Annotated in this window: 53 protein-coding genes and 1 other RNA gene; 32 read left to right on the top strand and 22 right to left on the bottom strand. The window is 64.8% G+C overall.

Annotated elements, in window-relative coordinates; all coding sequences use genetic code 11:
• Positions 1 to 46: 46 nt before the first annotated feature.
• From DM872_RS21225 to argH, 3 genes are all read right to left on the bottom strand, one after another.
• Positions 47 to 289, bottom strand: a complete 243-nt coding sequence (locus DM872_RS21225) for a TIGR02647 family protein (RefSeq protein WP_179061306.1) — start codon at positions 287 to 289, stop codon at positions 47 to 49.
• A 79-nt stretch (positions 290 to 368) separates the two neighbouring features.
• Positions 369 to 647, bottom strand: a complete 279-nt coding sequence (locus DM872_RS21220) for a hypothetical protein (RefSeq protein ID WP_179061305.1) — start codon at positions 645 to 647, stop codon at positions 369 to 371.
• A gap of 58 nt (positions 648 to 705) precedes the next feature.
• On the bottom strand, positions 706 to 2,100 hold the full coding sequence (gene argH / locus DM872_RS21215) for an argininosuccinate lyase (RefSeq protein ID WP_179061304.1): 1,395 nt from the start codon (positions 2,098 to 2,100) through the stop codon (positions 706 to 708).
• A gap of 218 nt (positions 2,101 to 2,318) precedes the next feature.
• Here argH and DM872_RS21210 point away from each other — a divergent pair, with 218 nt between their 5' ends.
• The 6 genes from DM872_RS21210 to DM872_RS21185 all read left to right on the top strand — a co-directional run bounded on the left by DM872_RS21210 (position 2,319) and on the right by DM872_RS21185 (position 8,376).
• The gene (locus DM872_RS21210) at positions 2,319 to 3,401 is read left to right on the top strand and encodes a sensor histidine kinase (RefSeq protein ID WP_179061303.1); all 1,083 of its coding nucleotides are present in this window, start codon (positions 2,319 to 2,321) and stop codon (positions 3,399 to 3,401) included.
• The gene (locus DM872_RS21205; protein WP_077525576.1) at positions 3,398 to 4,144 is read left to right on the top strand and encodes a LytR/AlgR family response regulator transcription factor; all 747 of its coding nucleotides are present in this window, start codon (positions 3,398 to 3,400) and stop codon (positions 4,142 to 4,144) included. The genes DM872_RS21210 and DM872_RS21205 overlap by 4 nt, the downstream gene beginning before the upstream one ends.
• Before the next feature lie 129 nt (positions 4,145 to 4,273).
• Positions 4,274 to 5,215, top strand: a complete 942-nt coding sequence (gene hemC / locus DM872_RS21200; RefSeq protein ID WP_179061576.1) for a hydroxymethylbilane synthase — start codon at positions 4,274 to 4,276, stop codon at positions 5,213 to 5,215.
• Entirely contained in the window at positions 5,212 to 5,982 is a 771-nt protein-coding gene (locus tag DM872_RS21195; RefSeq protein ID WP_179061302.1) for a uroporphyrinogen-III synthase, read from the top strand. The genes hemC and DM872_RS21195 overlap by 4 nt, the downstream gene beginning before the upstream one ends.
• 16 nt (positions 5,983 to 5,998) lie before the next feature.
• Positions 5,999 to 7,129 carry a uroporphyrinogen-III C-methyltransferase gene (locus DM872_RS21190; RefSeq protein WP_179061301.1) on the top strand — a complete coding sequence of 377 codons (1,131 nt, stop codon included), beginning with the start codon at positions 5,999 to 6,001 and terminating at the stop codon, positions 7,127 to 7,129.
• A complete protein-coding gene (locus DM872_RS21185; RefSeq protein ID WP_179061300.1) occupies positions 7,126 to 8,376 on the top strand; it encodes a heme biosynthesis HemY N-terminal domain-containing protein in 1,251 nt (416 codons plus the stop codon). Before DM872_RS21190 ends, DM872_RS21185 begins: the two co-directional genes overlap by 4 nt.
• A 53-nt stretch (positions 8,377 to 8,429) precedes the next feature.
• On the opposite strand, the gene DM872_RS21180 is transcribed toward DM872_RS21185, so the two are convergent.
• Entirely contained in the window at positions 8,430 to 9,509 is a 1,080-nt protein-coding gene (locus tag DM872_RS21180) for a PQQ-dependent sugar dehydrogenase (protein ID WP_179061299.1), read from the bottom strand.
• A 109-nt stretch (positions 9,510 to 9,618) separates the two neighbouring features.
• On the opposite strand from DM872_RS21180, the gene DM872_RS21175 reads away from it, so the two are divergent.
• From DM872_RS21175 to DM872_RS21165, 3 genes are all read left to right on the top strand, one after another.
• Entirely contained in the window at positions 9,619 to 10,110 is a 492-nt protein-coding gene (locus DM872_RS21175; RefSeq protein ID WP_179061298.1) for a disulfide bond formation protein B, read from the top strand.
• Positions 10,111 to 10,434: 324 nt separating this feature from the next.
• Positions 10,435 to 10,905, top strand: a complete 471-nt coding sequence (rsd, locus tag DM872_RS21170) for a sigma D regulator (RefSeq protein ID WP_179061297.1) — start codon at positions 10,435 to 10,437, stop codon at positions 10,903 to 10,905.
• A gap of 256 nt (positions 10,906 to 11,161) precedes the next feature.
• Entirely contained in the window at positions 11,162 to 12,304 is a 1,143-nt protein-coding gene (locus DM872_RS21165; protein ID WP_179061296.1) for an AlgP family protein, read from the top strand.
• On the opposite strand, the gene DM872_RS21160 is transcribed toward DM872_RS21165, so the two are convergent.
• Entirely contained in the window at positions 12,301 to 12,765 is a 465-nt protein-coding gene (locus DM872_RS21160; protein WP_179061295.1) for a TIGR02444 family protein, read from the bottom strand. The two genes, DM872_RS21165 and DM872_RS21160, sit on opposite strands and share 4 nt — an antisense overlap.
• Positions 12,766 to 12,815: 50 nt before the next feature.
• Between DM872_RS21160 and DM872_RS21155 the strand changes: the two genes are divergently transcribed.
• The 5 genes from DM872_RS21155 (at position 12,816) to DM872_RS21135 (ending at position 18,596) form a co-directional block, all read left to right on the top strand.
• Complete coding sequence (locus tag DM872_RS21155; protein ID WP_179061294.1) at positions 12,816 to 14,726, top strand: ATP-binding cassette domain-containing protein; 1,911 nt, start codon at positions 12,816 to 12,818, stop codon at positions 14,724 to 14,726.
• Complete coding sequence (locus tag DM872_RS21150; RefSeq protein ID WP_179061293.1) at positions 14,726 to 15,265, top strand: mechanosensitive ion channel family protein; 540 nt, start codon at positions 14,726 to 14,728, stop codon at positions 15,263 to 15,265. The genes DM872_RS21155 and DM872_RS21150 overlap by 1 nt, the downstream gene beginning before the upstream one ends.
• A gap of 72 nt (positions 15,266 to 15,337) precedes the next feature.
• On the top strand, positions 15,338 to 15,970 hold the full coding sequence (gene rhtB / locus DM872_RS21145; protein ID WP_077525588.1) for a homoserine/homoserine lactone efflux protein: 633 nt from the start codon (positions 15,338 to 15,340) through the stop codon (positions 15,968 to 15,970).
• Positions 15,971 to 16,197: 227 nt separating this feature from the next.
• Positions 16,198 to 18,087: a cytochrome c/FTR1 family iron permease gene (locus DM872_RS21140; RefSeq protein WP_179061292.1), complete on the top strand. Its 1,890-nt coding sequence runs from the start codon at positions 16,198 to 16,200 to the stop codon at positions 18,085 to 18,087.
• A gap of 56 nt (positions 18,088 to 18,143) precedes the next feature.
• On the top strand, positions 18,144 to 18,596 hold the full coding sequence (locus DM872_RS21135) for a YaiI/YqxD family protein (RefSeq protein ID WP_179061291.1): 453 nt from the start codon (positions 18,144 to 18,146) through the stop codon (positions 18,594 to 18,596).
• 25 nt (positions 18,597 to 18,621) lie between these two features.
• Here the strand turns inward: DM872_RS21135 and DM872_RS21130 are convergent, their stop codons facing one another.
• From DM872_RS21130 to DM872_RS21120, 3 genes are all read right to left on the bottom strand, one after another.
• The gene (locus DM872_RS21130; protein ID WP_179061290.1) at positions 18,622 to 19,092 is read right to left on the bottom strand and encodes a thioesterase family protein; all 471 of its coding nucleotides are present in this window, start codon (positions 19,090 to 19,092) and stop codon (positions 18,622 to 18,624) included.
• Between the two features lie 135 nt (positions 19,093 to 19,227).
• The gene (gene elbB, locus DM872_RS21125) at positions 19,228 to 19,884 is read right to left on the bottom strand and encodes an isoprenoid biosynthesis glyoxalase ElbB (protein WP_179061289.1); all 657 of its coding nucleotides are present in this window, start codon (positions 19,882 to 19,884) and stop codon (positions 19,228 to 19,230) included.
• 13 nt (positions 19,885 to 19,897) lie between these two features.
• Positions 19,898 to 20,728, bottom strand: a complete 831-nt coding sequence (locus tag DM872_RS21120) for a dienelactone hydrolase family protein (RefSeq protein ID WP_179061288.1) — start codon at positions 20,726 to 20,728, stop codon at positions 19,898 to 19,900.
• Positions 20,729 to 20,952: 224 nt separating this feature from the next.
• Here DM872_RS21120 and DM872_RS21115 point away from each other — a divergent pair, with 224 nt between their 5' ends.
• Complete coding sequence (locus tag DM872_RS21115; RefSeq protein WP_179061287.1) at positions 20,953 to 22,188, top strand: sterol desaturase family protein; 1,236 nt, start codon at positions 20,953 to 20,955, stop codon at positions 22,186 to 22,188.
• Here the strand turns inward: DM872_RS21115 and DM872_RS21110 are convergent, their stop codons facing one another.
• Entirely contained in the window at positions 22,189 to 22,749 is a 561-nt protein-coding gene (locus tag DM872_RS21110) for a DedA family protein (protein WP_077525596.1), read from the bottom strand. It lies immediately after the preceding gene.
• 233 nt (positions 22,750 to 22,982) lie between these two features.
• Here DM872_RS21110 and hemB point away from each other — a divergent pair, with 233 nt between their 5' ends.
• Positions 22,983 to 23,996, top strand: a complete 1,014-nt coding sequence (hemB, locus tag DM872_RS21105; protein ID WP_179061286.1) for a porphobilinogen synthase — start codon at positions 22,983 to 22,985, stop codon at positions 23,994 to 23,996.
• A 20-nt stretch (positions 23,997 to 24,016) separates the two neighbouring features.
• Positions 24,017 to 26,260 (top strand): polyphosphate kinase 1, encoded by a 2,244-nt coding sequence (gene ppk1 / locus DM872_RS21100; protein WP_179061285.1) that lies wholly within the window; start codon positions 24,017 to 24,019, stop codon positions 26,258 to 26,260.
• A gap of 57 nt (positions 26,261 to 26,317) precedes the next feature.
• Here the strand turns inward: ppk1 and ppx are convergent, their stop codons facing one another.
• A complete protein-coding gene (ppx, locus tag DM872_RS21095; protein ID WP_218649484.1) occupies positions 26,318 to 27,820 on the bottom strand; it encodes an exopolyphosphatase in 1,503 nt (500 codons plus the stop codon).
• A 363-nt stretch (positions 27,821 to 28,183) separates the two neighbouring features.
• On the opposite strand from ppx, the gene trxA reads away from it, so the two are divergent.
• The 4 genes from trxA (at position 28,184) to DM872_RS21075 (ending at position 32,669) form a co-directional block, all read left to right on the top strand.
• On the top strand, positions 28,184 to 28,510 hold the full coding sequence (trxA, locus tag DM872_RS21090; RefSeq protein WP_044873156.1) for a thioredoxin TrxA: 327 nt from the start codon (positions 28,184 to 28,186) through the stop codon (positions 28,508 to 28,510).
• A 263-nt stretch (positions 28,511 to 28,773) separates the two neighbouring features.
• A complete protein-coding gene (rho, locus tag DM872_RS21085) occupies positions 28,774 to 30,033 on the top strand; it encodes a transcription termination factor Rho (protein ID WP_120654003.1) in 1,260 nt (419 codons plus the stop codon).
• A gap of 130 nt (positions 30,034 to 30,163) precedes the next feature.
• The gene (gene ubiD / locus DM872_RS21080) at positions 30,164 to 31,630 is read left to right on the top strand and encodes a 4-hydroxy-3-polyprenylbenzoate decarboxylase (protein ID WP_179061283.1); all 1,467 of its coding nucleotides are present in this window, start codon (positions 30,164 to 30,166) and stop codon (positions 31,628 to 31,630) included.
• Positions 31,631 to 31,700: 70 nt separating this feature from the next.
• Positions 31,701 to 32,669 (top strand): CDP-6-deoxy-delta-3,4-glucoseen reductase, encoded by a 969-nt coding sequence (locus tag DM872_RS21075; protein ID WP_179061282.1) that lies wholly within the window; start codon positions 31,701 to 31,703, stop codon positions 32,667 to 32,669.
• 258 nt (positions 32,670 to 32,927) lie between these two features.
• Here the strand turns inward: DM872_RS21075 and DM872_RS21070 are convergent, their stop codons facing one another.
• On the bottom strand, positions 32,928 to 33,905 hold the full coding sequence (locus DM872_RS21070) for an NADPH:quinone oxidoreductase family protein (RefSeq protein ID WP_179061281.1): 978 nt from the start codon (positions 33,903 to 33,905) through the stop codon (positions 32,928 to 32,930).
• A gap of 176 nt (positions 33,906 to 34,081) precedes the next feature.
• On the opposite strand from DM872_RS21070, the gene DM872_RS21065 reads away from it, so the two are divergent.
• A complete protein-coding gene (locus tag DM872_RS21065; protein WP_179061280.1) occupies positions 34,082 to 34,495 on the top strand; it encodes a flagellar basal body-associated FliL family protein in 414 nt (137 codons plus the stop codon).
• Here DM872_RS21065 and DM872_RS21060 read toward each other — a convergent pair.
• Together DM872_RS21060 and DM872_RS21055 are read right to left on the bottom strand one after the other, a co-directional pair.
• A complete protein-coding gene (locus tag DM872_RS21060; RefSeq protein ID WP_179061279.1) occupies positions 34,486 to 36,330 on the bottom strand; it encodes a sensor domain-containing diguanylate cyclase in 1,845 nt (614 codons plus the stop codon). The two genes, DM872_RS21065 and DM872_RS21060, sit on opposite strands and share 10 nt — an antisense overlap.
• A gap of 50 nt (positions 36,331 to 36,380) precedes the next feature.
• Positions 36,381 to 36,830: an EVE domain-containing protein gene (locus DM872_RS21055; protein ID WP_179061278.1), complete on the bottom strand. Its 450-nt coding sequence runs from the start codon at positions 36,828 to 36,830 to the stop codon at positions 36,381 to 36,383.
• 204 nt (positions 36,831 to 37,034) lie between these two features.
• Between DM872_RS21055 and DM872_RS30555 the strand changes: the two genes are divergently transcribed.
• Positions 37,035 to 37,169 (top strand): hypothetical protein, encoded by a 135-nt coding sequence (locus tag DM872_RS30555; RefSeq protein WP_256873449.1) that lies wholly within the window; start codon positions 37,035 to 37,037, stop codon positions 37,167 to 37,169.
• A 49-nt stretch (positions 37,170 to 37,218) separates the two neighbouring features.
• On the opposite strand, the gene DM872_RS21050 is transcribed toward DM872_RS30555, so the two are convergent.
• The 4 genes from DM872_RS21050 to DM872_RS21035 all read right to left on the bottom strand — a co-directional run bounded on the left by DM872_RS21050 (position 37,219) and on the right by DM872_RS21035 (position 38,628).
• Positions 37,219 to 37,815: a 5-formyltetrahydrofolate cyclo-ligase gene (locus DM872_RS21050; protein ID WP_179061277.1), complete on the bottom strand. Its 597-nt coding sequence runs from the start codon at positions 37,813 to 37,815 to the stop codon at positions 37,219 to 37,221.
• Positions 37,816 to 37,824: 9 nt separating this feature from the next.
• Positions 37,825 to 38,004, bottom strand: a non-coding RNA gene (gene ssrS / locus DM872_RS21045) — 6S RNA.
• Between the two features lie 103 nt (positions 38,005 to 38,107).
• Positions 38,108 to 38,422 carry a cell division protein ZapA gene (locus DM872_RS21040; protein WP_077525606.1) on the bottom strand — a complete coding sequence of 105 codons (315 nt, stop codon included), beginning with the start codon at positions 38,420 to 38,422 and terminating at the stop codon, positions 38,108 to 38,110.
• Positions 38,419 to 38,628 (bottom strand): TIGR02449 family protein, encoded by a 210-nt coding sequence (locus tag DM872_RS21035; protein WP_028626819.1) that lies wholly within the window; start codon positions 38,626 to 38,628, stop codon positions 38,419 to 38,421. Before DM872_RS21035 ends, DM872_RS21040 begins: the two co-directional genes overlap by 4 nt.
• Before the next feature lie 206 nt (positions 38,629 to 38,834).
• Between DM872_RS21035 and DM872_RS21030 the strand changes: the two genes are divergently transcribed.
• The 9 genes from DM872_RS21030 to gcvP all read left to right on the top strand — a co-directional run bounded on the left by DM872_RS21030 (position 38,835) and on the right by gcvP (position 50,724).
• Positions 38,835 to 39,389, top strand: coding sequence for a YecA/YgfB family protein (locus DM872_RS21030; RefSeq protein ID WP_077525608.1), 555 nt, complete (start codon positions 38,835 to 38,837; stop codon positions 39,387 to 39,389).
• A gap of 38 nt (positions 39,390 to 39,427) precedes the next feature.
• The gene (pepP, locus tag DM872_RS21025) at positions 39,428 to 40,762 is read left to right on the top strand and encodes a Xaa-Pro aminopeptidase (protein ID WP_179061276.1); all 1,335 of its coding nucleotides are present in this window, start codon (positions 39,428 to 39,430) and stop codon (positions 40,760 to 40,762) included.
• Between the two features lies 1 nt (position 40,763).
• The gene (gene ubiH, locus DM872_RS21020) at positions 40,764 to 41,948 is read left to right on the top strand and encodes a 2-octaprenyl-6-methoxyphenyl hydroxylase (protein WP_179061275.1); all 1,185 of its coding nucleotides are present in this window, start codon (positions 40,764 to 40,766) and stop codon (positions 41,946 to 41,948) included.
• Between the two features lie 51 nt (positions 41,949 to 41,999).
• Positions 42,000 to 43,214, top strand: a complete 1,215-nt coding sequence (locus DM872_RS21015; protein WP_179061575.1) for a 2-octaprenyl-3-methyl-6-methoxy-1,4-benzoquinol hydroxylase — start codon at positions 42,000 to 42,002, stop codon at positions 43,212 to 43,214.
• 127 nt (positions 43,215 to 43,341) lie between these two features.
• Complete coding sequence (locus DM872_RS21010; RefSeq protein ID WP_179061274.1) at positions 43,342 to 44,343, top strand: extracellular solute-binding protein; 1,002 nt, start codon at positions 43,342 to 43,344, stop codon at positions 44,341 to 44,343.
• A 73-nt stretch (positions 44,344 to 44,416) separates the two neighbouring features.
• Positions 44,417 to 46,036, top strand: coding sequence for an ABC transporter permease (locus DM872_RS21005; RefSeq protein WP_179061273.1), 1,620 nt, complete (start codon positions 44,417 to 44,419; stop codon positions 46,034 to 46,036).
• A 219-nt stretch (positions 46,037 to 46,255) separates the two neighbouring features.
• Complete coding sequence (gene gcvT / locus DM872_RS21000) at positions 46,256 to 47,338, top strand: glycine cleavage system aminomethyltransferase GcvT (protein ID WP_179061272.1); 1,083 nt, start codon at positions 46,256 to 46,258, stop codon at positions 47,336 to 47,338.
• 43 nt (positions 47,339 to 47,381) lie between these two features.
• Positions 47,382 to 47,771: a glycine cleavage system protein GcvH gene (gcvH, locus tag DM872_RS20995; RefSeq protein WP_179061271.1), complete on the top strand. Its 390-nt coding sequence runs from the start codon at positions 47,382 to 47,384 to the stop codon at positions 47,769 to 47,771.
• Positions 47,772 to 47,847: 76 nt separating this feature from the next.
• The gene (gene gcvP, locus DM872_RS20990) at positions 47,848 to 50,724 is read left to right on the top strand and encodes an aminomethyl-transferring glycine dehydrogenase (RefSeq protein ID WP_179061270.1); all 2,877 of its coding nucleotides are present in this window, start codon (positions 47,848 to 47,850) and stop codon (positions 50,722 to 50,724) included.
• Positions 50,725 to 50,976: 252 nt separating this feature from the next.
• Here gcvP and DM872_RS20985 read toward each other — a convergent pair whose 3' ends face one another.
• The 5 genes from DM872_RS20985 to DM872_RS20965 form a co-directional block, all read right to left on the bottom strand.
• Positions 50,977 to 51,285, bottom strand: a complete 309-nt coding sequence (locus DM872_RS20985) for a DUF2388 domain-containing protein (protein WP_179061269.1) — start codon at positions 51,283 to 51,285, stop codon at positions 50,977 to 50,979.
• Between the two features lie 103 nt (positions 51,286 to 51,388).
• Positions 51,389 to 53,698, bottom strand: coding sequence for a tetratricopeptide repeat protein (locus DM872_RS20980; RefSeq protein WP_179061268.1), 2,310 nt, complete (start codon positions 53,696 to 53,698; stop codon positions 51,389 to 51,391).
• 93 nt (positions 53,699 to 53,791) lie between these two features.
• Positions 53,792 to 54,193, bottom strand: coding sequence for a hypothetical protein (locus DM872_RS20975; protein ID WP_179061267.1), 402 nt, complete (start codon positions 54,191 to 54,193; stop codon positions 53,792 to 53,794).
• Between the two features lie 85 nt (positions 54,194 to 54,278).
• Positions 54,279 to 54,725 (bottom strand): NfeD family protein, encoded by a 447-nt coding sequence (locus DM872_RS20970; protein WP_179061266.1) that lies wholly within the window; start codon positions 54,723 to 54,725, stop codon positions 54,279 to 54,281.
• A 4-nt stretch (positions 54,726 to 54,729) separates the two neighbouring features.
• Positions 54,730 to 55,650: an SPFH domain-containing protein gene (locus DM872_RS20965; protein WP_179061265.1), complete on the bottom strand. Its 921-nt coding sequence runs from the start codon at positions 55,648 to 55,650 to the stop codon at positions 54,730 to 54,732.
• Positions 55,651 to 55,656: the final 6 nt, after the last annotated feature.

The raw sequence follows: 55,656 nt of genomic DNA, 5'->3' as shown, positions 1-55,656 counted from the left end.
CCGCATTGTATCGCCCGCAATGTTGCCGACTTGAGCGGCAACGGTGTCAGGCGTGCTGGGGCAGGAGAATGGTGCGCAGGGCCTGGACGTGTTCGGCAGCATCCAGGCCGAGGCTGGTCAGATAACCGCCGTCGGGCTGGGTGATCAGGCCTTTCTCGTGCAGTCGCATGACAGCGGCCTGGGCTTTGGGATTGGCGTTGTTGTGGACTTTCAGTCCTTCCTGACTGTTGTCCAGGTTGAACAGGGCCAGCAGTTCGAATTCCGCGATGAGCTCGGGGGTGAAGACCATGGTCGCTCCTAGTTCTTGTTGTACCGCAAAGGCCGGCGGTGGCCGGCCGGAATCTGGAGTCTCTGGATTGTAGGCGAGGTCAGGCCTGATCTTCGGGCAGGTCAGGTAGCGCCCGCAAGGCCCTTTCGTACCAGTCGGTGTCGAAAGGGCGGTCGGCCGCGAGCATGGCGTCGATCTCGTGGGCCAGGACCAGCGCCATCATCTGGAGGATTTCCTCGCGCTCGTAACCCACCAGGGTCAGCTTGTTCAGGGTGGCGCGGGCGGCGGGCGGCTCCCCGGCCTCGATCTGGTTCTCGATGGCCTGGGTCAGGGTGGCCTCGGCGAAGGCCTCTTCGCCTTCATCAATGTCGTCGGTCATGGCGATGTCCTGTCAGCGACAGCCGGACGGAGCGGGAGGCACCGTCCGGCAGGGTGAGTCAACGGCTGGCCAGCAGGTCCTTGCCGCGTTGCACGGCGGCGCGCACCTGATTCGGCGCGGTGCCACCGATGTGGTCACGGGCGTTGACCGAGCCTTCCAGGGTCAGCACGGCGAAGACATCGTCGCCGATCTGGTCGCTGAACTTGCGCAGTTCGTCGAGGCTCATCTCGGCCAGGTCCTTGCCGCTGTCCACGCCGTACTTCACGGCGTGGCCGACGATCTCGTGGCAGTCACGGAAGGGCAGGCCCTTGCGCACCAGGTAGTCGGCGAGGTCGGTGGCGGTGGAGAAGCCGCGACGGGCCGCTTCGCGCATGATTTCGCGCTTGGGCTTGATCGCCGGAACCATGTCGGCGAAGGCGCGCAGGCTGTCACGCAGGGTGTCGGCGGCGTCGAACAGCGGCTCCTTGTCTTCCTGATTGTCCTTGTTGTAGGCCAGCGGTTGGCCTTTCATCAGGGTCAGCAGGCCGGTGAGGGCGCCGAACACCCGGCCGGACTTGCCGCGTACGAGCTCGGGCACGTCGGGGTTCTTCTTCTGCGGCATGATCGAGGAGCCGGTGCAGAAGCGGTCGGGCAGGTCGATGAACTGGAACTGGGCGCTGGTCCAGAGCACCAGTTCTTCGGAGAAGCGCGACAGGTGCATCATCGCCAGGGAGGCGGCGGCGCAGAATTCGATGGCGAAGTCACGGTCGGACACGCCGTCCAGGGAGTTGCCGCCAACGGCGTCGAAGCCGAGCAGCTGGCAGGTGATTTCGCGCTGGATCGGGTAGGTGGTGCCGGCCAGGGCGGCCGAACCCAGTGGCATGCGGTTGACCCGCTTGCGGCAGTCCACCAGGCGTTCATGGTCGCGGCTGAGCATCTCGAACCAGGCCAGCAGGTGGTGGCCGAAGGTCACGGGCTGCGCGGTCTGCAGGTGAGTGAAGCCGGGCATGATGGTGTCGGCTTCCGCTTCGGCCAGACCAAGCAGACCCTGCTGCAGGCGGGTGACCTCGCCGAGGATGGTGTCGATCTCGTCGCGCAGCCACAGGCGGATGTCGGTGGCGACCTGGTCGTTGCGCGAACGGCCGGTGTGCAGCTTCTTGCCGGTGACGCCGATGCGGTCGGTCAGACGCGCTTCGATGTTCATGTGCACGTCTTCCAGGTCCACGCGCCAGTCGAAGGTGCCGGCTTCGATCTCGCCCTGGATCTGCTTCAGGCCGTCGATGATGGCGTCACGTTCGGCTTCGCTCAGTACGCCGACCTGTGCCAGCATGGTGGCATGAGCGATCGAGCCCATGATGTCGTGGCGGTACAGGCGCTTGTCGAAGTCTACGGACGCGGTGAAACGGGCGACGAAGGCGTCGACGGGCTCGCTGAAGCGGCCACCCCAGGACTGGTTGGTCTTGTCGGTGCTCATGGGTTCACTCGGTGAGGAAGGTGAAAGAAAGCCGATGGGCCGGAAAATACCGTCGATAATAACAGTGTTGCCGAAAAAACCGGCGCGGCCTGTCCGGTCGGGGGCCGGGCAGTTTGCTGTGGCCTTCACGGACGTGCCGTGGGTTTGATGGTTCAGTACAGGTTTTTGCCCGGCGACCCCGAACTGTCGCCTGCCGGGCCATGGGGGATATGTCCGGGATGCCGAAGCGCCTGAAAAAGAAAGCGCGTTCCAGAACCGCCAACGACGACTTCTTCCTGCCGGAGCTCTGCCTGCCCGAGGCTTTGCTCGGCCTGGTGCTGCTTGCCGAACTGCTGGTGCTGGTGCTGGTGCTGGCCGAACCCATGCTGCCCAGCTTCAACTGGGTGCGCCTCGCCCTGACTTCCCTTTTCGTGCAATGGATCGTCCTGCTGTCCGCGGCCCTGCTGTGTCAGTTGCGGCCGCTGCTGGCACGCCTGCGGGCGGCGCTGGCCGGCGGTATCTGCTGCGCCCTGGTGGTGGGGCTGACACTCGCCGGGACGGCGGTGGCCGACTACTTCGACCTCGGCGGGCCGCTGCCGCGCAGTGGCGAGGTCAACCTTTACCTGCGCCACGGGTTGATCAGCCTGATCATGTCGGCGCTGTTGCTGCGCTACTTCTACCTGCAGAGCCAGTGGCGCAAGCAGCAACAGGCCGAACTCAAGGCGCGCATCGAGTCCCTGCAGGCCCGCATCCGTCCGCACTTCCTGTTCAACAGCCTGAACAGCATCGCCAGCCTCGTGGTGATCGATCCGGACAAGGCCGAGCAGGCCGTGCTCGACCTTTCCGACTTATTCCGTGCCAGCCTGGCTAAGCCGGGCACCCTGGTCGATTGGGGTGAAGAAGTGGAGCTTGCGAAACGATATCTGTCGATCGAGCAATATCGTCTCGGAGAACGGCTACAGTTGGATTGGCAGGTAGATGAAGTACCGGAAGATCTACCCATCCCCCAGTTGACGCTGCAGCCTTTGCTGGAGAACGCCCTGATCCACGGCATCCAGCCGCGCATCGAAGGGGGGGTGGTACGAATCGAAGCGGATTATCGCGACGGCATGTTCCGCCTCTGCGTGAGCAACCCTTACGAAGAGGTCCAGGGGCAGTCGCCGTCGCGTGGAACCCAGCAGGCTCTACGCAATATCGACGCGCGCCTGACGGCACTTTTCGGGCCGCGGGCAAGTCTCAGCGTGGAGCGCCGTGACGGCCGCCACTTCACCTGTCTACGCTATCCTTGTGCGAGACTCACGCAGGAAGCCCGTGCGATATGAATGTCCTGATCGTCGACGATGAACCCCTTGCCCGCGAGCGCCTCAGCCGCCTGGTAGGCGACCTCGAGGGATACCGTGTCCTGGAGCCTGCCGCCAGCAATGGCGAGGAGGCGCTCACGCTGATAGACAGCCTCAAGCCGGATGTCGTTCTACTCGACATTCGCATGCCGGGCCTGGATGGGCTGCAAGTGGCCGCCAAGCTCTGCGAGCGTGAAGCGCCACCGGCGGTGATCTTCTGTACGGCCCACGACGAGTTCGCCCTCGAGGCCTTCCAGGTCAGCGCTGTTGGCTACCTGGTCAAGCCCGTGCGCTCGGAGTCGCTGGCCGAAGCGCTGAAGAAGGCCGAGCGACCTAACCGTGTACAACTCGCTGCGCTGACCCGACCTGCCGCGGTCAGCGGGAGCGGTCCCCGAAGTCACATCAGCGCGCGGACCCGGAAAGGCATCGAGCTGATCCCCCTGGATCAGGTGATCTTCTTCATCGCCGATCACAAGTACGTGACCCTGCGTCACGAACACGGCGAAGTGCTGCTGGACGAGCCGTTGAAGGCGCTCGAAGACGAGTTCGGTGACCGCTTCGTGCGTATCCACCGCAATGCCCTGGTGGCCCGAGAGCGGATCGAGCGCCTGCAGCGCACCCCGCTGGGGCACTTCCAGCTCTACCTCAAGGGCATGAACGGGGAGGCCCTGACGGTCAGCCGCCGCCACGTCGCGGGCGTGCGCAAGCTGATGAACAATCTTTAGCGGCCGCTCGTCCAACGAGCGTTCGTTCGCTACGCTGATTCGACAGTCAGTGTCGTTCCGCGACAACCGCCCGCGCCCTTGCCGCACGCGGGCCTGTTATGATTCCGGGCATTAACGTTTCCGGAAATGATCATGTCCCGCGAGATCCGTATCGCCACCCGCAAGAGTGCCCTGGCCCTGTGGCAGGCCGAATTCGTCAAAGCCCGTCTCGAGGAGGCCCACCCCGGTCTCAAGGTCAGCCTGGTGCCGATGGTCAGCAAGGGTGACAAGCTGCTCGACGCGCCACTGGCGAAGATCGGTGGCAAGGGCCTGTTCGTCAAAGAGCTGGAAACGGCCATGCTGGAGAATGAGGCCGACATCGCCGTGCACTCCATGAAGGACGTGCCGATGGACTTCCCGGAAGGCCTTGGCCTGTATTGCATCTGCGAGCGCGAAGACCCGCGCGACGCCTTCGTCTCCAACCATTTCGACAGTCTCGACGCCCTGCCTGCCGGCAGCGTGGTCGGCACCTCCAGCCTGCGTCGCCAGGCTCAGCTGCTGTCGCGCCGCCCGGACCTGAAGATCCAGTTTTTGCGCGGCAACGTGAACACCCGCCTGGCCAAGCTCGATGCCGGTGAGTACGACGCCATCATCCTCGCCGCGGCCGGCCTGATCCGCCTCGGTTTCGAAGATCGCATTCGCTCTTCCATCAGCGTCGAGGACAGCCTGCCGGCCGGTGGCCAGGGTGCCGTGGGCATCGAATGCCGCACCGCCGACAGCGAGATTCACGCCTTGCTGGCGCCGCTGCACCATCAGGACACGGCGATACGCGTCACCGCCGAGCGCGCCTTGAACAAGCATCTGAATGGCGGCTGCCAGGTGCCCATTGCCTGCTATGCCGTGCTTGAGGGCGACCAGCTCTGGCTCCGTGGCCTGGTCGGCCAGCCTGATGGCGGCCAGCTGCTTCGTGCCGAAGGCCGTGCCGCGATCGCCGATGCCGAAGCCCTGGGCGTGAAGGTCGCCGAGGAGCTGCTGGAGCTGGGCGCCGGGGACATCCTCAAGGCCGTCTACGGCGAGGCCGGCCACCCGTGACAGGCTGGCGGTTGCTGCTGACGCGTCCTGTCGAGGAGTGCGAAGCACTGGCTGCGGCCCTGGCCGAGCAGCAGGTCTTCAGCAGCAGCTTGCCGCTGTTGGCCATTGAACCCCTTGAAACGTCGCCCGAGCAGCACAGACTCATCCTCCAGCTCGACCGCTACTGCGCCGTGGTGGTGGTCAGCAAGCCGGCAGCCCGGCTGGGCCTCGACCTGATCGACCGATACTGGCCGAAACCGCCCGCCAATCAGCATTGGTTCAGCGTGGGCGCGGCCACCGGCGCCTTGCTCGAAGACCATGGTCTACCGGTGAGTTGGCCGGCAGTGGGTGACGACAGCGAGGCGCTGTTGGCACTTCCGCAACTGGCTGGCGCCCTGTCGGTGCAGGATCCCAGGGTACTGATCATGCGCGGCGAGGGTGGCCGAGATTTCCTGGCCGACCGCTTGCGCGGCCAAGGCGTCGCCGTCGACTATCTGGAACTCTATCGACGCTGCCTGCCGGACTACCCGGCGGGCACCCTGGCGCACCGTGTCGAGTCGGAACGCCTGAACGGCCTGGTGGTCAGCAGTGGCCAAGGGTTGGAAAACCTCCAGCGCCTGGCTGGCGCCGCCTGGCCCGAACTGACCCGCCTGACCCTGTTCGTACCCAGCCCGCGAGTGGCCGAGCAGGCCGTCGAGACGGGCGCGAAGAATGTTGTGGATTGCCGTGGTGCCAGTGCCGCGGCCTTGTTGGCGGCGCTCAGGCAGCATCCGGCGCCCGCCCACTGAAGCGAAGGATGGATACGTGAGCGAAGCAGAAGCCCCGAAACAAGAGCAGCCCACCACAGCCGCCGACCCCGTCACTCCCACCAGCACCGCGCCTGCCCCCCGGGGCAATGGCCTGGCCCTGTTCGCCCTGTTGTTGGGCGCCGCCGGCGTCGCCGCGGGCGGCTGGGGCCTCTGGCAGGTACGCAGCCTGGAAACCCGCGACCAGCAGCAACTCAGCATGGTCGAGGATGCGCGTGGCCAGACCCGCGCCCTGGCCCAGCGTGAGCAGCAGCTGACCCAGCGCCTGGAAGAGTTGCCCAGCGCCGCTGAACTGGACGAGCGTCGTCGCTTGCTGGTGGACCTGCAGGGTGATCAGCAGCAACTGCGCCAGCGCCTGGAGACCATCCTCGGCGCCAGCCGCAAGGACTGGCGTCTGGCCGAAGCCGAGCATCTGCTTCGGCTGGCCAGCCTGCGTCTCTCGGCATTGCAGGATATCCACAGCGCCGCGGCACTGGTCCAGGCCGCCGATGACATCCTCCGTGAACAGGACGATCCCGGCGCCTACGCCGCCCGCGAAGAGCTGGCGAAGAGCCTGGTAGCGCTGCGCAGCACCGAGCAGCCTGATCGTACCGGCCTGTTCCTCCAGTTGGGCGCCCTGCGTGAACAGGCGGTCCAGCTCAACCCGCTGGTGCCGGCCTTCGAAGACAAGGGGGGCGTGCTCCTGGACATCGCCGCCGAAGGCGACGGTGGCAGCGCCTGGGCCGAGTGGCTGGAGAAGCTCTCGCACTACTTCCGCATCCAGCTGGATGCCAGCCAGGACATCAAGCCGTTGCTCGCCGGACAGAACCTGTCCCAGGTCCGCCTCGCCCTTTCGCTCGCTCTCGAGCAGGCGCAATGGGGCGCGCTGCATGGCCAGACGCAGGTCTATCAGCAGTCGCTGCGCCAGGCCCGTGATGTGCTGCGCGGCCATTTCAACGAAGAAAATCCGGACAGCCGCGCCTTGCTGGCTCGCCTCGATGAGCTTTCCAGCCAGCCGGTGGAAGTCAAGGCACCTGATCTCGCCCCTGCGCTGAGCGCCCTCCAGGCCTACCTGCAGCGCACGCCGGGCGGCGCCGCTGATAAAGCCGAGCAGCCGGATGCCACCGCACCGAAGGAGGCGGGCCAATGAAGCGCCTGCTCAAGGTCCTGCTGGTCCTCGCAGTGATCGGCGCGGCTGCCACCCTCATCGGCATGGCGGTGGCTCAGCACAAGGGCTATGTGCTGGTGGCCTACAAGGGCTTCCGCTACGAGTCCACCCTCTGGGCCACCCTGGCGTTGCTGGCGGTGCTCTGGTTGCTGTTCGCCGGTCTGCGCTATCTGTTGCGACTGGTGGTGATGTCCGGCGGGGTGGTCAATCCCTGGTCGCGACGCAATGCCCGGCGCCGCGCGCGGCTGGCGTCCGAACAAGGCCTGCTGGACCTCGCCGAAGGTCGCTGGGCGCGCGCGCTGCGTCATCTCAAGCGTGCCGCTGAAAATGACCCGCAACCCTTGATCTACTACCTGGGCGCCGCCCGCGCAGCGCAGAAGATAGGTCAGACCGAAGAAGCCGAGCAACTGCTGGAGCGGGCCCTTGAACGTCAGCCCCAGGCTGAACTGGCCATCGCCCTGGCCCACGCCGAACTGCAACTGGATCGTGGCGATTCCGCGGCGGCGCTGGAAACCCTGAAGGCTGTGCAAGAGCGCCACCCGCGCCATCATCAGGTTCTGCGTCAGTTGCTGCATCTGCACGAGGTGCGTGGAGACTGGGCCGCCCTGGTCGGCCTGCTACCCACCCTGCGCAAGGAAAAGGCGCTGTCGGAAAGCCAGCTGGCCGAACTCGAACTGCGTGTGTGGAGTGCCCGTCTGCACCAGGCCGGCGAAGAAGGGTTGAACGAGGGCGAAACCGCTCTGCAGCCGCTGACCCGTGCCTGGCAGCAACTATCCTCCGCCCAGCGCAACGAGCCGCGTCTGGTGCTGGCCTTTGCCGAGCAGCTGCGCCGCCTGGGTGCCGAGCAAGAAGCCGAGGAAGCCGTGCGTGGCGCCATCAAGCGCAGCTACGACGACGATCTGGTGCGGCTCTACGGCCTCTTGCGTGGCAGTGACCCGGTCCGCCAGCTGCAGGCTGCGGAGGGCTGGCTGAAGGAGCACTCCAGCGACGGCACCTTGCTGCTCACCTTGGGTCGCCTGTCCCTGCGCAATCGACTCTGGGGCAAGGCGCGAGAGTATTTCGAGAGCAGCCTGAGCTTCCGCCGCGACCCCGAGACCTGCGCGGAGCTGGCCCGCCTGCTTGCGCAAATGGGCGAGGTGGAGCGCAGCAATCAGCTGTTCCAGGAGGGCCTTGGCCTGCTCGATCAGCGCTTGCCGGCCTTGCCCTTGCCGACGGAAAAAATCGCCTGATAAAGAAAGGCCCGGGATTATCCCGGGCCTTTTTCATTGCGCTGGCTTTCGCGTCATTTTCCCACGTACTCGATGCGGTAGATGGCACCGGCCTCGTCGTCGCTCACCAGTAGCGCACCGTCCGGCGCCACCAGTACATCGGCCGGCCGGCCCCATACATCGCCGTCCTTCAGCCAGCCTTCGGCGAACACGCTCTGGCGTCTCAGGCTGCCATCCGGATTGAGCTCGACCCGCTTGATCCGATAGCCGATCTTCTCGCTGCGATTCCACGAGCCGTGCTCGGCGATGAACAGGTTATTGCGGTACTCCGCGGGGAACTGGCTGCCGGTGTAGAAGCGCATGCCGAGCGGCGCGACGTGGGGGCCCAGCTTGGCGACAGGCGCGACGAATTCGCTACAGGGCCGCTGGGAAAACTTCGGGTCGGCCACGTCGCCGGCATGGCAATAGGGAAAGCCGAAATGCTGACCCAGCTTCTCCAGGCGATTCAGCTCGCAATCAGGCACGTCATCGCCCATCAGGTCACGGCCGTTTTCACTGAACCAGAGTTCGCCGGTCTGCGGGTGCCAGTCGAAGCCCACCGTGTTGCGCACGCCTCGCGCCACCAGCTCCATTCCGCTGCCATCGGCGTTCATGCGATGGATGGCGGCGTAGGTGTCAGGGTCTTCGTCGCAGACATTGCACGGCGCTCCCACCGGCACATACAACTTGCCGTCGGGGCCGAAGGCGATGAACTTCCAGCCGTGATGGGTTTCACGAGGCAGCTTCGAATAAACCACCTCGGCGTCGGATGGTGAATCGAGGCGCGACTCTATGTCGCGCAGGCGCAGGATTTTGCTGACCGCAGAGATGTAAAGGTCGCCTCCTTTGTAGGCCACGCCAACGGGCAGCTGTAGGCCGCTGGCGATGGTGCGGACCTCGCCGCCGGCGAGCTGCAGCGCATAAACCTTACCGGCTGAATTGCTGCCAACGAACAGGGTGCCACGATCACCCCAGGTCATCTCCCGGGCATTGGGCACCTGGTCGCTCACCAGCGTGATGCGAAAGCCCTCCGGCAGGCGAATGCGCTCCAGGGGCAGGGCGGCATTGGCGAGTCCGGGCAACAGGAGTAGCAACGGCAAAAGCAGCCGACACATGGCAGGTTTCTCCGGATAGGCAACCTCATCCAGCCTAGTCGCTCGCCTTGAAAGGCCAAGGCGCTTTCCACTACCGTAACGCCCTTTCCGATAACCCAACGGAGCCGCCATGTCCCTGGCAAGCCCGCGTTCGCTTTTCCTGTTCGCCTTCCTCGGTTGCGTCGCTGTAATGGGGGGCGCGCTGTATCTCGAACATGCCCTCGGCCTCGAACCGTGCCCGCTGTGCATCGTCCAGCGCGTCTTCATCATCGCGTTCGGTATCGTCTGCCTGATCGCCGCGCTGCATGGTCCGGAGCGCACCGGACGGCGCGTCTACGCCGTGCTGGCGCTGCTCTTCTCGGCAGGGGGTGCGGGCTTCGCCGGTCGCCAGATCTGGTTGCAGAGCGTGCCGGCAGACCAGCTGCCCGCGTGCCTGCCGAGCTTCGACTACATGATGGAAGCCTGGCCGTTCCTGCAGATCATCAAGACCATGCTGCATGGCACCGCCGATTGCGCCGCCGTGACCTGGACCCTGTTCGGCATGAGCATTCCCGAGTGGAGCCTGCTGGCCTTCATCGGCTGCATTCTGTTCTCGCTGTACCAACTTCTGCGTCGCTCCTGATCGCTAAAGGCGCATGGCTTTGCCATGCGCCTTTCGGCGCGCTTTTCCCTCGCTTTCTGCACTCCCCAACGCTGCGCCAATCCGCCGCGCCGGCCGCAAAGCTCCGGCCAGACGGGCCGCGGTCTGACGATTAAACGCTCGTATGAATTTTTTCCCGCGCGCGCCTTGATGGCACTGCTCGGCGGGCATACTCTGGCCCGCACGCGCCGCCGGAATATTGCCGTTTTGGCGGCGTCTTCCCAGGATCTTGCACCGGTCGACAAAAAACCGTCTCGGAGCGGACGTATAACGGCATTACCGAATTAGGGAAGTGAGGTCGTCACCATGCTCGAAAGTTGCCAGAACGCTCAGGAACGTTGGGGTGGCGTGCACCAGCTGATCGACCGCTGGTTGCAGGAGCGCCATGAGCTGGTCCGCGTTTACAGCTCGCTGAGCGAGAAGCCACAGGCTCCCAGCGCCAACGCGGAAGCACTGCAAAGGTTTTGTGAGGTCTTGCTGGACTACGTGTCTGCAGGGCACTTCGAGGTGTACGAGCAATTGCTCAACGAGGCGAAAGCGTTCGGTGATCAACGCGGCCTCGACCTCGCCAAGCAAATCTATCCCCGTATCGAAGCCATCACCGAAGTCGCACTGGCCTTCAACGATCGCTGCGACAACGGCGATAGCCGTGACATCTGCCTGACTTCCGATTTGAAGAATCTCGGGCAACTGCTTCACGAACGCTTCGAGTTAGAAGACTGCCTGATCGAAGTGCTGCATAACGCCCATCAGGGTGAGGCCTCTCAACCGGCCTGATCGTTGTCCTGTCGGTACTGGAATCGGGGGTGGCTGAACATCGCTGAATGCCCCATTCCAGAGCCTTCCTGGCGTTGGCTAGCTATTGCTATGGGCAGGGCTTTTCGGGCGAGTGATTCGTGGTCCGGATCGCACTTGCGAAACCCTGCACTGGCAATCCGTCGCAAGGCCCAGGCGGGCGATATGGCGCGGCCTCTGGCGACTCGCGAAACAGGCGACTAGTATGGGCCAAATAACGCCCGCCAGGAGGCATACCATGTCGGCCAAGAAGAAGCCCGTAAGCACCCCGCTGCACCTGCTGCACCAACTGTCCTTCAGTCTGCTCGAACACCTTGAGAAAGCCTGCGCCCAAGCTTCGGTCGACGCTGAAAAGCTCCTGACCAAACTGGAGAAACAACGCGGCAAGGCTCAGGAAAAACTCCACACCGCGCGCACCAAGCTGCAGGATTCCGCCAAGGCTGGCAAAGCCAAGGCGCAAGCCAAGGCCAAGGCCAACATCGGTGAACTCGAAACCCTCCTGGACACCCTGAAGAATCGCCAGGCCGAAACCCGCGCCTACATCTCCCAGCTCAAGCGTGATTCTCAGGAAAGCCTGAAGCTCGCCCAGGGCGTGGGCAAGGTCCGCGAGGCCGTAGGCAAGGCTCTGGCATCCCGCGACGCGAAACCCGCTACCGCCAAAGCCGCCGCCAAGCCGGCTGCGAAACCGGTCGCCAGGCCTGCAACTGCCAAACCGGCTGCCAAGCCCGCAGCTAAACCCGCCGCGAAGGTTGCCGCTGCGAAACCTGCAGCCAGGCCAGCCGCCAAGGCTGCTGCGAAACCCGCCGCCAAGCCTGCTGCGAAACCTGCTGCAAAACCTGCAGCGAAGGCCGCTGCTGCGAAGCCCGCCGCCAAGTCCGCCGCGAAACCGGCTGCCAAACCTGCAGCGAAAACCGCCGCCGCCAAACCTGCAGCGAAGCCCGCAGCCAAGCCGGCTGCCAAGCCCGCCGCTAAAGTCGCCGCTGCGAAACCTGCGGCCAAGCCGGCTGCCAAACCGGCGGCCAAGCCAGCCGCAGCGAAGCCCGCTGCAGCCAAACCAGCAGCCAAGCCGGCGGCCAAACCAGCCGCAGCTAAACCTGCTGCGAAGCCTGCCGCGACTGCAGCCAAACCTGCTGCCGCTGCGAAGCCGGCTGCCAAACCTGCAGCGAAGAAACCCGCTGCCAAGCCCGCCGTGAAGAAGGCTACTCCGGCCAAGCCCGCCGCAGCCAAGCCTGTTGCCGCCAAGCCCGCTGCTCCGGCCGCGGCGCCGAAACCGGCTGCTACTCCGGCCGCTCCGGCAGCACCTGCGCCTGCGCCTGCACCGGTTGCCAGCGTGGCGCCGACCAGCAGCAACGGCGCTGCTCCGACTTCACCGTCGAACTAAAGCGTCAGGGCCGCGACGCGCAGCTGTTCCAGTGCGTCGCGGTCCACGCTCTCCCGTCCCGGGCAGCAGCCCGAGAGCCAGGCTCCAATCTGCTCCATCCCCCCCGTCGGCCAATCCATAGCGGTGCTTTCCAGGCGCGCCAGCAGTTTGCGTTCGGCTTCCAGTTCCAGTGCCTTGATCTGCTCACGCATCCCGGCCAGGGCCAGGTCGTCCTGTGCCTGCACACGCCAGTTCTGTCGCAGCGAACGCAACGGCTTGATCACCTGTTCCTGCCATGGGTCGCAGACGTCGTACAGAGCATCCAGGCGAGTGGTGTCGCAAGGAGTGCCGCGTTGCCCGAGCCAGCAGGCAGTGAGTAGCAGACAGACATCGGCGCCTCCATCCTGAAGGCGCAGGCAGGCCTGCTCGACGCCGGGCTCGGCGTAGAGGCGCAAGGCGAAAGTCCACAGGTCTGAAGGCATAGCGCTCCCCGGGCGACATGGCAGCGAAGCTGATAAACTCCGCCGCCATCATGATCCGACTGCAAAATCTCACTCTACAGCGTGGTCCTCAGCGTCTGCTAGAAGGCGCCGAAATGACCCTGCACGCCGGCCAGAAGGTCGGCCTCATCGGCGCCAACGGTGCCGGCAAATCCAGCTTGTTCGCCCTGCTGCGTGGCGAGTTGGGGCCGGATGCGGGCGATTGCCTGCTGCCCGCCGACTGGCGCATCGCCCATATGCGCCAGGAAGTGGACAACCTCGAGCGCCTGGCCGTGGACTACGTGCTCGATGGCGACCTGCACCTGCGCCGGGTTCAGCGTGAACTCGCGGCTGCCGAGGCGGGCCACGACGGCACCGCCATCGCTCGCCTGCACATCGAACTGGACAGCGCCGATGGTTACACGGCCGACGCCCGTGCTCGCAAGCTGCTGGCCGGTCTCGGCTTCACCGCGGAGCAGATGGATCGTCGCGTTGGCGACTTTTCCGGCGGCTGGCGGATGCGCCTGAACCTCGCCCAGGCGCTGATGTGCCCGTCTGAGTTGTTGCTACTCGACGAGCCCACCAACCACCTCGACCTCGACGCGATTCTCTGGCTCGAAGAGTGGCTCAAGGGCTACCCGGGCACGCTGCTACTGATCTCCCACGACCGTGACTTCCTCGACGCAGTCGTGGACAACGTCGCGCACCTCGAACAGCAGAAGCTGACCCTCTATCGCGGTGGCTACTCGGCCTTCGAGCGCACCCGTGCCGAGCGCCTGGCGCAGCAGCAGCAGGCCTACGAGAAGCAGCAGGCCCAGCGTGCGCACATGGAGAAGTACATCGCCCGCTTCAAGGCTCAGGCGACCAAGGCCCGCCAGGCCCAGAGCCGGATCAAGGCCCTGGAACGCCTGGAAGAACTGGCACCGGCCCATGTCGATTCGCCGTTCGATTTCAGCTTCCGCGAGGCCGACAAGATTTCCAGCCCGCTGCTGGACCTTTCCGAAGGTCGCCTCGGCTATGGCGACAAAACCGTGCTGCAGCAGGTCAAGCTACAGCTGGCGCCGGGTGCTCGCATCGGCTTGCTGGGCCCTAACGGCGCGGGTAAGTCGACCCTGATCAAGACCCTTTCGGGTGACATAGAGCCTATTGGTGGCCGCCTCGCCCGAGGTGAGAATCTCGCCATTGGCTACTTCGCCCAGCATCAACTGGACGCGCTCGACCCCAAGGCCAGCCCGCTCCTGCATCTGCAACGCCTTGCGCCGAGCGAGCGTGAGCAGACCCTGCGCGATTTCCTCGGCGGTTTCGATTTCCGTGGCGATCGTTGCGACGAGGCGGTGACCAACTTCTCCGGCGGCGAGAAGGCGCGACTGGCCCTGGCGTTGATTGCCTGGCAGAAGCCCAACCTGTTGCTGCTGGACGAACCGACCAACCACCTCGATCTGGAAATGCGCCTGGCGCTGACCATGGCCCTGCAGGATTTCGCAGGCGCCGTGCTGGTGGTGTCCCACGATCGTCACCTGCTCAAGAGCACCACGGACGAATTCCTGCTGGTGGCCGATGGTCGAGTGCAGAGCTTCGACGGTGACCTCGACGACTACGCCCGCTGGCTGGTGGATTTCCGTGCGCGCCAGGCTCCCGCCGCCAACGCACCGGTGAACCCGGACAAGACCGACAAGCGCGCCCAGCGCCAGGCCGCCGCCGCCCTGCGTCAGCAATTGGCTCCGCACAAAAAGGAAGCCGACAAGCTCGAGAAGGACCTGGGCAAGCTGCACGAACAACTGGCCAGCGTCGAAACACGTCTTGGCGATTCCGCCCTCTACGAGGCGGCGCGCAAGGATGAACTGCGCGACCTGCTGGCCGAACAGGCCCGCCTGAAGTCGCGCGAGGCCGAATTGGAAGAGGCCTGGCTCCTGGCCCTGGAAACCCTGGAGGAGCTGCAGCGGCAACTGGAGGCCGCGGATTGATGGATGACCTGCAACTCCTGACCGCCTGGAGCGAGCCGCTGATTCGCGTCGCCCAGGTGCTGCTGATCGTGCTGTTGGCCTGGCTGGTGCAGCGCATCGTCACCCGTGGCATCACCCGCCTCGGGCAGCGTTATCCACAGCTGCCTTCGGAGCTGATGGTGCCTCTGCGCGGCCTGCTGCGATGGATGATCCTCGGCAGCGCGTTCATGCTGGTGCTGGAGCGCTTCGGTGTCTCCGCCGAGGTGTTGTGGACCGCCCTGACGGGCTTCGCCGCCGTGGCAGCGGTCGCGTTCTTCGCGATCTGGAGCGTGCTCTCCAACATGTTCTGCGCGGTGCTGATCTTCTCCCTCGGACCGTTCCGCATGGGCGACAAGGTCGAAGTGGTGGAAAGCGCGGACAAGCAAGGCGTAAAGGGCAGGGTGATCGCCATCAACCTCTTCTACACCACCCTCGAAGACCTCAGCGAAGAGAATCACGGCGCACTGGTGCAAGTGCCCAACAGCCTGTTCTTCCAGAAGGCCGTGCGCCGCTGGCGCTGACGGTACTGGGCAGCGCCTGGATGAAGGGGTAGGCTCTGCGGCCTGCCCCTTTTTGTTTTCGAGGTATATGCCATGGCGCTCCAGACCTGGCTCGCTTTCCTGGTTGCCTGCTGGGTGATCAGTCTGTCACCGGGTGCCGGTGCCATCGCTTCCATGTCCTCCGGCCTTCAGTACGGCTTCCTTCGTGGTTACTGGAATGCGCTTGGCCTGCAGATCGGCCTGGCCCTGCAGATCGCCATTGTCGCCGCGGGTGTCGGCGCCATCCTCGCGACCTCCGCCTTGGCCTTCAGCCTGATCAAGTGGTTCGGTGTGGCCTACCTGGTCTACCTCGCGGTCAAGCAGTGGAAGGCCCTGCCCAGCGATATGGCCAACGATTCGGCCGAGCGCCCCATCGGCCGTCCGCTCACGCTGGTCCTGCGTGGCTTCCTGGTGAATTTCAGCAATCCCAAGGCGATCGTCTTCATGCTCGCCGTGCTGCCGCAGTTCATCGACCCCCATGCGCCGCTGGTAGAGCAGTACCTGGTGATGGGCGTGACCATGATCACCGTCGACCTGATCGTCATGGCCGGCTACACCGGCCTTGCCGCCCGCGTCCTGCGGTTGCTCCGTTCGCCGCGCCAGCAGCGGGTGATGAACCGCAGCTTCGCCGCCCTGTTCGTCGGCGCGGCAGCGTTGCTGGCCACCGTGCGCCGCGCGCCGGTCTAATGGCCGCGCACTCCGGCGAGCGGCTGCTCGCCGGAATTCTTCCCGTCGGAATCCCTCCTTTCATCGCACCGTCCAGAGCCCGTCAATATCGCGCTGAAAGCCAGTCGTGATGGGGCCTGCAGCGATTTTCGGCAAGCTGCCAGCGCAATCGGATGTGCGATTCGGGGTTGAGCTCAATCGTTAGGAGGGTAACAATTCGTTTCCCCATTCTCATTTGAGATTGACTCATGTTCCCCATTCCGAGATTGCTCAGCTGGCTCTTCGTGCCGCTGATGGCGCTCTGCAGTTTCAGCCTGATGGCCGACCAGGCCGACGGCGCCGCGCAGGCGTTGCACCTGCTCAGTTACATCGGGGCCGACTACCCCGCTACCGTGGTCGACGGCAAGGTCATCGACGCCGCCGAATACCGTGAACAGATCGAATTCCTCGGTGCGTTGCAGGGCCTGATCGTGGCCCTGCCAGCCCGCGACGGCCAGAAGGAACTGGAGCAGGGCGTCACCAGCCTGCACCAGGCCGTGCAAGACAAGCAGGACGGAGCCGCCGTTGCCCGCCAGGCGCGCCAACTGGCCACCCGACTGGCCGCGACCTACGAGGTCAGCCAGGCCCCGCTCATCACGCCGGACCCCGCCCGTGGTGCGCCGCTCTATGCGCAGCACTGCAGCGTCTGTCACGGCGATACCGGCGCCGGCGATGGTCCGGCTGGCATGGGCCTCGAGCCACCGCCGGCCAACCTGCGCGATCAGGCGCGGATGGATCGGATGAGTCTCTATGACCTCTTCAACACGCTCGGTCTGGGTGTCGAAGGGACCGACATGCCCGCCTTCGCCGACCAGTTGGACGACCGTCAGCGTTGGGATCTGGCGAGTTACATCGCCGGCTTCAGCGCTGACCCGGCGGTGAAGGGCGAAGCCATCTCCCTTGGCGAACTGGCTGGCCGCACGCCGGAAGAAGTCGGCGCGAGCCAGGGTGCTGAAGCCCAGGCGCTGTTCCGTGCCCAACGCGCCCAGCCTCCCGTGCAGCAGCGCGGGCCCAAGGAGCTGATCGGCCATACCCGTTCCACCCTGGAACAGAGCCTCAAGGCTTATCGGGAGGGTGACGCGGACCAGGCCTACGACCTCTCGGTAGCTGCCTACCTGGAAGGCTTCGAGCTGGTGGAAAGCTCCCTCGACAACCTCGACGCGGTTCAGCGAAAGACCACCGAACGCGCGCTGATGGCTTACCGCCAAGCGCTGCAGGACCGCCAGTCCATCGGTCAGGCGGCGCAGTTGCTGGAACAGGCCAAGGCCGAACTGGACAAGTCCGCGAATCTGCTGGGCGGTGACGGCCTGAGCGGTTCGCTGAGCTTCATTTCCAGCCTGCTGATCCTGCTGCGCGAAGGCCTTGAGGCGATCCTGGTGCTGGCGGCGATCCTCGCATTCCTGCGCAAGACCGATCAGGAACATGCAATTCGCAGCGTTCACGTGGGCTGGGGCCTGGCCATCGTCGCCGGCTTCGCCACTTGGGCAGTAGCGGCCTTCCTGATCGATGTCGGTGGCGCCCAGCGCGAGCTGATGGAGGGCTTCACGGCATTGTTCGCCTGCGTGATGGTGCTCTGGCTCGGCGTGTGGATGCATGACCGCCGCCACGCTGCCGCCTGGCAGAGCTACATCAAGGACCACCTGCTGAGCAGCAGCGGGCGCTTCGGTTTCGCCACCTTGGCGTTCTTCTCGGTGTACCGCGAACTGTTCGAAGTGATCCTCTTCTACGAAACCCTCTGGTTGCAGGCCGGTCCGGCCGGGCATGGCATGGTCATCGCCGGCGCGGTGGCGGCCCTGGTCCTGTTGGTAGGCCTGGCCTGGGTCATCCTGCGTGGCTCGGCGAAGCTGCCGCTGGGGACCTTCTTCAGCGCCAACGCCATCCTGCTCTGCGCCCTGTCGGTGGTGTTCGCCGGTCATGGCGTGGCCGCCCTGCAGGAAGCCGGGGTGCTGGGTACGCGCCCGGTGGCCTTCTTCGAGTTCGACTGGCTGGGCATCCATCCCGATGCCTGCACGCTGTCGGCCCAGGGGCTGGCGTTGCTGGCCATCGCGGCGCTCTACGGCCGCAGCTGGCTGCGCGAGCGCAGCGCCGCACAGGCCTGATTGGAGGGCGAGGGGTGTAAACTCCTCGCCCTTTTCTTATCTGCGGAAGTTCTCCCATGCGCGTCTGGATCGATGCCGATGCCTGCCCCCGGGCGGCCAAGGACCAGGTGATCAAGTTCGCCCTGAAGCGCAAGTTCGAAGTGGTGCTGGTGGCCGGGCAGAGCCAGGTCAAGCCGGCCTTCGCCTGCGTGCGGCTGGTGGTGGTGCCCAGCGGTCCGGATGCCGCCGATGACTACCTGGTGGAAAACGCTGTCCCCGGCGAGCTGGTGATCTGCAGTGACGTGCCGCTGGCCGATCGCCTGGTGAAGAAGGGGGTTGCGGCGTTGGACCCGCGCGGGCGCGAGTTCGACGAGCGCAACATGGGCGAACGTCTGGCGGTGCGCAACCTGTTCACCGACCTTCGCGATCAGGGCCAGATGGGCGGCGGCCAGGCGGCCTACGGCGAGAAGGAGCGGCAGGCCTTCGCCAACTCCCTGGACCGGCTGCTGACCCGACTCAGCCGGGGTTGATGCGGCTCGAACGGCCCCTGCGGATTCAGCCGCAGAGGTAGGTGCCGGTACCCACCGCGACGAGGGTGCCGTCGTCGGCATGCAGTTCCGAACGGACCACGGCGACCTTGTTGCCTGAACGAAGCAGCACGGCGGTGGCGGTGAAGTGCTTGCCACGGCCCGGGCGCAGGTAGTCGATGCGCAGGTCGATGGTGCCCAGCTTGGACAACCGCGTCATGCGCTCCGTTGTGGATAAGTGCTGGTGCCGTTCGAAGGCGCCGATCAGCGCCATGGCGCCACCGACGACGTCGAGCAGGCTGGAGATGACCCCGCCGTGCAGGATGCCATGGACGAAGTTGCCGATCAGCTCGTCCTTCATCGGCAGGTGCATGAGCACCTTCTCGGTGCTCATCTCGCCCAGCTGGATACCGAGTACGCGGTTGAAGGGAATGCGCTCGAAGAAGCTGGCGACGGCCTGCTGCAGTTCGGGGGTGAGGATGAAATCGTTCTGGCTCATGGTGCCTCCTGGGAGCATCGAATGGCTCGACGCTGCCTGAGGAATGGCCAGGGTGCCAAGGGGTAAGGCGGGAGTGGCGGGCGGATTGGCCGGATCGACACGCAGCGGGCGGCCGGAGCCACCCGCCCGGGGACATCAGTGGGTCAGTTCCAGCACCCGGTCCACCAGCTTGTAGATGCCGCCGGCCGCTTCGCTGATGGATTGCGCCAGCATGTAGGCCGGAGTGGTCACCAGCTTGCGCTTCTCGTCTTCGACGATTTCGCCGACCACGCATTCCACGTGCTGGGCACCCATCTCGCCCAGGGCGGCGGCGGTGCCGGCGTCGTTGCCGATGGTGCAGGTCACGCCTACGCCGTAGATCTTCGCCGCCAGGGCCGGGGCGATGCAGATCAGGCCTACCGGCTTGCCGGCTTCGGCGAAGTCGCGGGCGGCGGCCAGTACGTCAGGCTGCACGGTGCAGTTGGCGCCGCTGACGGCAAAGTCGGAGAGGTTCTTCGCCGCGCCGAAGCCGCCCGGAACGATCAGGGCGTCGAAGTCGTCGGCGTTCAATTCCCGCACGTCCTTGATCTCGCCGCGGGCGATGCGCGCCGATTCCACCAGCACATTACGGCTTTCCGGCATTTCTTCGCCGGTGGTGTGGTCGATCACGTGGTGTTGGGCGATGTTCGGCGCGAAGCACTGGACCTTGGCACCGCGCTGGTCCAGACGCAGCAGGGTGATCACACTCTCGTGGATCTCCGCACCGTCGTAAACGCCACAGCCGGACAGGATCACGGCAACTTTCTTGGTCATGGACATCTCCAGGTCATTGGGCTGGTCCCAGGTTCTCGCGCAGGAACGCCAGGGCGCGTCGCTGGGCATCCTGGGCCAGGCCGGGTTGGTAGGTATTCAGGTCGCTGCGCTGGTCGAAGACGTGGTCGGCGTTGCCGTACTGCACCAGTTCGAGGCGCTCGCCGTCGAGGCTGTCGAGGGCCGAGAGGCATTGCTGGTGGTCGGTGATGTGGTCCTTGGCGCCGAGGAACATCAACACCGGGGCACTGTGCCCGAGGCCATCGCGCAGGTGGGCGGGGAACCCGCAGTAGGGGTAGTAGGCGATGACGCCGCGCACGCCGGCCAGTGCCCCCTTGCCGGTAGCGGGGAAGCCGTGGCCGGCGCTGCCGTCGTAGGAGAGCGCGTCGAGGATGGTCCAGCCGCCGTGTGAGTAACCGAGCAGGGCCAGCTTGTCGCTGTCGACCGCCGGGTTCTGCCGTGCCAGCGCCAGGGCGGCGTAGACGTCGATGGCGCGTTCGTTGCCCCACAGCCGTTTGCCATCGCAGACCGGATGCCAGTCCTTGATGCCACGGGCGGCATGGCTGTCGACGAACATCACGGCGTAGCCGGCGGGAAGCAGCCAGGCTTTCACATTGCGCATGAACAGCGAGCTCTGGCCGCTGCAGCCATGGAACACCAACACGGTGGGGAAGGGGCCGGTGCCTTCCGGGGTGAACAGGCTCAGGTGCGGCGCCAGGCGCTGTTCCGCCGCTGGTAGGTCGGCGGCCTGCGGCAGCAGGGCATCGCGATAGGGATAGAGTCCGAGCAGGGCGGCACAGGCCAGGAGGAGCAGGGCGATCAGGGCGGGTTTGAGGAGTTTTCGCATGCTGTCGTCATATGCCGCTTGGGTTGGCACGCCGTGCCGGGAAGCCGGACCGGCTGCGGGAGTAGCATTCTGGGTACTGGATGAATGCCACCCGTGCATGGCGGCGTTTCGTACAGCACCTGACGAGCAATCCTAGCAGGCCGGGGATTCGGGCCGCGAGCGCGGCGCCAACCCGCTTCACCGCCTGTGGGTCACCGGACAAGAACGACGATAAGGGTTGTCCCATGAATTACGTGCTTTATGCCGTGCCTTTCTTCTTCCTGTTGATCGGCATCGAACTGATCGCCGATCGCTGGCGTGGAATGCGCACCTACCGTACCGCCGATGCGCTCAACAGCCTGAGCGCCGGCGTGCTGTCCACCACCAGCGGCCTGCTGACCAAGGTGGTGGGGCTGCTGACCTACACCTTCGCCTGGCAACACCTGGCACTGTTCGAACAGTCGGTTTCGAGCCTCTGGGTGTGGCTGCTGGCCTTCGTTTTCTATGACTTCTGCTACTACTGGAACCACCGCCTGGGCCACGAGCGCAACATCCTCTGGGCCGCCCATTCGGTGCACCACCAGAGTGAGGAATACAACCTCTCCACCGCCCTGCGGCAGACCAGCACCGGCTTCCTCTTCGGCTGGATCTTCTACCTGCCGATGGCTGTTGCCGGCGTACCGCCGCTGGTGTTCCTCAGCGTCGGTGCGCTGAACCTGCTCTATCAGTTCTGGGTGCACACGCGGCATATACCCAAGCTGGGCTGGTTCGAATGGATCTTCATCACCCCGTCCAACCATCGCGTCCACCACGCGCAGAATCCGGTGTACATGGATCGCAATTACGGCGGTGTGTTCATCCTCTGGGATCGGCTGTTCGGCACCTTCCAGGAAGAGCTGGACGAGGAGCCGGTGGTCTTCGGCGTGACCACGCCGTTGGCCAGTTGGAACCCGCTGTGGGCCAACCTGCAGTTCTATGTGCAGCTCTGGCGTGATGCCGTGCGTGCGGAGTCCTGGTGGGACAAGCTGCGTATCTGGTTCATGCGTACCGGCTGGCGTCCGGCGGACGTGGCGGAGCGTTATCCACAGGCCAAGCCGGACCTGTCGCGTTTCGTCAAATTCGAGGTGCCGCTGGGCCTGCCGCAGAAGTGGTACGCCGGCCTGCAGTTCGCGCTTTACGTGGTAGCCGGGACCTGGTTGCTGGGTACTGGCGGCGAGGCGCCGCTGGCTTGGCTGCTGTTGGCCTGGGCCTGGATGGCCTTCGGGGTCTACGTGATCGGCAGCTGGCTGGAGAACCGGCCCTTGGCGCGTTGGCTGGAAGTGCTGCGACTGGCGGTGAACTGGCCGGTGCTCTGGGGCGGGGCAGCATTGGGCGTGCTGCCGATGGACACGGCGGGATGGGGTTTGCTGGCGCTCTACAGCCTGGTCAGCCTGACCGCGCTGTTCGGCCTGCAGCGCCGCGCGGCGGCGCTGGCAGTCTGATCAGCTGTTCTTGCCGTTGTTACGCAGGCGGCGCCTCACCCAGAGAATGCCGCCAATGGCCACCAGGCCGCCGAGCACCATCAGCTCGTAGCGCTTGAGGTTGCCGAGCATGCCTTCCAGCACGGCGCCGAAGTGGAAGGCGGCGAAGCCCAGGGCCAGCGCCCAGATCAGGGCGCCGATGCCGTTGAGGATCAGGTAGCGCAGCGGTGGATAGCCGGACAGGCCGATGGCCACCGGCATCACGGTGCGTAGCCCGTAGACAAAGCGGAAGCTCAGGACCCAGATATCCGGATGGCGGCGGATGTGCGCCAGTGCGCGGTCGCCCATGGCCTGCCAGCGCGGCTTGCGGGCAAGGATCTGCCGGCCCTTGTGGCGGCCCAGGTAGTACCAGAGCTGGTCGCCGGCGTAGCTGCCGAAGAACGCCGTGGCCACCACGGCGTTGATGTCCATGTAGCCCCGAAAGGCGAGGAAACCGGCCAGGACCAGGATCGTCTCACCCTCGAAGAACGTGCCGAGGAAGAGGGCGAAATAACCGAAATCCTGGAGAAATTGTTGCAGCATGGTTGGATTGCGCAGCGAAATGAACGCGCAGCCTAACCGGGATGGCGCCCCGGGAAAAGCTCCGGCCTCCGGCGAATGCCATCAGATTGACCACGGACAATCCCGGCATGCCGCCACAAGGCCCGTACGCCGGTCGACGCGACTACGGGTCGCTGTCCCGGATTGTTACCATTCCGTCATAATCGACCCTTATATTTGTCACACTGCGTCCGTCCCGGGCCCTGGAGTCTGCTGTGAGCTTTACCCCCGCCAACCGCCTGTTCCCTGCAACCCGCCTGCGCCGCAACCGTCGTGACGATTTTTCCCGCCGCCTGGTGCGCGAGAACGTCCTGACCGTCGATGACCTGATCCTCCCGGTATTCGTGCTGGACGGTGAGAACCGCCGCGAAACCGTGGCCTCGATGCCTGGCGTCGAGCGTCTGTCCATCGACCTGCTGCTCAAGGAAGCCGAGGCCTGGGTCGAGTTGGGCATTCCGGCGCTGGCGCTGTTCCCGGTGACGCCGCTGGAGAAGAAATCCCTCGACGGTGCCGAAGCGTGGAACCCCGACGGCATCGCCCAACGCGCCATTCGCGCCCTGCGTGATCGTTTCCCGGAACTGGGCGTGATCAGCGACGTGGCCCTGGACCCCTTCACCACCCACGGCCAGGACGGCATCCTCGACGAGAACGGCTACGTGCAGAACGACATCACCGTCGATGCGCTGGTCAAGCAGGCGCTGTCCCACGCCGAAGCCGGTGCCCAGGTGGTAGCCCCTTCGGACATGATGGACGGTCGCATCCAGGCGATTCGCGAAGCCCTGGAACTCGCCGATTTCCCCAACGTGCGCATCATGGCCTACTCGGCCAAGTACGCCAGCGCCTACTACGGCCCGTTCCGTGATGCAGTCGGTTCCGCCGCCAACCTCGGCAAGGCCAACAAGGCCAGCTACCAGATGGACCCGGCCAACACCGACGAGGCCCTGCATGAAGTGGCCGCCGACCTGGCCGAAGGCGCCGACATGGTGATGGTCAAGCCGGGCATGCCTTACCTCGACATCGTTCGTCGGGTGAAAGATGAATTCCGCGTGCCGACATTTGTCTATCAGGTCAGCGGCGAGTACGCCATGCACATGGCGGCGATCCAGAACGGCTGGCTGAGCGAGGCGGTGATCCTCGAATCCCTGGTCGCCTTCAAACGCGCCGGCGCTGATGGCATCCTCACCTATTTCGCCGTACGCGCCGCAGAAATGCTCAAGACGGGAGCCTGATCTCCCCCCAGGAACTGCAGATGAACACCGAAGGACTCAATCCCAGCGCATTGCTCGAACCCCTGAAGGAAGCCACCGAAAATCCGGTGGCCCCTCCGACTTCCGAGGCTCCGGAGGCTCCCGCTGCCGAAGCGGCACCTGCCCCGGCACCCGTACCGGCACCCGTACCAGCTCCGCTGGTATTGCCGAGCCTGGATGACAGCAGCCTGTACATCCACCGTGAGCTGTCCCAGTTGCAGTTCAACATCCGCGTGCTGGAACAGGCGCTGGACGAGTCCTATCCGCTGCTCGAACGCCTGAAGTTCCTGCTGATCTTCTCCAGCAACCTCGACGAGTTCTTCGAGATCCGCGTCGCCGGCCTGAAGAAGCAGATCACCTTCGCCCGCGAACAGGCCGGTGCCGACGGCCTGCTGCCGCATCAGGCCATGGCGCGCATCAGCGACCTGGTGCATGAACAGGTGACCCGCCAGTACAGCATCCTCAACGACATCCTGTTGCCGGAGCTGGCCAAGCATCAGGTCAACTTCATTCGCCGCCGCTACTGGACCGCCAAGCTGAAGGCCTGGGTGCGTCGCTATTTCCGCGACGAGATCGCGCCGATCATCACCCCCATCGGCCTGGACCCGACGCACCCGTTCCCGCTGCTGGTGAACAAGAGCCTGAACTTCATCGTCGAGCTGGAAGGCGTCGATGCCTTCGGCCGCGACTCCGGCCTGGCGATCATCCCTGCGCCGCGCCTGCTGCCGCGCGTCATCCGCGTGCCGGAAGACATCGGCGGACCGGGCGACAACTTCGTCTTCCTGTCCTCGATGATCCACGCCCATGCCGATGACCTGTTCCCCGGCATGAAGGTGAAAGGCTGCTACCAGTTCCGCCTGACCCGTAACGCCGACCTCTCGGTGGACACCGAAGACGTCGACGACCTGGCCCGTGCGCTGCGCGGTGAACTCTTCTCGCGCCGCTACGGCGACGCGGTGCGCCTGGAAGTGGCGGACACCTGCCCGAAGAACCTTTCGGACTACCTGCTCAAGCAGTTCAACCTGGGCGAGAGCGAGCTGTACCAGGTCAACGGCCCGGTGAACCTGACTCGCCTGTTCAGCATCACCGGCCTGGAAAGCCATCCGGAACTGCAGCACCCGACCTTCACGCCGGTTATCCCCAAGCTGCTGCAGAAGGCCGAGAACCTCTTCAGCGTCGTAGGCAAGCAGGACATCCTGCTGCTGCACCCCTTCGAGTCCTTCACTCCGGTCGTGGACTTCCTGCGCCAGGCCGCCAAGGACCCCAACGTCCTGGCGATCAAGCAGACCCTTTACCGCGCCGGCGCCAACTCCGAGATCGTCGACTCCCTGGTGGAAGCGGCGCGCAACGGCAAGGAGGTCACCGTGGTGATCGAATTGCGTGCGCGCTTCGACGAGGAATCCAACCTGCAACTGGCCAGCCGACTGCAGCAGGCCGGTGCCGTGGTGATCTACGGCGTGGTGGGCTTCAAGACCCACGCCAAGATGATGCTGATCCTGCGGCGCGAGAACGGTGAGCTGCGCCGCTACGCGCACCTGGGTACCGGTAACTACCACGCCGGCAATGCGCGCCTGTACACCGACTACAGCATGCTGACCGCCGACGATGCGCTCTGCGAGGACCTGCACAAGCTGTTCAACCAGCTGATCGGCATGGGCAAGACGCTGCGCATGAAGAAGCTGCTGCACGCGCCGTTCACCCTGAAGAAGACCCTGCTCGACATGATCGCCCGCGAGGCGCTGCACGCCAGCGAAGGCAAGCCTGCGCACATCATGGTCAAGGTCAACGCGCTGACCGATCCCAAGGTCATTCGCGCGCTGTACAAGGCCAGCCAGAGCGGTGTGCGGATCGATCTCGTCGTTCGCGGCATGTGCTGCCTGCGCCCGGGTATCCCAGGTGTGTCGCACAACATCCAGGTCCGTTCGATCATCGGTCGCTTCCTCGAGCACAGCCGGATCTACTACTTCTTCAACGGCGGCGACGAGAAGATGTACCTCTCCAGTGCCGACTGGATGGAGCGCAACCTCGACATGCGCGTCGAGACCTGCTTCCCCGTGGAAGGCAAGAAGCTGCTCACGCGCGTGAAGAAGGAGCTCGAGGCCTACATCAGCGACAACACCCAGAGCTGGGTGCTGCAGCCGGATGGGCGTTATCTGCGCAACAGCCCGAGCGGCAACCAGAACTCGCGCAATGCCCAGGCCACCCTACTGGACAAGCTGACCAACCCGCCGATCAGCGCACGCTGATCGCGCAAATGAAAACGGGGCCTGCGGGCCCCGTTCTCGTTTCTGCGCGTCTCGGCTTCAGCTCACCTTGAGCTCGAAGTCGATGCGTTTCAGCCACTCGGCTTCCTGCTCGAAGTCCGCCTGGGTCAGTGGGTTCGCTTCCAGCCAGTCTTTAGGGAACTGCACTTCGAAGTTGTTCCCGGAGGCCCGCAACAGGACGCTCGGCATGGCCGAGGTGCCACGGATGTGGTGGAAGAGAATGGCGAAGCGCAGCAGCACGCAGAGACGCAGCAGCTTCACGCCTTCGTCGCCGAATTCGGAGAACCTGTCCTTCGGGATATTGCGACGATGGCCGCGCACCAGCAGGGCGAGCATCAGTTGGTCCTGGCGGGAGAAGCCGGGCAAGTCGGAGTGCTCGATCAGGTAGGCGCCGTGCTTGTGGTACTGGTAGTGGGCGATGTCCATGCCGATCTCGTGGACGCGCGCGCCCCACAGCAACAGGTCGCGGTGCCAGTCATCGTCCAGTCCCCAGCTGTCGGCGACCTGCTCCAGGGATGCAAGTGCCTTGGCCTCGACCCGGGCGGCCTGTTCCAGGTCCACATGGCAGCGTTCCATCAGTGCACCCAGGGTGCGTTCGCGGACGTCCTCGTGGTGATGTCGGCCGAGCAAGTCGTAGAGCACGCCTTCGCGCAGGGCGCCTTCCGAGTGGGTCATGTGCTTGAGTTCGAGGGCCTCGAAGATGGCTTCGGCAATCGCCAGGCCGGCCGGGAAAATCGGCCGGCGGTCCGGTTTGATGCCATCGATGTCGAGTTTCTCCACATCGCCCAGCTTGAACAGCTTGCGCTTGAGCCAGGCCAGCCCTTCCGGGTTGATCTCGCCATTGCCAAGCCCTGCCGCCTGGATCGCCAGGCCCACCGCGCGAAGGGTGCCGGAGGCGCCCACGGCTTCCTGCCAGCCGAGGCGGCGCAGGCTGTATTCGATGCCCATCAGTTCCAGGCGAGCGGCGGTGTAGGCCTGCGCATAGCGTGCCGGGGTGATCTTGCCGTCGCGGAAATAGCGCTGGGTGTAGCTCACGCAACCCATCTGCAGGCTTTCCCGCAGTTGCGATTCGAAGCGCTGGCCAATGATGAATTCGGTGCTGCCGCCGCCGATGTCCGCCACCAACCGGCGACCGGGGGTGTCCGGCAGGGTGTGGGAGACGCCGAGGTAGATGAGGCGCGCTTCCTCGCGGCCGGAGATGACCTCCACCGGGTGTCCGAGGACCTCCTCGGCACGGCGGATGAACTCGGCGCGGTTGTGCGCTTCGCGCAGGGCGTTGGTGCCGACGATGCGCACCGCACCTTCCGGCAGCCCGGCGATCATCTGGGCGAAGCGGCGCAGGCAATCGATGCCACGCTGCATGGACTCTTCGTTGAGGTTGCGGTCGTCGTCGAGCCCCGCCGCCAACTGAACCTTGTCGCCGAGCCGCTCCAGGATTCGGATCTCGCCGTGGTCGACCTTTGCCACCACCATGTGGAAGCTGTTCGAGCCGAGGTCGATGGCGGCGATCAGGGACGGGATTTCGGCGGGCTTCTGCGGCATGGTTTCGGGTCTCGAGGCTGAACCGCGCAATCCTGCCATGGTTGCCCGGTCGAGCCAATGCGAATAGCGGTACGTTCGTACCAGTCTGGCGCGGACCGGGAGGGCGATGGTGGGGTGCGGCTTTCTCTGGCGAATAGCTGGGTGAGCACACTATAGGTGGGATATGACAGTCGCGCGTCAGCTCGGCCGACGGTCCGCCCGAGCGGCACATGGATCAACAGTCGAATTGACGTGCTCACTCCTATCCATCAGTTTTGCCCTGTATCGCCATAGCAAAGCTCAATCGCCCTTGGCTTTCGGTCCCGGGAAAGCCGGGATATGATGGCTCCACTTTTTTGCTTCCGAACACGGAGAGATCCTTCCATGAGCGAATTCATCACCAACGTCTCTGATGCCAGTTTCGAGCAGGACGTGCTCAAAGCCGACGGCGCGGTGCTGGTCGACTACTGGGCCGAGTGGTGCGGTCCCTGCAAGATGATTGCTCCGGTCCTCGACGAAATCGCCAAGGACTACCAGGGCAAACTGAAAGTCTGCAAGCTGAACATCGACGAAAACCAGGACACTCCGCCGAAGTACGGTGTGCGTGGCATCCCGACCCTGATGCTGTTCAAGAACGGCAACGTCGAAGCCACCAAGGTAGGCGCCCTGTCCAAGTCCCAGCTGGCCGCTTTCCTCGACGCCAACATCTGATTCCACGTGGCCTCCAGCGCCGCCGGAACAGCTGCATAAGCGTCCCGAAGAAGCCCCGCGAAATGCGGGGCTTTTTCATTGGAGTGCACTAGACTCGCCGTTGTGCCGGTGTTACATTCGGACCGCTGCTTTTTCTTGCAGCCCTCCACGCCGTCGCCGACGCACTCCTATTCGAATAAGCACAGCGATCCTGTCGCTATCTCTGCGGCGCGGCCTAAAAAGCTCAAAGCTTTCCCTTCTCCATATCTATCTACGTCATTCCTATGAATCTGACCGAACTCAAGCAAAAGCCGATTGGCGAACTTCTGGAAATGTCCGACGCCATGGGCCTGGAGAACATGGCCCGTTCGCGCAAGCAGGACATCATCTTCGCCCTGCTGAAAAAGCACGCGAAGAGCGGCGAGGAGATCTCCGGTGACGGCGTGCTGGAGATTCTCCAGGACGGCTTCGGCTTCCTGCGCTCCGCCGACTCCTCCTACCTGGCCGGCCCGGACGACATCTACGTTTCGCCCAGCCAGATCCGTCGCTTCAACCTGCGTACGGGTGACACCATCGTCGGCAAGATTCGTCCTCCGAAGGAAGGCGAGCGTTACTTCGCGTTGCTCAAGGTCGACTCCATCAACTACGACCGTCCCGAGAACGCCAAGAACAAGATTCTGTTCGAGAACCTCACGCCCCTGTTCCCCAATGAGCGCCTGAAGATGGAAGCCGGCAACGGCTCCACCGAAGACCTCACCGGCCGCGTGATCGATCTCTGCGCACCGATCGGCAAAGGCCAGCGCGGCCTGATCGTGGCACCGCCGAAAGCGGGCAAGACCATCATGCTGCAGAACATCGCGGCCAACATCACCCGCAACAACCCCGAGTGCCACCTGATCGTTCTGCTGATCGACGAGCGCCCGGAAGAAGTGACCGAGATGCAGCGCACCGTGCGCGGCGAAGTGGTCGCCTCCACCTTCGACGAGCCGCCGACCCGCCACGTGCAGGTTGCCGAAATGGTGATCGAGAAGGCCAAGCGCCTGGTCGAGCACAAGAAGGACGTGGTCATCCTGCTGGACTCCATCACCCGTCTGGCGCGTGCCTACAACACCGTGATCCCGAGCTCCGGCAAGGTGCTCACAGGTGGTGTCGACGCCCATGCCCTGGAGAAGCCCAAGCGTTTCTTCGGCGCCGCGCGCAACATCGAGGAAGGCGGTTCGCTGACCATCCTCGCCACCGCGCTGGTTGAAACCGGTTCGAAGATGGATGAAGTCATCTACGAAGAGTTCAAGGGCACCGGCAACATGGAACTGCCGCTGGACCGTCGCATCGCCGAGAAGCGCGTGTTCCCGGCCATCAACATCAACAAGTCCGGTACCCGCCGCGAAGAGCTGCTGACTGCCGAAGACGAGCTGCAGCGCATGTGGATTCTGCGCAAGCTGCTGCACCCGATGGACGAGATCGCCGCCATCGAGTTCCTGCTCGACAAGCTGAAAGACACCAAGACCAACGACGAATTCTTCCTGTCGATGAAGCGCAAGTAAGTCTTGGATGTGCCACAAAGGCCGGGGAAACCCGGCTTTTGCGTTTCTGCACTGGCCCTTTGTTCTTCTGAATAACCCAGTTCGGCGCTAAACTTTGCGCCCCGACCTGCACGCCCCAAGAGGCTCAAGCATGCAGTATCGCGATCTGCGCGACTTTATCAGCGGCCTGGAACAGCGCGGCGAGCTCAAACGCATCGCCACTCCGGTGTCGCCGGTGCTGGAAATGACCGAAATCTGCGACCGCACCCTGCGCAAGCAAGGCCCGGCGCTGCTGTTCGAAAAGCCCACCGGCTTCGACATTCCGGTGCTCGGCAATCTGTTCGGCACCCCCGGCCGTGTGGCCTTGGGCATGGGCGCCGAGGATGTCGGCGAGCTGCGCGAGATCGGCAAGCTGCTGGCCTTCCTCAAGGAGCCTGAGCCGCCCAAGGGGCTGAAGGACGCCTGGTCCAAGCTGCCGATCTTCAAGAAGGTCATCGCCATGGCACCCAAGGTGCTGAAGGACGGCCCCTGCCAGGAAGTGGTGGAGGAGGGCGACGATGTCGACCTCGGCAAGCTGCCGGTGCAGACCTGCTGGCCAGGCGATGTCGCCCCGTTGATCACCTGGGGCCTGACCGTCACTCGCGGTCCGAACAAGGAGCGGCAGAACCTCGGCATCTATCGCCAGCAGGTGATTGGCCGCAACAAGGTCATCATGCGTTGGCTGAGCCACCGTGGCGGCGCGCTGGATTACCGCGAATGGTGCGCCAAGCATCCGGGTGAACCTTTCCCGGTGGCGGTCGCCCTGGGCGCCGACCCGGCAACCATCCTCGGCGCCGTGACCCCGGTGCCGGATACGCTTTCCGAATATGCCTTCGCCGGCCTGCTGCGGGACAACCGCACCGAGCTGGTGAAGTGTATCGGCAGCGACCTGCAGGTACCGGCCAGTGCCGAGATCGTCCTCGAAGGGGTTATTCACCCCGGCGAAATGGCTGACGAAGGCCCCTACGGTGATCACACCGGGTACTACAACGAAGTGGATAGCTTCCCGGTGTTCACCGTGGAACGCATCACCCGTCGGCAGAAACCGATCTACCACAGCACCTACACCGGTCGGCCGCCGGATGAGCCTGCCATCCTCGGTGTGGCGCTGAACGAAGTCTTCGTGCCGATCCTGCAGAAGCAGTTCCCCGAGATCGTCGACTTCTACCTGCCGCCGGAAGGCTGTTCCTACCGCATGGCGGTGGTGACCATGAAGAAGCAGTACCCTGGCCACGCCAAGCGCGTAATGCTGGGTGTCTGGTCGTTCCTGCGACAGTTCATGTACACCAAGTTCGTCATAGTCACCGACGACGACATCAATGCGCGGGACTGGAACGACGTGATCTGGGCCATCACCACACGCATGGACCCCAAGCGCGATACGGTGATGATCGACAACACCCCGATCGACTACCTGGACTTCGCCTCGCCCATCTCCGGCCTCGGCTCGAAGATGGGCCTGGACGCCACCCACAAGTGGCCGGGCGAGACCAGCCGCGAATGGGGTCGGGTGATCGAGAAGGACCCGGCGGTGACCCGTCGCGTTGACGAAATCTGGGCGAGCCTGGGCATTGACTGATGCCGTGCTGTAGGAGCGAACTTGCTCGCGAGCAAGCTCGCTCCTACAAACAGAAGAACGAGAACATCGCTTGAAAGTGACCTTGCAACCTTCCGGTGCCCTGCTCGAATTGAAGCCCGGAGAACTTATTCTCGACGGTGCGCGGCGCCTGGGGTACGAGTGCCCGCAAAGCTGCCGAAACGGGAATTGCCATATTTGCGCGGCCCTGCTGGTGGAAGGACGGGTACTCCAGAATGGCGTCGAGCTGAGTCAGGGCGAGCTGTTCACCTGCCTGGCCGAACCCCTGGAAGACTGCGTCCTGCACTGGGATGGCGTGCTGGCACCGGGCGAACTGCCGGTGCGCAGCCTGAGCTGCCAGCTCACCGAGTGCGCGCCGGTCGGGGGCGACGTCTGGCGCGTGCGCCTGCGTGCCCCGGCTGGCAAACCGCCGCGCTATCACGCTGGCCAGTACCTGTTGATCGAACGGGAAGACGGCGAGTCCTCGGCCTTCTCCATGGCTTCCGCGCCCAGCGCCGGGCGGGACATCGAACTGCATATCCTCGGTCGTGAAAACAGCGCCAAGGCATTGCTCGCCCAATTGCAGCGCACCCGCATGGCCAAGGTCCGCATGCCCTTCGGCGACACCCATCTGGCGGAGTTGCCGGACGGCCCGCTGGTGCTGATCGCCGCAGGCACCGGGATGGGGCAGATCCACAGCCTGATCGAGCACTGCCGCGCGACCGGCTTCAAGCATCCGGTGCACCTGTACTGGGGTGTTCGCCAGCCGGAAGACTTCTACGAGCTGGTCCATTGGGACGATTGGCAGGGCCTGGACAACCTGATCCTGCACAAGGTGGTCAGCGACCCCTGTGACTGGCAGGGCCGTCGTGGCCTGCTGCACCAGGTGGTGTGCGAGGACTTCCCGGACCTCAAGCAGCTGCGGGTCTACGCCAGCGGCTCTCCGGCGATGGTCTATGCCACCCTGGATGCGCTGGTGGCGGCCGGGATGGATGCCCACCAGATGCGCGCGGACGTGTTCGCCTACGCACCACGCTCCTGAGCGAGGGCCATGAGAAAGGCCGCCCTGAGGGCTAATGCTGTTCACATAAGAACGCCGCTAATCCCTCACCGGGTGAGCGGCGTTCTTGGTTTCTGCAGCGGGGAAACGCTGTAGGAGCCAGCTTGCTGGCGAATGGGCGATATCCCGGAAAGCTTCGCGAGCAAGCTCGCTCCTACAGCAACAGCGACACCTCGTTGGCGGGGCTAACTGAACAGCATTACGCCCTGAGGGCGGCCTTTTTTGTTTCGCTGGCGGCAATCAGCGTACTTCGACCACCACCTTGCCGACCGCCTGACGCGTCGCCAGTGCATTGATCGCATCGCTTGCGCGTTCCAGGGGGAACGTCTGGGACACCAGCGGCTTGAGCTTGCCCTCGGCATACCAGGCGAACAGCTGCTGGAAGTTGGCCAGGTTGTCCTGGGGCTGGCGCTGGGCGAAGGAGCCCCAGAACACGCCCACCACCGAGGCGCCCTTGAGCAGGGCCAGGTTCACCGGCAGCTCGGGAATGCGGCCGCTGGCGAATCCCACCACCAGCAGGCGGCCGTTCCAGTTGATCGAGCGTACGGCAGCATCGAACAGGTCGCCACCCACCGGATCGTAGATCACGTCGGCGCCCTGGCCTCCGGTCAGCTCCTTGACGCGATCCTTGAGGCTTTCCTCGCTGTAGTTGATCAGCGCATCGGCGCCGGCGGCCTTGGCCACTTCGAGTTTTTCCGCACTGCTGGCCGCAGCGATCACTCGCGCACCCATCGCCTTGCCGATTTCCACCGCCGCCAGGCCGACACCACCGGATGCACCCAGCACCAGCAGGGTTTCGCCGGGTTGCAGGTTGGCGCGTTGCTTGAGGGCATGCATCGACGTGCCGTAGGTCATGCCGAAAGCGGCGGCGGAGTTGAAGTCGATGCCCTTGGGAATCGGCATCACGTTGTAGGACGGCACGGCCACCTGCTCGGCGAAGCTGCCCCAGCCGGTCAGCGCCATCACACGATCACCCGGCTTGAGATGGCTGACCTTCTCGCCCACCGCCGCGACCACGCCAGCGGCTTCGCCACCCGGAGAGAAGGGGAAGGGCGGCTTGAACTGGTACTTGCCTTCGATGATCAGGGTGTCGGGGAAGTTGACCGCCGCCGCATGGACGTCGATCAGGATTTCATTCTTCTTGGGCTCGGGGCTGGCGACTTCCTCCAGCACCAGGGTATCGGCGGGACCGAAGGCTTTGCACAGGACGGCTTTCATCGCGGAGCTCCTTGGCTTGGGGCTCGGGCCCCGGGCATGTGGCCTTGCAGTGTAGGTTGGGGGGCAGGGCGGTCAATCAGCATGGCCGCGCCTGATAGGCCTGCATAAACGGAGGTCTTGGGGCTTGCCGCGGCTGTGGCTATGCTAGGCGCCATTCGTGCTGAGGATGACCCCTGGTGAAAAGACTGACTGCATTGCTGCTGGCCCTGACCCTTCCGCTGCTGGCGATGGCCAACGAGGAAGAAGAGCCCAAGGAAGGTGAGGCGCCCAAGGTTGCCTATATCGATCTGGTGCCTTCTCTGGTCGGCAACTATGGCCCGGGTCCTCGGCTGAAGTACTACAAGGCCGATGTTTCCCTGCGGGTCAGCGGACCCGAGGCGCAGGACAAGGTCACCCGCCACGAGCCCCTGATCCGCAACCAGCTGGTGATGTTGTTCTCCCAGCAGACCGACGAGAGCCTGGCTTCGTCCGACTCGAAGGAAAAGCTCCGTCAGGAAGCCCTCAAGCAGGTGCAGCAGGTGTTGAATGGCGAGGAAGGCGAGCCACTGGTGGACGACCTGCTGTTCAACAACCTGATCATTCAGCCCTGACCTTTCTCCCACAGGCAGGTGCGGTTGCGCCCTTCGTGCTTGGCCCGGTAGAGCGCGGCGTCGCTGCGTGATACCAGGCTGTCGGGCTGCTCTTCGCGGGCCGGGTCGGAAACGGCGATGCCAATGCTCAGCGTCAGCCGCCCTTCGGGGCTTGCCGGGTGCTCGATCTGCAGTTCCGCGACAAGCGCCATCACCCGTTCAGCGACATGTTGTGCACCGTCCTCGGCCGTGTTGGCGAGGATGATGGCGAACTCCTCTCCGCCATAGCGGCAGGCCACGTCACCTTCACGCTGCAGGCTCTGCTGAAGCGTCTGGGCCACCCGGCGCAGGGCGTCGTCGCCGGCTTGGTGACCGAACTGGTCATTGAACGCCTTGAAGTGATCCACATCCAGCATCAGCAACGCCAGTGGCGCACCAAGGCGACGCAGGCGGCGCCACTCGCCGTTCAGCTGCCGGTCGAAATAGCGCCGGTTGTACAGGCCGGTCAGGCCATCCAGTTGGGATAGCCGCTGCAGGCGCGCCTCCAGTTCCAGTCGCTCGCGATTGTCGCGCGAAACGCCGATCAGATAGTCGCGGCCATTCTGGCTAACCAGCTGTGCACTGATTTCCGCCGCCTGGAGGCTGTCGTCGGCGCGGCGCATCTCGCGCTGGAAAATCCCCGAGTTGCCATCCCGGCGAGCCTGGCGCACCAGTTCCAGCCAGGTGTGAAAGCCAGGCAGGAGTTGTTCCGGGTCTTCCTTCAGCAGTTGGCGAAAGGCCTCGGCGCTGTAGCCGAGGCTCGCATGGGTGGCTCGGTTCATGTGCAGGATCTCGCGAGTGGCGAGGTCGAAGATGAACAGGCCATCCTGGCTGGAGTCGGTCAGGTCGAGCGCCAGCTGCAGGCGCTCGCGGCTCTCGCGCAGGTCCTGCTCGGCGTGCTCGCGCTGGCTGACTTCTTCGTTCAGGCGCCGATAGCCGCTCTGCAGGGCGCTGGCGCGGCGCGCGTTCTCCAAGGCCAGGGCAAGGGCGGCGACCAGCAACAGGCTGGTAAGCAGGCCAGCACCAAGGACCACCTGGGGCAGCGGCGAGCTGAGCTGCTCCACCAGTTTTTCGGTGGGGGAAAGTTGCAGGGCGAAGTTGCTGTTGTTGAGCAGGTGCAGCGGTACACGCTGGCTAAGGTCGGCCAGGCTTTGCGGTTGCTCCTGCAGGTAGATGGATTGGCCGGACTCCAGCAACTGGACGCTGAAGTCGCGATTATCGAGGTTGCCGAGCAGCGCATCCATCAGGGATTCGACGCGGAATACGCCCTGGAGGAAACCATCGAAGGTGCGGTCACCCTGCTCATTGTCGAGGAACAGCGGAGTGTAGAGGATGACGCCACGTCCGCCCTGGACCAGGGCGAAGCTGTTGGACAGCTGCGCCTCGCCAGTGGCCTTGGCCTGCATGGCGAGGTTGAAGTTGGGATGAATGCGCGTCAGGCGGAAGCCAATGGCTGCTTCGTTGCCTTGTTCCGGCATGACCCAGCGCATGCGCAGGTCTTCGCCCATCCACTGGATCGACTGGTAGCCAGGGAAGTGGTCCAGGGCGAAAGTGACTTCCAGGTTCCACTCGTCTCGCGGCAGCCGGCCCTGGTGATTCCACAGCATGGCAATGCGCCGTAAACCTTCGACCTCGTCGATCAGGTTGTTTTCCAGCTCGGCGGCCAGGGCGCGCGCCTGATAGCCGACGCGCTCGCGAATGCGCTCGTGATGTGCATCCTCCAGCTGCTTCCAGAGCAGCAGGCTGGTTCCGCACAGCGCCAGGAACAGCAGCGCGAGTGTCGTTCGGACCAGCCAGGCGGGATTAGAGTGCGGCATGGGGGCGCCCCGGGAGATTCCCTCCCTCATAGCACAGGGCCATGCCCGACTCAACGCAGGGCGAGCACTCCGGCCCATTCTTCTTCGGTCACCGGCATCACCGACAAACGGCTGCCTTTCTGCACCAGAGGCATGCCGGACAACACCGCCTGCTCGCGCAGCAGGCCGAGCGGGATGACTCGAGTGAAGGCCTCGACGAACTCCACGTCCAGCGCGCTCCACGGATTCTTCTCGGCGTTCGCCTTGGGGTCGTGGTAATGGCTTTGCGGGTCCAGGGCGGTGGGGTCCGGGTAGGTCTCGCCAGCAATTCGCGCGATACCGGCAATGCCCGGCTCAGGGCAGCTGGAGTGGTAGAAGAAAAACAGCTCGCCGGGACGCATGGCGCGCATGAAGTTGCGCGCCTGGTAGTTGCGCACGCCATCCCAGCGCGCCTTGCCCAGACGCTGCAGGTCATGGATGGAAAGTTCGTCGGGTTCGGATTTCATCAGCCAGAAAGGCATGAACTTTGCTCCTGTACGTTCGTCCTTAATTGGGGCATCCGGGCTTCACGACCGGCCGACGGCCGGTTGGCGTCATAAATTGCGTGTTCGCTCACGTTGCCGGAGAATGCCGCGCCTTAAGCTGCTGCGGCCGTTCGGTCCAATCAAAACAACAACTCGCCATCGGTCATCGCGCGAAGTTTGCCTGCAAGGGGGAGGCAATCAATGAAACGCAAAAAGCCAGACATCCTCTGGGTATTGGTCATTATTTTTGGCCTGGGTGTCGTTACCACCGGTTACACGCAAAGCCTGTGGGAACGCCAAAGCAACGCACCCGTCAATCTGACCCAACAGCCCTGATTCCTATTTGACCGGCATCGCAAGGATCGCGGTGCCGCCGTCAGTCTTCTCAGTACCAGCCCTTGTCTGTAACCGTCGCCTGCAGGGCCACGTCCCAACTGGCGAGCTCCAGCCTGTCCACCTTCTGGCACTCATGCGCCAGGCCCAGCAGGGTCGGTTTGCGCCATTGGCGACGCCGCGCCAGATAGGCCAGGCTGCGGTCGTAGAAGCCGCCACCCATTCCCAGGCGTCCACCTGCTTCATCGAAGCCCACCAGCGGCATCATGACCAGATCCAGTGCCCAGACCTTGCGCTGTTGCGCCTGATTGGCGCGCGGTTCGAGGATGCGGAAGCGATTCTTCTGCAGCCGTTCGCCCGGCAGCAGGCGCTGGAACACCATTTTCTCCCTGGGCCAGGCGTTGAGGACGGGCAGGTAGGCGCGTTTGCCCCGGCGCTGGGCTTCACGCAGCAGCGGGCGCGGATCGATTTCGCCATTGGTGGGCAAATAGAGGGCAACGTGCCGGGCGCGGCGGAACAGCGGGTCCTGCGCGAGCTGGCGGTACAGGGCCTTGGCGGCGTGCTTCTGCTGGAGGGGGGTAAGTGCGCGGCGGGCCTGGCGGAGCAGGCGGCGCAAGCTCTGGCGGGAATGGGAACCGGCGCAGATCATGAAGAAAATAGACTCCCCGGTCGTGCCGCTGTCGGGTTAGCCCTTGAACCCGAAAGTTCAAGGTGGAGGCTGCAGGAGGCGTTAAGGCTTTCCGTCAGGCGGACATGCACACCGGCCTCAACTTGCAACCCCCGTGGTTGCATTTATCGGCTCAGGGACATCACCGACTGGCCAACACACCAGGGAGCTGGCGGCGAGTATACCCCAAGAACCGTTCAGGAAACTGCAATGCGTCGGTCTGGCCGCGTCAAAAAACGCCAGAAAGCGTCACTTGGTCGCAGCCGGACGATGCTCAGGCCTGCTGGGCGTCGGGGTCGGCGGCCAGGGCGTGGTCGACGCGCTCAAGCAGGTCACGGACCCGCTCGCGCGTGGACGTGGCTTCCTGGTCCAGGCGCTGCTGCTTGTGCAGCAGGTCATGGGTGATGTTCAGCGCCGCCATTACGGCGATGCGGTCGGCACCGATGACTTTGCCGCTGGAACGTATCTCGCGCATCTTCCCGTCGAGGTAGCGGGCAGCGCTTTCCAGGTTGGCGCGCTCGTCCGCGGGACAGGCGATGCAGTATTCCTTATCGAGGATTTGGACGGTGACGGTGTTGGACTGGGTCATGAATCCTGCTCCAGGGCTTTCAGGCGCGAAATCATCGCTTCGACCTTGAGCCGGGCCATTTCGTTCTTTTCGATCAGATGAGCGCGTTCTTCACGCCAGGCCTTCTCGCTGGCAAGCAGGAGCCGGTTCTGGGCCTTGAGCTGCTCGACACGCTGGATCAGCAGTTCCAGCTTGGCTGTCAGTGCATGCAGTTCGGCGTCTTCCATGGGCTGTCTACTTGGTGAGGAGTGACCGGGACTATATAGGACTGACACGGGGAAGGGTCAAACCCCGCAGGCGACGGTGCGAATTGTCGCATGCCCGTAGATAGGGCCCGGTCGACGGGTGGCCAATGCTGCCTTCGCCGCGCCAGGCTGCTAGGATACGAGGCCGTCATTCTAGTGATTGCGCCCTCTGGCGCCTAGCCACCCATATGTCCAGTTCGAATTCTCCTTACAACGCTTTCGCCGCGCTTCTCGCCTCCACTGGCCAGCCGGTTTCCCCCGCTGAATTGCACGGCATGCTGCTGGGTCGTAGCTGCGCCGGCGCCGGTTTCGAGCCGGAGCCCTGGCTCGAAGATGCCGCCGAACTGCTCGGTAGTGCCCCGCAGGACAACCTGCGCCAGGCCCTGATCGGCCTGCAGGAAATGGTCAAGAGTGAACTGACCGGCACGGAAATGGCCGTGGTCCTCCTGCTGCCCAGCGACGACGCGCCGCTGGCCGAGCGTGCCACCGCCCTTGGCCAGTGGTGCCAGGGCTTCCTCGGTGGTTTCGGCTTGACCGCTCGCGAAGGTGCGCTGTCCGGCGAAGCCGTCGAAGTGCTCCAGGACCTCGCGTCGATCGCCCAGGTGCAGAGCGCACTGGAAGATTCCGACGACGGCGAAAGCGACTATATGGAGGTGATGGAGTATCTGCGCGTCGCGCCCCTGCTGCTCTTCGCCGAGTGCGCCAAGCCCGCCGCGCCGGCTGCCAAACCCTCGTTGCATTGACCCGAGTGGCGGGCGCCGCCCGCCCTGAAGGAGCGCGCATGACCCGTATCCCCAAGGCTGAATACGCCCGCCGCCGCAAGGCGCTGATGGCGCAGATGGAAGCCAACAGCATCGCCATCCTCCCCGCCGCGCCCGTGCATATCCGCAACCGCGACGTCGAGCACGTCTATCGCCAGGACAGCGACTTCCAGTACCTCAGTGGTTTCCCCGAGCCGGAAGCGGTGCTGGTGCTGATCCCCGGTCGCGAGCACGGCGAGTACGTGCTGTTCTGCCGCGAGCGCGATCCGGAGCGTGAACTCTGGGACGGCCTGCGTGCCGGCCAGGACGGCGCCCTCCGGGATTTCGGTGCCGACGACGCGTTCCCCATCGGCGACATCGACGACATCCTGCCTGGCCTGATCGAAGGACGCAGTCGCGTCTACTACTCCATCGGCACCAACACCGAGTTCGACCAGCACCTGATGGAGTGGGTCAACACCATCCGCTCCAAGGCCCGCCAGGGCGCCCAACCGCCCAAGGAATTCGTCGCGCTCGATCATCTGCTGCACGACATGCGGCTGTACAAGTCGGCGGCGGAAGTGAAGGTCATGCGTGAGGCTGCCGAGGTCTCCGCCCGTGCCCACGTGCGTGCCATGCAGGCCTCCCGTGCAGGTCTGTACGAGTACCACCTGGAAGCCGAGCTGGAGTATGAGTTCCGCAAGGGCGGCGCGAAAATGCCGGCCTACGGTTCCATCGTCGCCGCCGGCAAGAACGCCTGCATCCTGCACTACCGCGAGAACGACGCCCCGTTGAAGGACGGCGACCTGGTGCTGATCGACGCCGCTTGCGAGCTCGATTGCTATGCCAGCGACATCACCCGCACCTTCCCGGTCAGTGGCCGCTTCAGCCCCGAGCAGAAGGCCATCTACGAGCTGGTGCTGAAATCCCAGGAAGCCGCCTTCCTTGAAATTGCCCCAGGCAAGCACTGGAACGCGGCCCATGAAGCCACCGTGCAGGTCATTACCGCCGGACTGGTGGAGCTGGGCCTGCTCAAGGGCGATGTCGACGAGCTGATTGCCGCCGAAGCCTACAAGGCTTTCTACATGCACCGTGCCGGCCACTGGCTGGGCATGGACGTGCACGACGTCGGCGAATACAAGGTCGGTGGCGAGTGGCGCGTGCTGGAACCCGGCATGGCGATGACCGTCGAACCCGGCATCTACATCGGCGCCGACAACCAGGACGTGCCGAAGAAGTGGCGCGGCATTGGCGTGCGGATCGAGGATGACGTGGTGGTGACGAAGACCGGCTGCGAAATCCTCACCGGTGGCGTGCCCAAGTCCGTGGACGAAATCGAGGCGCTGATGGCCGCTGCGCGCAGCCAGGCCGCCTGACATGCATCACTGCCACGTTGCGATCATTGGCGGCGGCCTGGTCGGCGCCAGTCTCGCCCTGGCGCTGCAGGACGGTGCCAGGGCGCGGGGATGGAAGATCGTCCTGATCGAACCCTTCGCCCCCGGCAGCGGCTTCCAGCCCAGCTACGACGCGCGTTCTTCCGCGCTGTCCTTCGGCAGCCGGCAGATCTACGAGCGCCATGGCCTCTGGCAGACCATCGCGCAGCGTGCCGAGCCCATCCTGCAGATCCACGTTTCCGATCGCGGACGTTTCGGCGCCGCGCGCCTCGCCGCCCTCGAAGAGGGCGTGCCGGCCCTGGGCTATGTGGTCGAGAACGCGTGGCTCGGCCAATGTCTCTGGCAGGCGCTGGACGAGGAGGTGGTGACCTGGCATTGCCCGGCCGAAGTGGCCGGCATGCAGGCGCTGGAAGGTGGATACCGCCTGACCCTGAATGACGAGACCCAGATCGATTGCGACCTCGCGGTGCTCGCCGATGGTGGGCGCTCCGGTCTGCGCGAGCAACTGGGCATCGGCGTGCGTCGCACCCCGTATCGGCAGACGGCACTGATCGCCAACGTCAGTCCGCTGGAGGCCCATCGCGGCCAGGCGTTCGAACGCTTCACCGACGATGGCCCGATGGCCTTGTTGCCGCTGCCGGAAAATCGCTGTGCGCTGATCTGGAGCCGCCCGGGGGATGATGCCGAGCGCCTCGCCCGGCTGGATGAACGACGCTTCCTCGACGAGCTGCAGGAGGCCTTCGGCTACCGCCTCGGGGCCTTCCAGCAGGTCGGTGCGCGGCACCTTTATCCGCTGGAACTGGTCGAAGCCGAGGAACAGGTGCGCTCCAGCCTGGTGGTGCTGGGCAACGCTGCCCACAGCCTCCACCCCATCGCCGGCCAGGGTTACAACCTGTCCCTGCGCGACGCCCAGGCACTGGCCGAGGCATTGCTGGCCAGCGACAAGCCCCTCGGCGATCTGGTCACCCTGCAGAACTACGTCCAGCGCCAACGCCTGGACCAGAACCTCACGGTGGGTTTCTCCGACCAGGTGACCCGCCTCTTCTCCAACGCCGAACCGCTGCTGACCGCCGGACGCAACCTGGGCCTGCTCGGCCTCGACCTGCTGCCGCCGGCCAAGCGCTGGTTCGCCCGCCAGGCCATGGGCCTGGGCACTCGCCCGGACTGATCGGGCGTGCCTCACACGGACACACAGGGAGCCTCAAGGCCTGATATGGAATTGCGCGCGGATCTGATCATCGTGGGTGCCGGCATGGTCGGCAGTGCGCTGGCCCTGGCGCTGAAGGACAGCGGCCTGGACATCCTGCTGATCGATGGCAGCCCGCTCAGCGTCAAACCCTTCGACCCGACTGGCGCCTTCGAGCCGCGCGTCAGCGCGCTGTCCGCCGCCAGTCAGCGCATCCTCCTGCGCCTAGGTGCCTGGCCGGGTGTCCTCGCGCGGCGCAGCAGCCCCTATTCCGATATGCATGTCTGGGATGGCTCCGGCACCGGACAGATTCACTTCTCCGCCTCCAGCGTGCATGCCGAGGTGCTGGGCCACATCGTCGAGAACCGCGTGATCCAGGACGCCCTCATGGAGCCCCTGCACGACAGCGGTATCGGCCTGATGCCCGGTGCGCGCCTGGAGCGCATGCGTCGTTCCGGCGACGACTGGCTGCTGACCCTGGTGGATGGTCGCGAACTGCGCGCTCCGCTGGTGGTGGCTGCGGACGGCGCCAATTCCGCGGTGCGTCGCCTCGCCGGCTGCGCCACCCGCGAATGGGATTACCTGCACCACGCCATCGTCACCAGCGTGCGCTGTGCCGAACCGCACCAGCGTACCGCCTGGCAGCGCTTCACCGACGACGGCCCGCTGGCCTTCCTTCCCCTCGAGCGTGACGGCGAGCACTGGTGCTCCATCGTCTGGTCGGTGACCCCGGCCGAGGCCGAGCGCCTGATGGCCCTCGACGACGACGGCTTCTGCAGCGAGCTCGGCCGGGCGTTCGAATGGCGCCTGGGCGATGTGCTGGGTGCTGATCCGCGCCTGTGCATCCCGCTGCGCCAGCGTCACGCCAAGCGCTACGTCGAAGAGGGCCTGGCCCTGATCGGCGATGCCGCCCACACCATTCACCCGCTGGCGGGGCAGGGCGTCAACCTCGGCTTCCTCGATGCGGCCGTGCTGGCTGAAGTGCTTCAGCATGCCGCGGGCCGCGGCGAGCGACTGGCCGACGAGCGCGTGCTGGGGCGTTTCGAACGTCGACGCATGCCCCACAACCTGGCCATGATGGCGGCGATGGAAGGCTTCGAGCGCCTGTTCCAGGCCGATCCGCTGCCCCTGCGCTGGCTGCGCAACAGCGGCCTGAAATGGGTGGATGGCATGCCCGAGGCCAAGGCGCTTTTCGTACGCCAGGCGTTGGGGCTTTCCGGCGATCTACCGGACCTCGCCCGCGCCTGACGATTAGCTGCGCGTCGGAATAGCTGTGTTGTCCTGTGAATACATACCCCGACATATAAACCCTTAGAGTTCACAACTGAGGTTGACTATCATTCAGCCTTTGTTGCCATCACAAGAGGCTCCTGCAATGCGGGTACGTAAGTCCCTTTTCGCGCTCCTGGCGCTGTCCGCCGCCGCCATTCCGGCCCAGGCCGCCGATGAAGTGGTGGTCTACTCCTCGCGGATCGATGAGCTGATCAAGCCGGTTTTCGATGCCTACACCGCCAAGACCGGCGTGCAGATCAAGTTCATCACCGACAAGGAAGCTCCGCTGATGCAGCGGATCAAGGCCGAGGGCGATAACGGTGTTGCCGACCTGCTGCTCACCGTGGACGCCGGCAACCTCTGGCAGGCCGAGCAGATGGGCATCCTCCAGCCGTTCACCTCGCCGACCATCGACGCCAACATTCCGCCCCAGTACCGCTCCGGCGGCCACGCCTGGACCGGCCTGTCGCTGCGCGCGCGGACCATCGTCTACTCCACCGAGCGGGTGAAGCCGGAAGAGCTGTCCACCTATGAGGCGCTGGCCGACAAGAACTGGGAAGGGCGCCTCTGCCTGCGTACCGCGAAGAAGGTCTACAACCAGTCCCTGACCGCCACCCTCATCGAAACCCATGGCGCGGCCAAGACCGAGGAAATCCTCCAGGGCTGGGTGAACAACCTGGCCACCGATGTATTCGCCGACGACAACGCGGTGATCCAGGCGGTAGATGCCGGTCAGTGCGACGTCGGCATCGTCAACACCTACTACTACGGCCGCCTGCACAAGGAAAACCCGGAGCTGCGGGTGAAGATCTTCTGGCCGAACCAGGCTGACCGTGGCGTCCACGTCAACCTGTCCGGCGTCGGCCTGACCAAGCATGCGCCGCATCCCGAGGCCGCCAAGGCCCTGGTGGAGTGGATGACCACCGACGAGGCGCAGAGCCTGTTCGCCAGCATTAATCAAGAGTTCCCGGCCAATCCGAAGGTCAAGCCGTCCGATGAAGTGGCCGCCTGGGGCAGCTTCAAGGCGGACACCATCCCGGTGGAAGTCGCCGGCAAGCGCCAGGCTGAAGCCATCAAGATGATGGACCGGGTCGGCTGGAACTGATTCACCGCTCTGCCGCTATACTCGACGCCCCGGCCAGTCCGGGGCGTCCTGTTTCGATCCCCGAGAGGTTTGCGTGGCCCATCCCGCCCAGCGTCGCTGGTATCCCATCAGCTTTGCCGTCGCCGTCCTGGTCCTATTGCCCCTGAGCGTCCTGCTGCTGTCCTGGGGAGAGGTGGACGGGGAAATCTGGTCCCACCTGTGGGAAACCCAGATGCCACGCCTGCTGGGCAATACCCTGGTGCTGGTCACCGGCGTGTCGGTGGGCGTGACCGTGATCGGCGTCAGCCTGGCCTGGCTCACCAGCCTCTGCGAATTTCCCGGCCGGCGCTGGCTGGACTGGGCGCTGATGCTGCCATTCGCCGTTCCGGCGTACGTCCTGGCTTTCGTTTTCATCGGTCTATTCGATTTCTCCGGACCGGTGCAGACCCTGCTCCGCGAGTGGTTCGGCAGCGGCCTGCGGCTACCCCGGGTGCGCTCCACCGGCGGCGTGATCCTGGTGCTGGTGCTGGTCTTCTACCCCTACGTCTACCTGTTGGCCCGCGCCGCTTTCCTGGCTCAGGGCAAGGGCCTGATGGAAGCCGCCCGGGTGCTCGGGCAATCCCCCTGGCAGGCCTTCTGGCACGTCGCCCTGCCGATGGCCCGACCGGCGATCGGCGCTGGCCTGGCCCTTGCCATCATGGAGACCCTGGCCGACTTCGGCGCCGTGGCGGTCTTCAACTTCGATACCTTCACCACCGCCATCTACAAGACCTGGTACGGCTTCTTCAGCCTCTCCAGCGCCGCCCAGCTGGCCAGCCTGCTGCTGCTCGGCGTCTGCCTGGTGCTCTACGGCGAGCGCCGTGCCCGGGGTGCCAGCCGCCCGGCCAGCGAACGGCCACGAGGCAAGGCGCTGTATCACCTGCACGGGGTAAAGGCCCTGGCGGCGACCTGCTGGTGCTCACTGGTGTTCGCCTGCGCTTTCGTCATTCCCATGCTGCAACTGCTGGTGTGGTTCTGGCAGCGCGGCCGTTTTGATCTCGACGAGCGTTACGCCGGGCTGATCGTGCATACCCTCTACCTCGGTGGCATGGCGGCGCTGCTGACCGTTTGCGTTGCGCTGCTGCTGGCATTCGCCCGACGCCTGGCCCCGACTCGGCCGGTTCGCGCTGCAGTGGGGCTGGCCAACCTGGGCTACGCACTGCCGGGCTCGGTGCTGGCGGTGTCCATCATGCTTGCCTTCAGTTACCTCGACAGCCATCTGGTGATCCCCCTTTCCGGCTGGCTGGGGGGTGCCGGCAAGCCATTGCTGCTGGGCAGCCTCGGCGCCTTGCTGCTGGCTTACCTGGTGCGCTTCATGGCGGTCGCCTATGGACCGCTGGAAAACGGCCTGGCACGTATCCGTCCGTCCTTACCGGAAGCGTCCCGCAGCCTCGGCGTCGGTGGCCCGGCGCTGTTCTTCCGGGTTTACCTGCCCTTGCTGGTGCCGGGCACGCTCAGTGCGGCATTGCTGGTGTTCGTCGATGTCCTCAAGGAAATGCCCGCCACCCTGCTGATGCGCCCTTTCGGCTGGGACACTCTGGCTGTGCGCATTTTCGAGATGACCAGCGAAGGCGAATGGGCGCGCGCGGCGTTGCCCGCCCTGACCCTGGTGCTGGTCGGCCTGCTGCCAGTGATCGGCCTGATACGCCGTTCGGCACGACGGTTCGGCCACTAAAGCCGAATTCGGAGGCGCGCCGAGGCCCGAGCGAGACAGGTCGCGATGGCCTTTGGCCTGCTCGCGGGAGCGGTATCTGCTAACGGGCGGCTGGAGTGTCCACTGTCCCACCTTGCGGCTACAATGCGCGCCATTCGTTGCGGCCCACCCCGCCGCGGCAGCGGATGAATCCGCTCCGAAGGCCCGCCGCATCCTCGCCAAGCCCGGAAGGAGAAACCCATGGGACAGCGCACTCCATTGCATGACCAACACGTGGCGCTGGGAGCCAAGATGGTCGATTTCGGCGGCTGGGACATGCCGCTGCACTACGGCTCCCAGGTCGAGGAGCACCATCAGGTGCGTCGCGATTGCGGCGTCTTCGACGTCTCCCACATGACGGTGGTGGATGTTGCCGGCAGCCAGGCCAAGTCCTGGCTCCAGCACCTGCTGGCCAACGATGTGGAGCGCCTGCAGGCTCCCGGCAAGGCTCTCTACAGCGCCATGCTCGACGAAAAGGGCGGGATCATCGACGACCTGATCGTTTACGTCACCGACTTCGGCTACCGCCTGGTGGTCAATGCCGCCACGCGCGATAAGGACCTGGCCTGGATGCAAGCTCGCAGCCAGGGCTTCGACGTCAGCCTGACCGAGCGCACCGACCTGGCCGTGCTCGCCATCCAGGGCCCCACTGCCCGTGCCAAGGTAGCCGAGCTGCTCAGCACCGAACGCGCCGCACTGATTCACGAACTCAAACCCTTCCAGGGCCTGCCTGACGGCGACTGGTTCATCGCCCGTACCGGTTACACCGGCGAAGACGGCCTGGAAATCCTGCTGCCCGCCGACCAGGCCGCCGGCTTCTTCAACGAGCTGGTGGGCGCCGGCATCGCCCCCATCGGTCTCGGTGCCCGCGACACCCTGCGCCTGGAGGCCGGCATGAACCTCTATGGCCAGGACATGACCGAGGAGGCCTCCCCGCTGGTTTCCAACATGGCCTGGACCGTTGCCTGGGAGCCCGAATCCCGCGACTTCATCGGTCGTCAGGCACTGGAAACCGAACGTGCCGCCGGTGTGGCGAGCAAGCTGGTCGGCCTGGTGCTGGAAGAGCGCGGCGTGCTGCGTGCCCATCAGGTGGTGCGCGTGGAAGGCGTCGGCGAGGGTGAAATCACCAGCGGCAGCTTCTCCCCGACCCTGAACAAATCCATTGCCATGGCGCGTGTGCCGATGGCCACCGGCGATCGTGCCGAAGTGGAAATCCGCGGCAAGTGGTTCCCGGTTCGTGTCGTTCGGCCGAACTTCGTGCGCAATGGCAAAGCCTTGATCTAAATTTTCAGGCGGGCCATCCGCCACAGACTCTGAGGAATTCGACATGAGCAACATCCCCGCTGAACTGCGTTACGCCCCGAGCCACGAGTGGGCCCGTCTGGAAGCCGATGGCACTGTGACCGTGGGCATCAGCGACCATGCCCAGGAAGCCCTGGGTGACGTGGTCTTCGTCGAACTGCCGGAAGTCGGCAAGACCCTGTCCGCCGGTCAGGAAGCAGGCGTGGTGGAGTCGGTGAAGGCCGCTTCCGACATCTACGCTCCGATCGCCGGTGAAGTGATCGCCGTGAACGAAGCCGTGAGCGATGCTCCCGAGAGCGTCAACAGCGATCCGTATGGCGCCTGGTTCTTCAAGCTCAAGCCCAACAACGCGGCCGACCTGGACAAACTGCTCGACGCCGCCGCCTACAAGGCAGCCGCCGACGCCGATAGCTGATTCACCCGCTATCCTTCAAAAAGCCTCGCTAGTCGAGGCTTTTTGTTTTTCGATGAGGCCAAACGAGGTTCTGCCCATGTCCCAGATGCCCTCGCTGTCGCAGCTCCAACAGCCCGATGCCTTTCTTCGTCGCCACCTGGGTCCGGACGATGCGGAGCAGCAGGCGATGCTGGAAACCCTCGGCCTCGCCAGCCGCGATGACCTGATCGTGCAGACGGTGCCGCCGGCGATCCGCCTCAATCGGCCCCTGGAGCTGCCGGCGGCGCTGGACGAGCAGCAGGCACTGGCGAAGTTGCGTGGCTACGCCGAGCAGAACCAGCTGTGGACCAACCTCATCGGCATGGGTTACTACGGCACCGTCACCCCCACGGTGATCCTGCGCAATGTGCTGGAGAACCCTGGCTGGTACACCGCCTACACCCCTTATCAACCGGAAATCGCCCAGGGTCGGCTGGAAGCGCTGCTGAACTTCCAGCAACTGACCATCGACCTCACCGGGCTCGACCTCGCCAGCGCCTCCCTGCTGGATGAAGCCACCGCTGCCGCCGAAGCCATGGCCCTGGCCAAGCGGGTGGCGAAGTCGAAGAGCAACCTGTTCTTCGTCGACGAGGACTGTCACCCACAGACGATCTCGGTGGTGCAGACCCGCGCTGACGCCTTCGGCTTCGAGGTGGTGGTGGACCATGTGGATAACCTTGCCCAGCACCAGGTATTCGGCGCGCTGCTGCAATATCCCGACACCCACGGCGAAATCCGTGACCTGCGTCCGCTCATCGAACACCTGCACGGGCAGCAGGCACTGGCCTGCGTCGGTAGCGACCTGCTCAGCCTGCTGCTGCTGACGCCGCCCGGCGAACTGGGCGCCGATGTGGTGTTCGGCTCGGCGCAGCGTTTCGGCGTGCCCATGGGTTACGGCGGTCCGCATGCCGCGTTCTTCGCGACCCGTGACGACTTCAAGCGTGCCATGCCGGGCCGGATCATCGGCGTATCCAAGGATGCGCGGGGCAACGTCGCCCTGCGCATGGCCCTGCAGACCCGCGAACAACACATCCGTCGCGAGAAGGCCAACTCCAATATCTGCACGGCACAGGTGCTGTTGGCCAACATCGCCAGTTGCTACGCCGTCTACCACGGTCCGGAGGGGCTGAAGCGGATCGCCCAACGCGTCCACCGGCTCACCGCGATCCTCGCCGAAGGCCTGGCGCGCCGGGGTATCCAGCGCGACAACCAGTACTACTTCGACACCCTTACACTGGATGTCGGGGGCAGCCAGACCGCCGTCATCGAATCCGCCAAGGCGGCGCGCATCAACCTGCGCATCCTGGGGCGCGGCAAGCTGGGGGTCAGCCTCGATGAAACCTGCACGGCGGAAACCGTGGAGCAGTTGTTCTGCATCTTCCTCGGCGCGGACCACGGCCTGTCCGTCGCCGAACTGGACGAAGCCATGCTGGATCCCGGCATCCCGCCGGAGCTTTCCCGCAGCAGCGACTACCTCGCCCACCCGGTGTTCAACGCGCACCACAGCGAAACCGAGATGCTGCGTTACCTGAAGCAACTGGAGAACAAGGACCTGGCGCTGAACCAGGCGATGATTCCGCTGGGCTCCTGCACCATGAAGCTCAACGCCACCAGCGAGATGATCCCCATCACCTGGCCGGAATTCGCCAACCTACATCCCTTCGCGCCCCGCGAGCAGGCGCTTGGCTACAAGCTGATGATCGACGAACTGGAGGCCTGGCTCTGCGCAATCACCGGCTTCGATGCCATCTGCATGCAGCCCAACTCAGGGGCCCAGGGCGAGTACGCCGGGCTGCTCGCCATTCGCCGCTACCACGAGAGCCGCGGTGAGGGGCATCGCAACATCTGCCTGATCCCGGCGTCCGCCCACGGTACCAACCCCGCGTCGGCCCAGATGGCGAGCATGCGGGTGGTGATCGTCGAGTGCGACCCGGAGGGCAACGTCGACCTGGAGGACCTCAAACGCAAGGCCGGCGAGGCGGGCGGCCAGCTGTCCTGCCTGATGGCCACCTACCCCTCGACCCACGGTGTGTACGAGGAAGGCATTCGCGAGATCTGCGAGGTTATCCACAGCCACGGCGGCCAGGTCTACATGGACGGTGCCAACCTCAATGCGCAGGTGGGCCTGGCGCGGCCGGCAGACATCGGGGCCGACGTGTCGCACATGAACCTGCACAAGACCTTCTGCATTCCCCACGGCGGTGGCGGGCCGGGCATGGGCCCGATCGGCATTCGCGCACATCTGGCGCCCTTCGTTGCCAACCATCCGGTGATCGAGCTGAAAGGGCCGAATCCCGAGAATGGCGCGGTCAGCGCGGCGCCCTGGGGCAGTGCGAGCATCCTGCCGATCAGCTGGATGTACATCGCCATGATGGGGCCGGAACTGGCCGATGCGACCGAGGTGGCCATCCTCAGTGCCAACTACCTGGCCCGCCAGCTCGGCGACGCCTACCCGGTGCTCTACAGCGGCCGTAATGGCCGGGTGGCCCACGAGTGCATCCTCGATTTGCGGCCGATCAAGGCGGAAACCGGCATCACCGAGGAAGACGTCGCCAAACGCCTGATGGATTACGGCTTCCACGCCCCGACCATGAGTTTCCCGGTACCCGGCACCCTGATGGTCGAACCCACCGAGAGCGAGAACAAGCACGAGCTGGACCGCTTCATCGAGGCGATGCTGAGTATTCGTGCCGAGATATCCAAGGTGCAGGCAGGAGACTGGCCGGCCGAGGACAATCCACTCAAACGCGCGCCGCATACCCTGGCCGACGTGACCGGCCATTGGGAACGGCCCTACAGTATCGAGGAGGCCGTCACCCCCAGCGGCCATACGCGGGACCACAAGTATTGGCCAACGGTGAATCGGGTGGACAACGTGTTTGGCGACCGCAACCTGTTCTGCGCCTGCGTGCCGGTCGAGGATTATCGGGAGTAGGGTGTAGGAGCGCTTGCTCGCCTTTCGCCAGCAAGCTGGCTCCTACATCCGAACCTTCGCGTATCCCTGTAGGAGCGAGCTTGCTCGCGAATCAACACCATTCGCCAGCAAGCTGGCTCCTACGTCCGAGCCTTCGCGTATCCCTGTAGGAGCGAGCTTGCTCGCGAAAGGCCCCGCGCAACCTCCACCATCACAAATGAATTCGCCCCCACAAGGTTTCAATCCTGTGGGGGCGAATTCATTCGCGAAGATTTACTGCTCGGTGGTGAGGATCGCGTTGGCCAGCTCGCTGTCGCTGGCTTTGAGATCCGGGTGTTCGCTGCGGATGCGCTGCAATGCAGCTTCAAGGTAAGGGCCGCGGATTTCGCCGCCGCTGGCGACAAAGCTGCTGGCATCGTCGCGTGCCGCGACTATCAGTTTGTCGTCCTTGAAGGTCATGTAGGTGGAGGCGGTGGTAGCGCCGGACGAGATGACATCGCGCCAGAAGTCACTGTCGGCCATTGCCGAACCCAGCGGTAGGGCGACCAGGGCGAAGACGGCTGCATACAGTCGAGTGCGCATAGCGTTTTACTCCGTTCTCGGGTGGACCTGAACATTCAGATTCGGCCCTTCATCCCTGAGTTCAACCTCTGCGCCAGTCGGTCCTGGCTTCTCGCCGGCCCACTCACTCTCGTCGTAGGGCGGGATCGTCCGGATTCTGCTGTTCCAGCTCCGCCAACAGCGCCTGCACCTTCTGGATCTGTCCGGCTTCGCGCCAGTAGTTGATCAGCGCCAGTCGCGCTTCGCGGTTGGCCGGATCGCGCTCCAGCAGCTCCTCCAAGCGATGGCAGGCCAGTTCGAGCTGGCCGCTGTCATGCAGTGCGACGGCGTAGACATAGTCGTACTGGCTATTCTTCGGCTCCAGCCGCACCGCTTCGGCGAAGGCCTTGAGGGCCGTCGGCAGATCGCCCTTGCGCACCAGCATCAGGCCGTTGGCGTATTGCAGCAGCGCCGCCTCGGGGTGTTCCTTCAGGCCCTGTTCGAGCAGGGCGCGGCCCTCTTCCCAGCGGAAGTTGCCATCCAGCCACTGCACCAGGGCGACCAGCGCCGGCAGGAAGGTCGGATCGCGCTGCAGCGCAGTGCGCAGGTGCGGTTCCACGGCGCCGGAGCGGCCATTGGCCTGGTACAGCATGGCCAGATTGAGATTGGCCTCGGCGCGTTCCTGCAGGCTCAGCTGCACGGCTTCGTACTCGTCGATGGCCTTGCTCCAGCTCGACTCGTAGTTGCCCAGTCCGGTGCTGTGCATGCCGAGCAGTGCATAGGCGGCGGCGATGCGCACCGCGCGTACTGGGTCGCTCAGCAGCGGCGCCAGTACATTGCGGCGCTGCTCCGGTGGCACCAGCGCCGCAACAGCCTTGACCGCCGCCTCGCGCACCTGCGGCGCCAGGTGGCTCAGGTCGCGGGCTGCAGCCTTGAGCGCGCGCTCGCTGGGGTAGGTCGGCAGCTCGGCCAGCAGGGTGGCGCGGCGAATGGCGGGCAAACCCTGCGCGTCCAACTGCTGGAACAGCGCGCGCGAAGCCCCTGGCTTGCCGTTGCGGATCAGCCACAGGCTCTCGTCGTAGCGCGGGGCTGCGGCCTTGCTCTCGCCATACCAGAGACGGAACTGCTCGGCGACCTGGTCGCCCGGCTGGTCACGGTGGCAAGCCAGGCAGGCATCGGAGGTACCCAGACGCAGGGCGCGGGCGGGATTGGGCAGGGTGAAACCGTGGTCGTGGCGGTAGTCGTTGACCATGAAGAATTTGCCCGGCATGTGGCAGTCCACGCATTGGGCGCCCGGCTGTCCGGGGTTGTGATGGTGGTGCTCGGGGGATTCGTAGTTCTTCGCTTTCAGGCCCTGGCCGTCGATACCTTCGATGCCGGCCTTGCCAGCGGGGTTGTGGCATTGCAGGCAGACGCCATTGCCCGAGGCCTTGAGCGCCGTGCTGTGGGGGTTGTGGCAGTTGCTGCAGCGCACGCCCTTGGAAAACATCTTGCTCTGGGTGAAGGCGCCGTACTCGAACACCTCTTCCTTGATCTTGCCGTCGATCTCGTAGAGCTCGCGGGTCAGCGCGCTGGGCAGGTAATCGTCCATCAACCGGCGTTCGCTGTGGTAGCCATCATCCAGCGGCGCGCGGCGGGAATGGCAGCGGGCACAGGTCTCCACTTCCTTGATCCTGTCGCTTGTCGCGAGGTCGTAGGCGAAGCCGGCATTGGCCGCGCTGTTCTTCTTCGCCGCCCACTCCAGATGCTTCGAGGCCGGGCCATGGCAGGCCTGGCAGCCGACGCCAAGGCTGTTCCAGTGGCTGGCGAAGCGGTCAGTGGCGGGGTCGTAGGCGCGCTTGAATCCGGTGGTATGGCACTCCACGCACATGAAGTTGGCGTTCTGCTGCGGACGGCTCCAGTGCAACGGGTCCTTGAAGTCCACGCCCTGGCCCGGATAGAGGTGGAACCAGGCGCGTTTCTCCACATCCCAGGCCACGCCGAGGGCCTGCAGACGGCCACCGGGAACTTCGATCAGGTACTGCTGCAGCGGGGCGACGCCGAAGGCATAGGCAACGCGGAAGTCGGCAGGCTTGCCGTCGACGCCGGGCGCATTGACCCAGAAGCCGCCGTCCTTGCGGAAGAACCGGGTGGTTTCCTTGTCGTCCTTGAAGCTGGCGTCGTTGAAATCGCCGAGCACGCTGCTGTCGGTGGCGTCCTGCATCGCCAACTGGTGATGGCTGCCTTGCCAGTCCCTGGTTTGCTGGGCATGGCAGCCGGCGCACTGGCCTTCATCTACGAGGCTAGCGGGCTGGGTGCTGGCAACGGGCGGCGGTTTCCTGCCGGGCAGCCCCCCGGTGCCGCCCTCCATGTACAGCCAGGCTCCCAGGCTGATCAATAGCAGCAAGCCCGCCAGGACGGGATAGACAGGGCGCCGTACCGGTTTGGGCGGGGCCTTCTTGTGGTGCTTCGACATGCAGACATCCGCTGTGCTGGCGAGCGTTTTTCACGGTGGCGTGCAGGTTCCGTGAATGTGCCGGAGCCCGTCAAGGCTGCATGTCGATCCCGTTCAGCGATAGCGAATGATGATGCCCTTCAGCTTGCGTCCGTTGATGGTCTCCACATCCCGCGCCCAGAGCGGTCCGCTGACATAGGCGGAAACCGGCTGGATACGGTCATAGACAACCACCACGGCATGGCCGCCGATTTTCGCCGCTTCTTCGCGCAGCTTCTGCTCGATATCGGTGACCGGAGGCGGCGGCTCGGTGCTGGCGTCCACCACCACTTCGCCGAGGCGGTCATGGGGGCGGGCGGGTTCGCGGCGCAGCACTTCCACGCTGGCGGGGTCGGTGGGTGCGGCATGGGGCACGCCGACGTATTCGGTGGTCTGCGCATCGATGTTGGCGCAGGCGGCAAGCAACAGCAGGACGCCCGCCACGAGAAGCGGACGCTGGTGCTGGGTAGCGGACATGCTGGAACTCCCTTCGCAATGGCCAGGTTCGGCCTTGCAAGCCTAGCTGGCGATTGGCGGCCTGCCTGAGCGGCAGGCGGGACGATCAGATGGGTTCGACCTTCAGCAGCACGCCGTCCTGACCGACGACGCGCACCTGGCTACCAGCGGGCATGTCCGGCCCAGAGACGAGCCAGACGGAGTCGCCAGCGCGGATCTTGCCGCGACCGCCGCTGATGGCTTCATGCAAGGCGAACTCGCGACCGACGAACTCATAGCCGCGACGGTTCAGGCCGGGCTGGTCGGAGACCTTGGCGGCGCTGCGCTGGCGGCGCCACCAGAACACCGCAGTGAGGATGGAGAGGACGCCGAACAGCAGGAACTGGATGGCCCAGTGCAGTTCCGGGGCGATGAAAGTGATGACCCCGACGCAGGCGGCGGCCACACCGATCCACAGCAGGTAGCCGCCCGCGCCGAAGACTTCGAGGATCAGCAGCAGGGTGCCGAGGGCCAGCCAGTCCCAGTAGGTCAGGTGCTGGAGGTAGTTCCACATCGTTTCAGCCCTTCTTGCCGTCGAAGGTGGCACGGACGATTTCGCCGATGCCGCCCACGGCGCCGATCACCTGGCTGGCTTCCAGCGGCATCAGCACCACCTTGCTGTTGTTGGCGCTGGCCAGCTTGCCCAGCGCTTCCACGTATTTCTGTGCGACGAAGTAATTCACCGCCTGCACGTTGCCGTTGGCGATGGCCTCGGATACCACGCGGGTCGCCTCGGCTTCTGCCTGTGCGGCACGCTCACGGGCCTCGGCTTCGAGGAAGGCGGCGGTACGCTCGCCTTCGGCCTTGAGGATCTGCGCCTGCTTCTCGCCCTCGGCGGTGAGAATTTCCGCCTGGCGCCGGCCTTCGGCCTCGAGGACCTGGGCGCGCTTCAGGCGCTCGGCCTTCATCTGGCTGGCCATGGCTTCCACCAGATCGGCCGGCGGCGTGATGTCCTTGATCTCAATGCGGGTGACCTTGATGCCCCAGGGCGCGGTGGCTTCATCCACGGTGTGCAGCAGGCGCTCGTTGATCGCGTCGCGCTGGCTGAGCATCGCGTCCAACTCCATGGAGCCGAGCACGGTGCGGATGTTGGTCATCACCAGGTTGCGGATGGCGTGCTCCAGGTCGTTGACCTCGTAGGCCGCCTGGGCGGTGTTGATCACCTGGAAAAAGCACACGGCGTCGATGGTGACGATGGCGTTGTCGGCACTGATGGCTTCCTGCGGGGGAATGTCCAGCACGCTTTCCATGACGTTGATCTTGCGGCCGATGCGGTCCATCACCGGCACGATGATGTTCAGGCCCGGCTTGAGCGTGTTGGTGTAGCGGCCGAAGCGCTCCACGGTCCATTCGAAGCCTTGCGGCACGACCTTGAAGCCCATGAAGACGATTGCGATCGCCAGGGCGACGAAGAGGATGACGACACTGCCGATTTCCATGGGATC

The organism is Pseudomonas taiwanensis, assembly GCF_013393345.1.
In the GTDB taxonomy this organism is placed as follows: domain Bacteria; phylum Pseudomonadota; class Gammaproteobacteria; order Pseudomonadales; family Pseudomonadaceae; genus Metapseudomonas; species Metapseudomonas resinovorans_C.
The sequence above is the reverse complement of the archived record's forward strand: the minus strand, read 5'-3'. Positions and strand labels throughout refer to the sequence as shown.

Coding starts and splice junctions, on each gene's coding strand:
- DM872_RS21225 (WP_179061306.1), bottom strand. CDS start 289: ATGGTCTTCACCCCCGAGCTCATCGCGGAATTCGAACTGCTGGCCCTG.
- DM872_RS21220 (WP_179061305.1), bottom strand. CDS start 647: ATGACCGACGACATTGATGAAGGCGAAGAGGCCTTCGCCGAGGCCACC.
- argH (WP_179061304.1), bottom strand. CDS start 2,100: ATGAGCACCGACAAGACCAACCAGTCCTGGGGTGGCCGCTTCAGCGAG.
- DM872_RS21210 (WP_179061303.1), top strand. CDS start 2,319: ATGCCGAAGCGCCTGAAAAAGAAAGCGCGTTCCAGAACCGCCAACGAC.
- DM872_RS21205 (WP_077525576.1), top strand. CDS start 3,398: ATGAATGTCCTGATCGTCGACGATGAACCCCTTGCCCGCGAGCGCCTC.
- DM872_RS21185 (WP_179061300.1), top strand. CDS start 7,126: ATGAAGCGCCTGCTCAAGGTCCTGCTGGTCCTCGCAGTGATCGGCGCG.
- DM872_RS21180 (WP_179061299.1), bottom strand. CDS start 9,509: ATGTGTCGGCTGCTTTTGCCGTTGCTACTCCTGTTGCCCGGACTCGCC.
- DM872_RS21175 (WP_179061298.1), top strand. CDS start 9,619: ATGTCCCTGGCAAGCCCGCGTTCGCTTTTCCTGTTCGCCTTCCTCGGT.
- rsd (WP_179061297.1), top strand. CDS start 10,435: ATGCTCGAAAGTTGCCAGAACGCTCAGGAACGTTGGGGTGGCGTGCAC.
- DM872_RS21165 (WP_179061296.1), top strand. CDS start 11,162: ATGTCGGCCAAGAAGAAGCCCGTAAGCACCCCGCTGCACCTGCTGCAC.
- DM872_RS21160 (WP_179061295.1), bottom strand. CDS start 12,765: ATGCCTTCAGACCTGTGGACTTTCGCCTTGCGCCTCTACGCCGAGCCC.
- DM872_RS21155 (WP_179061294.1), top strand. CDS start 12,816: ATGATCCGACTGCAAAATCTCACTCTACAGCGTGGTCCTCAGCGTCTG.
- DM872_RS21150 (WP_179061293.1), top strand. CDS start 14,726: ATGGATGACCTGCAACTCCTGACCGCCTGGAGCGAGCCGCTGATTCGC.
- rhtB (WP_077525588.1), top strand. CDS start 15,338: ATGGCGCTCCAGACCTGGCTCGCTTTCCTGGTTGCCTGCTGGGTGATC.
- DM872_RS21140 (WP_179061292.1), top strand. CDS start 16,198: ATGTTCCCCATTCCGAGATTGCTCAGCTGGCTCTTCGTGCCGCTGATG.
- DM872_RS21135 (WP_179061291.1), top strand. CDS start 18,144: ATGCGCGTCTGGATCGATGCCGATGCCTGCCCCCGGGCGGCCAAGGAC.
- DM872_RS21130 (WP_179061290.1), bottom strand. CDS start 19,092: ATGAGCCAGAACGATTTCATCCTCACCCCCGAACTGCAGCAGGCCGTC.
- elbB (WP_179061289.1), bottom strand. CDS start 19,884: ATGACCAAGAAAGTTGCCGTGATCCTGTCCGGCTGTGGCGTTTACGAC.
- DM872_RS21120 (WP_179061288.1), bottom strand. CDS start 20,728: ATGCGAAAACTCCTCAAACCCGCCCTGATCGCCCTGCTCCTCCTGGCC.
- DM872_RS21115 (WP_179061287.1), top strand. CDS start 20,953: ATGAATTACGTGCTTTATGCCGTGCCTTTCTTCTTCCTGTTGATCGGC.
- DM872_RS21110 (WP_077525596.1), bottom strand. CDS start 22,749: ATGCTGCAACAATTTCTCCAGGATTTCGGTTATTTCGCCCTCTTCCTC.
- ppk1 (WP_179061285.1), top strand. CDS start 24,017: ATGAACACCGAAGGACTCAATCCCAGCGCATTGCTCGAACCCCTGAAG.
- ppx (WP_218649484.1), bottom strand. CDS start 27,820: ATGCCGCAGAAGCCCGCCGAAATCCCGTCCCTGATCGCCGCCATCGAC.
- trxA (WP_044873156.1), top strand. CDS start 28,184: ATGAGCGAATTCATCACCAACGTCTCTGATGCCAGTTTCGAGCAGGAC.
- rho (WP_120654003.1), top strand. CDS start 28,774: ATGAATCTGACCGAACTCAAGCAAAAGCCGATTGGCGAACTTCTGGAA.
- ubiD (WP_179061283.1), top strand. CDS start 30,164: ATGCAGTATCGCGATCTGCGCGACTTTATCAGCGGCCTGGAACAGCGC.
- DM872_RS21070 (WP_179061281.1), bottom strand. CDS start 33,905: ATGAAAGCCGTCCTGTGCAAAGCCTTCGGTCCCGCCGATACCCTGGTG.
- DM872_RS21060 (WP_179061279.1), bottom strand. CDS start 36,330: ATGCCGCACTCTAATCCCGCCTGGCTGGTCCGAACGACACTCGCGCTG.
- DM872_RS21055 (WP_179061278.1), bottom strand. CDS start 36,830: ATGCCTTTCTGGCTGATGAAATCCGAACCCGACGAACTTTCCATCCAT.
- DM872_RS30555 (WP_256873449.1), top strand. CDS start 37,035: ATGAAACGCAAAAAGCCAGACATCCTCTGGGTATTGGTCATTATTTTT.
- DM872_RS21050 (WP_179061277.1), bottom strand. CDS start 37,815: ATGATCTGCGCCGGTTCCCATTCCCGCCAGAGCTTGCGCCGCCTGCTC.
- DM872_RS21040 (WP_077525606.1), bottom strand. CDS start 38,422: ATGACCCAGTCCAACACCGTCACCGTCCAAATCCTCGATAAGGAATAC.
- DM872_RS21035 (WP_028626819.1), bottom strand. CDS start 38,628: ATGGAAGACGCCGAACTGCATGCACTGACAGCCAAGCTGGAACTGCTG.
- DM872_RS21030 (WP_077525608.1), top strand. CDS start 38,835: ATGTCCAGTTCGAATTCTCCTTACAACGCTTTCGCCGCGCTTCTCGCC.
- pepP (WP_179061276.1), top strand. CDS start 39,428: ATGACCCGTATCCCCAAGGCTGAATACGCCCGCCGCCGCAAGGCGCTG.
- ubiH (WP_179061275.1), top strand. CDS start 40,764: ATGCATCACTGCCACGTTGCGATCATTGGCGGCGGCCTGGTCGGCGCC.
- DM872_RS21010 (WP_179061274.1), top strand. CDS start 43,342: ATGCGGGTACGTAAGTCCCTTTTCGCGCTCCTGGCGCTGTCCGCCGCC.
- gcvT (WP_179061272.1), top strand. CDS start 46,256: ATGGGACAGCGCACTCCATTGCATGACCAACACGTGGCGCTGGGAGCC.
- gcvH (WP_179061271.1), top strand. CDS start 47,382: ATGAGCAACATCCCCGCTGAACTGCGTTACGCCCCGAGCCACGAGTGG.
- gcvP (WP_179061270.1), top strand. CDS start 47,848: ATGTCCCAGATGCCCTCGCTGTCGCAGCTCCAACAGCCCGATGCCTTT.
- DM872_RS20985 (WP_179061269.1), bottom strand. CDS start 51,285: ATGCGCACTCGACTGTATGCAGCCGTCTTCGCCCTGGTCGCCCTACCG.
- DM872_RS20980 (WP_179061268.1), bottom strand. CDS start 53,698: ATGTCGAAGCACCACAAGAAGGCCCCGCCCAAACCGGTACGGCGCCCT.
- DM872_RS20975 (WP_179061267.1), bottom strand. CDS start 54,193: ATGTCCGCTACCCAGCACCAGCGTCCGCTTCTCGTGGCGGGCGTCCTG.
- DM872_RS20970 (WP_179061266.1), bottom strand. CDS start 54,725: ATGTGGAACTACCTCCAGCACCTGACCTACTGGGACTGGCTGGCCCTC.
- DM872_RS20965 (WP_179061265.1), bottom strand. CDS start 55,650: ATGGAAATCGGCAGTGTCGTCATCCTCTTCGTCGCCCTGGCGATCGCA.